The organism is Streptomyces aurantiaciflavus (genome assembly GCF_049808595.1).
In the GTDB taxonomy this organism is placed as follows: Bacteria; Actinomycetota; Actinomycetes; order Streptomycetales; family Streptomycetaceae; genus Streptomyces.
Map to the genome: position 1 here is coordinate 1 of NZ_JBNCAQ010000018.1, position 54404 is coordinate 54404.

A 54404-nucleotide genomic window follows, 5' to 3' on the forward strand; every position below is an offset into this window, starting at 1 on the left:
CGCCCCAGTGGTGGGACTCGACCGCCTGCCAGTCGGCGTGGGACTGCCAGAAGGCCCACTGCGCGTCGCGGTCCTCCTCGGCGACGTCGAGGCAGATCGCGACGAGGCCGGAGTCGGCGAGCACGCCGGGGTGCCCGGGACGCAGCACGCAGAACTCGTTGCCCTCCGGATCGGCCAGCACGTCCCACGGGACGTCCCCCTGGCCGATGTCGACCCGCGTCGCACCGAGTGTGAGCAGGCGCGCCACCTCGGCCTCCCAGCGCGGCCCTCCGGCCAGATCGAGGTGGAGTCGGTTCTTGTGCGCCGCCTTCGGCTTCGCGGCCGGCACGAACCGCAGCCGCAGGCCGCCCGTCCGGCCCCGCGTCGCGTCCAGCCAGAAGCGGTCCATGCGCGCGACGTCCGACGCGTCGATCACGATCCCGGTCAGCATCCGGTTCCCCCAACCCGTCGAATCCGCCGTCTGCTCATTGTCGCCGCCGCTGTCAACGTCAGTCGGACGCGGTGAACTCGCTCCCCCCTGGCTCTCCCCGGCCAAGTCGGCTGCCTTCCCTGTGCGTTCGGCAGACGGACGGACCCCGGCAGCCTCTCCCCTCCCCCACCGCCGCCGGCGGATTGCCGTACGGCGGCGGGGTGGCGGCCGTATCGGCGGGTCAGGTGCGCGGGGTCAGTTCCGCCCTGCCGAACAACAGGGCGTACCCCGGCGGAAGCTGGGTCAGAATGCGGTCGACGAGGTCCTCGCCGGTCAGCTTCGGCAGGACGCTCAGGACCGAGCTGACGTCCCAGCGTGCCGTGGCGGAGGTGGCGCCCTCGATGCGGGCGGCGACCGTGTCGACGAACTCCGGTGCCGACTGGGGGCGGGTCGCCGGGATCTGGGACGCGATCAGTTCGGCCGCCTCCCTCGGGAGCGCGCGGGCCAGGGCCACGCGCTCGTCGCCGGTGACATGGCCACCGAGCGCGGACAGGACGATGCGGGTGACGCGTTCGGCCTCCGCGGTGGTCGGGTACTGGCCCGCCTCCCGCACCGACGTGATCAGTTCGGTCCAGCCGTCGTCATGGGGCGCCCGCCTCCGCCGCGGGCCGGGGATCACGGTCCTGGCCGGGTGGGGGGTGGTCGTCGTCGCGGTCGTCGTCATCCTTCGGGCTCCTCCTCAAGGTGCGGTGGGGTCCGGTCGCGTCCGGTGCGCCTGGGCGGCGGACGGGCGGACAAGGGGGGGCGCGTCCTGCGGCCCCTGGACACGGGTCGCAGGACGCGCGGGGAGGGGTCGGTCGCGCGGCCCGATCAGCCGCTCAGCCGTTGAAACCGCTCAGGCTCAGCCGCTCAGCTGCTTGCGCCCGCTGTCGCCGCCGGAGATCTGGATGCGGCGCGGCTTGGCCTGTTCGGCCACGGGGATGCGCAGGGTCAGGACGCCCGCCTCGTACGAGGCGTCCACGCGGTCCGTGTCGAGGGTGTCGCCGAGGAAGAGCTGGCGGGTGAAGGTACCCGTCGGGCGCTCGGCGACCAGCATTTCCGCGCCCTCGGGGGCGGGGGAACGGCGCTCGGCGCGGACGTTGAGGACGTTACGTTCGACGTCCAGCTCGATCGTCTCGGGGTCGATGCCGGGGAGGTCGAAGTGGACGAGGAACTCGTCCCCGGACCGGTAGGCGTCCATCGCCATCGCCATCGCGGCGGAGCGGTTGGCGGCACCGAGGACCTGCTGCGCGAGTCGGTCGAGTTCGCGGAACGGGTCGGTTCGCATGAGCATCACAGTCCACTCCTCTCTTCTGGCACTGTGTGCGATGCCCTTACGGGTACTTATATAACTCCGAGGAAGAAACTTGACAAGCCCCGACTCAGGTTCGGTAAGAGGCCTGGTCCGGGCGGTAGCCTCCAAGCGACTTCGAGGAGGCAGGGATGGCGAAGGTTCCCAGTGCGGTGATCGCCGCGGGCGGGCTCGTCGGCGGGTACGGCGTGGCGCGGTGGACGAAGAAGCGGCAGCTCGGCGGGGTCGTCCTGGCCGTCGCGGGGGCGGCCGCCGCGCAGCAGTGGCGGCAGGCGGCCGGCGGGAAGGCCGCGGGGGCGCTGTCCGCGGCGTACGTCGCCGCCTTCGCCGGGTCGCACCCGCTCGCCAAGAAGGTGGGCGCCTGGCCGTCGGTGTTCGGGGTCGCGGGTGCGGTCGCGCTGGCCTCGTGGGCGGTGGCGGACCGGCGGGGCTGAGCTCCCGCTGAGCTCCCGCCCCCCGTCGTCGGCGGGGCTGAGCTCCCGCCCGCATCGCCCGGCGCGGCCGAGTGTCCGAGTGTCCGCTCGGCCGACCGGTGGGCCTGGGCCGCGAAGGACTCGGGTCGGTCAGCCCGTCACGAGCCCTGCGCGGCCCGTCGCTTCGAGCCCTGCGCTGCCCCGTGCGCCGAGCTCTGCGCAGCCCCTTGCGCCGAACCCTGCGCTCCCCCCTCCACCTCCCCCGACCGGAACGCCCGCCGGTACCCCTGCGGGCTCGTCCCCACCACCCGGCGGAACCGTTCCCGGAAGGCCGTCGGCGAGCCGAACCCGGCCCGGGCCGCGATCCGTTCCACCGGGTACGCCGTCGTCTCCAGCAGGTACTGCGCCCGCCGCACCCGCGCCCGGTGCAGCCACTGCAACGGTGTCGTCCCGGCCTGTTCGCGGAAGCGGCGGTTGAGAGTGCGGGTGCTCATGCCGGCGTGTGCGGCGATCTCGTCCAGGGTGAGGTCGCGGTCGCAGTGTTCCTCCAGCCAGCGCAGCACCGGTTCGAGGGTGGCCCCGGCGGGCGCGGGCGGCAGGTCGTGGACGATGAACTGGGCCTGGCCGCCCTCCCGTTCGAGCGGCATGACGGACATACGGGCGGCCTGCGCGGCGACGGCCGAGCCGTGGTCCTTGCGGATCATGTGCAGGCACATGTCCAGGGCCGCGGCGGCGCCCGCGGAGGTGAGGAACCGGCCGTTGTCGACGTAGAGGACGTTCGGGTCGACGGTCACCTTCGGGTAGCGCTCGGCCAGGTCGCGCGCCGCGATCCAGTGGGTCGTCGCGCGCAGGCCGTCCAGCAGGCCCGTCGCGGCGAACAGGAACGCGCCGACGCAGATCGAGGCGATGCGCGTACCGTTCGCCGCCGCGTCGCGCAGCGCTTCCGTGACGCCGGCGGGCAGCGGGTCGGGCGGGTTCTCGACGCCGGGCAGGATGATCGTGTCCGCCTCCGCGAGCGCCTCCAGCCCGTACGGCGCCCGCACCGTGAACGCCCCCGCGCTCACCTCGCCCGAGGCGTACGGCGAGCAGACCCGCACCCGGTACGCCTCCCGGCCGTCGGGCAGCCGCGCCCAGCCGAAGGCGTCGATCGGGGCGGACAGATCGAAGGGGATGACCCCGTCGAGGGCCAGGACGGCGACGGTGTGCATGGCGGGATCGTACGTGTACGACGGATTGCGGCCAACCCGGTCCGCATGCATCCACCTGCGTCTACCTGCACTCCCCTGCTCCCACCTGCGTCTACCTGCACTCCCCTGCCCCCTGCCCGCCCTTCGGCCATCGGCCCTTGTCCCTGCCCCTGCCCCTGCCCCTGGCGGGAATCCGTCGCCCTCTGGCATTTCCGCCACTTCTGCAAGATCCACGCCCCGCCTACCGTCGGCCCGTGACCAAGTTCCTCCTCGCCGTCCATGTCATCGCCGCGATCGTCGCGATCGGTCCCGTCACCGTCGCCGCCAGCATGTTCCCGCCCGCCGCCCGCCGGGCCCTGGCCGCACCCGACGACACCCGCGCGACCGAGACCGTACGGCTGCTGCACCGCATCTGCCGGGTGTACGCCGCCGTCGGCATCGCCGTCCCCGTCTTCGGGTTCTTCACGGCGAGCGCGATGGGGGTGATGGGCGACGCCTGGCTGATCGTGTCCACGGTGCTGACCTTCCTGGCGGCGGTCGTCCTCGTCGTCCTGGTCCTGCCCCGGCAGGAAACGCTCGTCGAGGGCAACGGGACGCGCGAGGTGACCGTCCGACTCGCCATGTTCACCGGGGTGTTCAACCTGCTGTGGGCGGTGGTGACGGTGCTGATGATCGTGCGGCCGGGGTCGACGACCGGGGCGTAGGACGAGGGGGGCGGGGCACGGGCGGAGGTGTGGACGGGAGGGTAGGGGTGGACCCGCGCGGCCAGTTTTCGTTATCCGCCCGCGATCCCGTACGTCTCCCCGGGCATGCACGAGACTCGACCTCGACCTCGACAGATCAGCCGCCGGAGCATGCTGAAGGCCGCGGGCGTGACGGCCGGAGCCGCCGCCGTGGGTGTCGGTGCCACCGGGACCGCGTCCGCCGCCGGCACCGCCTACGCACACCCGGGGCTGCTGCACACCCGCGCCGACCTGGACCGGATGGCCGCCAAGGTGAAGGCCGGCGCCGCGCCCTACGTCGCCGGGTACGCCAAACTGACCGCCAACCGGCATGCGCAGAGCGGCTGGACGGCCAACCCGCAGGCGACCGTGTACCGGGGCTCGGGCAGCCCGGAGAACTACCGGACCCTCTACAACGACGTGCACGCCGCCTACCAGAACGCCCTGCGCTACCACGTCGGCGGCGACAGCGCCCACGCCGACACGGCCGTCGCGATCCTCAACGCCTGGTCGGCAAAGCTGACTTCGCTGGAGGGCTCCGCCGACCGGTTCCTCGCGGCCGGGCTGTACGGCTACCAGATCGCGAACGCCGCCGAACTCGTCCGCGACCGCGACGACTTCGAGCTCGAACGCTTCCAGAAGATGCTGACCACCGTCTTCGCCCCGCTCAGCGAGAGCTTCCTGAAGGACCACAACGGCGCGGTCATCACCAACTACTGGCCCAACTGGGACCTCACCGCCCTCGCCTGCGTCCTCGCCACCGGCGTCTTCTGCGACGACAGCGCGCGGGTGGAGCGGGCCGTGGGGTACTTCAAGAACGGCGCCGGCCTCGGCTCCGTCAAGAACGCCATCCCCGTCGTCCACGCCGACGGCCTCGGCGAGTGGCTGGAGGCAGGCCGCGACCAGGGTCACGCCCTGCTCGGCGTCGGCCTCATGGGCACCGTCTGCGAGATGGCCTGGAACCAGGGCATCGACCTCTACGGCTACGACGACAGCCGCTTCCTCAAGGGCGCCCAGTACGTGGCCAAGTGGAGCCTCGGCGGGGACGTCACCTACACCGCCAACACCCGTAGGAAGGGCGCGATCGGCGGCTGGTCGGGATCGGAGACCGCCTCCGACGCGGCCGCCGTCGACCCGACGATGACCCGGCCCATCTGGGCGATGATCGCCAATCACTACACCAAGCGGCGTGGGCTGTCCGCCCCGTACCTCACCCATGCCGCCGCCAAGGCCGCGCCCGAGGGCGGCGGCGGGGACTACGGCCCCAACAGCGGGGGCTACGACCAGCTCGGGTTCGGGACGCTGGCGTTCACGCGGGACAAGTCCGCGGATACCTCCGGTGGCGGGAGTGGGACGGCGTCGTCTTCGGGCTCGGCGGCCGCCGCGACGGGCGGCGGCTCGCCGAGCCCGGGGGGGGGGGGGCCCGGGGGGGCCGGGGGGGGGGGGGCCCCCCGGGGGGGGGGGGGCCCCCCCGCCCCCGTCCGCGTCGGCGCCGGCTTCGGCGTCCGGCTCGGGCGCCGTGGCCGGATCGGCGCCCAGCCCGGCCGGCGGGAGGAGCGGTGACCTCGCCTCCACCGGCTCCACCGAGGTCGTCGCCTGGACCGCCGCCACGGGGATCACCGCCCTCGCGGGCGGGCTGCTGTTGCTGCGGCGGAGGGGGCGGACGGGGGGCGGGGCCCACAGCAAGTAGGCGGAGTGGCGCACCTCTCGGCCGACCGAGTCGGGCGGGGAGTGGACATGGGCCGGGCGTCTGGGGCGGAGTCCCCGGACAGGCCCGCCGGGGTGCTGCTCGGGGCCGTTACGCCGTGGCCGTCTTCGGGCCCTGCGGGCCCGAGGAATCCTGGGAGTCCCGCGATCCGCGTGTCCCGCCGGCGCCCACCTTCGTCCTCGCCTTCGTCGCCGCCGCCGTCAGGGGCTTGGCGATGTCCTCCAGGGAGCGGCGTTCGGCCCGTACGGCGAGGAGGGCGGCGACCAGGCCCGCCGCGCACATCAGGGCGGCGCCGATCTCGAAGGCGAGGACCGTGTCGCCGACCTTGCCCGTGCCGGTGAGGTCGGCGAAGAGCAGGGGGCCGCTGATGCCGCCGGCGGCGGTGCCGAGGGCGTAGAAGAAGGCGATGGACATCGCCCGGGTCTCCATGGGGAAGACCTCGGAGACCGTCAGGTACGCGCTGGAGGCGCCCGCCGACGCGAAGAACAGCACCGCGCACCAGCAGGCCGTCAGGGTGCTCGCGCTCAGCGAACCCCGGTCGAACAGCCAGGCCGTGCCGAAGAGCAGCAGGCCCGAGAGCAGGTACGTCGACGAGATCATCACCCTGCGGCCGACCGTGTCGAACAGCTTGCCCAGCAGCAGCGGGCCGCAGAAGTTGCCGACGGCGATGACGGCGAAGTAGTAGCCGGTGTCGCCGCTCGGCACGTCGAAGAACTTCGTCAGGATCGCGCCGAAGCCGAAGGTGATCGCGTTGTAGAGGAAGGCCTGGCCGATGAAGAGGGAGAAGCCGAGGATCGCGCGCCGGCGGTAGTCGGAGAAGACCGTGCGGCCGATCTCCAGGAAGGACACGCTGCGGCGCTGGTGGATGGTGATCTCGCCCTCGGCCGGCGGCAGCGGCTCGTCCTTCTCGGCCGCGACCTGCCGTTCGATGTCGGAGACGATCCGTTCCGCCTCGCCGTCCCGGCCGTGGATCAGCAGCCAGCGTGGGCTTTCCGGGACGTGTCGCCGTACGAGGAGGATCACCAGGGCGAGGACGGCGCCGAGCGCGAACGTCAGGCGCCAGCCCACGTTCGCCGCGAAGACGTCCGTGTTCAGCGCGACGATCGACAGCAGGGAGCCGGCGACCGCGCCCAGCCAGAAGCTGCCGTTGATGATCAGGTCGACGCGGCCCCGGTACTCCGCCGGGATCAGCTCGTCGATCGCGGAGTTGATCGCCGCGTACTCGCCGCCGATGCCGAAGCCGGTGAGGAAGCGGAAGAGCAGGAACCACCAGGTGTCGAAGGAGACCGCGGTGAGGGCGGTGGCCGCGAGATACACCGCGAGCGTGATCATGAAGAGTTTTTTGCGGCCCCAGCGGTCGGTCAGCCGGCCCCAGAAGAGGGCGCCGACGCAGGCGCCCGCCACGTACAGCGCGGCCGCGATGCCGGTGACCTGCCCGGAGCTGATCGGCAGCCCGCTGCCCGGCTCCGACAGCCGGCTCGCGATGTTGCCGACGACCGTGACCTCGAGGCCGTCGAGGATCCACACGGTGCCGAGACCGATCACGATCGTCCAGTGCCAGCGCGACCATGGCAGACGGTCGAGGCGGGCGGGGATGTCCGTGGTCACGGTTCGGCCGGTCTCCGCTTGTGCGGCGGTACTCATGGGCTCCCTCCTCCTTGAGCGGAACCCCTGGCGGGTGCCCGGCAGTGGCGGGTCTACGCCCTGCGCCGGTGAGGCGACCCTGCGGTGCGGGCCGTGCCGGGGGCTGCCGCCCCCGGACCCCCGCTTCGGCCCTGCACGGGCCTCGTCCTCGATCGCCGGACGGGCTGAGACTCCCGGCCCGGCGCCGAGGGACCGAGGCCTCCTACGCCCCCAGCCCCCGGCTCACCGTGTAGATCAACAGCCCTGCCAACGACCCCACCACCGTGCCGTTGATGCGGATGAACTGCAGGTCACGGCCGATGTGGGCCTCGATCTTGCGGGTCGTGTGCTCGGCGTCCCAGCCGGCCACCGTGTCCGTGATGAGGGAGGTGATCTCCTTGCGGTACGTCGTCACGACGTGGACCGCCGCGCCCTCGACCCAGCTGTCGACCTTGTCCTGGACCTTGGTCTCGGTGGCCATGCGGTTGCCCAGGGAGAGCAGGGCGGCCCGCACCCGCAGCCGCAGCTCGCTGCGCTCGTCCTCCGCCGCCGAGACGATCATGGCCCGTACGGCGGTCCAGGCGGAGGCGATGAGGTCCTGCACCTCGCCGCGGCCCAGGACCTCGCCCTTGAGCCGCTCCACCCGCGCGCGCGTGTCGGTGTCGGACTGCAGGTCGGCGGCGAAGTCGGAGAGGAAGCGGTCGAGGGCGCCGCGGGCCGGGTGGGACGGCATGTCCCGCATCTCCGCGCAGAACCGCAGCAGCTCCTTGTAGACGCGCTCACCGACCTTCCGGTCGACGAACCTGGGGGTCCAGCCGGGCGCGCCGCCCTGCACCGCGTCCATCACGGAGTCGGCGTGCAGCACCAGCCAGTCGTGCGCCCGGGTGACGACGAGGTCCACCGCCCGCCGGTGACCGCCGTCCGCGACGATCCCCTCCAGCATCTTCCCCAGCCCCGGCCCGATCTCCTGCGCGTCCGCCCGCCGGGTGATCGCCTCGCCGACGACCGCCTGCACGTCCGAGTCGCGCAGCACCGTCAGCGCGCCCCGCAGGGCCGTCGCCAGCTCCGCCGTCACCCGGTCCGCGTTCCCCGGCTCCGCCAGCCAGGTGCCCAGCCGGCTGCCGATGCCGACGGCGCGCAGCCGCTGCCGTACGACGTCCTGGGAGAGGAAGTTCTCGCCGACGAAGTCGCCCAGGGTGACGCCCAGCTGATCCTTCTTGTTGGGGATGATCGCCGTGTGCGGGATGGGCAGGCCCAACGGGTGGCGGAAGAGCGCCGTGACCGCGAACCAGTCGGCGAGCGCGCCGACCATGCCGGCCTCGGCGGCCGCCGCCACATACCGCGCCCAGGCGCCGGCGCCCTGGTGGGAGGCCCACTCGGCGACGACGTACACCACGGCCACCAACAGCAGCAGCCCGGTCGCGGTGAGCTTCATCCGCCGCACTCCGCGCTGCCGCTCCTCGTCGGCGGCGCTGAAGACGGTCATGGCGCGGGCCGCACCCACCACCTTTTCTTCCGCTTCTACCGTTTCCGTACGATCCATCCACTCCACCCGTCCCGGATCCCCCGCGTCCCCCGCGCCAACATTGTCCCTACATGACCGACTCCTGGAACAAAACAAGAGTTCCCGGCGTCTATCCGGCGGGGGAGTTCAACGGTGATCTCCTGCATGTTTTTTTCGGAGCCTCGTCGCTCCCTCGCCTAGGAGAATCACACCCGCATGACCAAGCGTTACGGTTATGCCCTCTTGTCCGCGATCGTCGCCCTGGTCGCGGCCCTCTCAGCAGCCATATACGTCGGGGTCGACGCCGGAGACGGCCGCACCGAGGACACCCTCGCCGCACCCCGCTCGGCCCACAACCCCGCCGCCCCCGTCTCGACCGGCGTCTGGGTGGGCACCTGGGCCGCCGCCCCCGTCGGCGGCGAGCCCCACACCGAGACGGACGGCATGGCGGGGCGCACGGTCCGCAACGTCGTCCACACCAGCGTCGGCGGCAGCAGCGCCCGCATCACCCTGTCCAACCTCTACGGCACCCGGCCGCTGACGGTCACCGCCGCCACCCTCGCCGTCGCGGCCGGCGACGACAGCCCCGCCGCGGCCGCCGGCACCCTGCGCCGGCTCACCTTCGGCGGCGCCCTCACGGTCGTCGTCCCCATGGGCGGCCAGGCCGTCAGCGACGCCGTCGCGCTCGCCGTCCCGCCGGACTCCGACATGCTGGTCAGCACCTACACGCCCACGTCCGCCGGCCCCGTCACCTACCATCCGCGCGCCCGGCAGACCAGCTACGTCGCCGACGGCGAGCACACCGAGGACCTGACGGGCGCCGCGTACACCGGGCGGAGCGACTACTGGCGGTACCTGACCGCACTGGACGTCCTCGGCAACGAGGCCGCCGGCACCGTCGTCGCGTTCGGCGACTCCCTCACCGACGGCGTCACCTCCACCGTGAACGCCAACCGCCGCTGGCCCGACGTGCTCTCCGACCGGCTGCGCGCCGCCGTAGCCGCCGGCGGGGACGCGCCCCGCTACGGCGTCGTCAACGAGGGCATCAGCGGCAACCAGCTCCTCGCCGACGGGCGGGGCCGGCCCGCGGCCAACCCCAGCGGGCTGAAGCGCTTCGAGCGGGACGTCCTCGGCCGCCCCAACGTCAGGGTCGTCGTCATCGACCTCGGCATCAACGACATCCTGCGCAACCGCGCCCTCGCCGACCCGGACGCCGTCCTCACCGGCCTGCGCACCCTCGCCGACCGCGCCCACGCCCGCGGCATCAAGGTCGTCGGCACCACCCTCATGCCCTTCTACGGCCACCGCGGCTACACCGACGCCCGCGAGGGCGTCCGCCGGCAGATCAACGAGGCCATCCGCTCGGGCTCGGTCTTCGACGAGGTCGTGGACGTCGACACAGCACTCGCCGACCCCTACGACCCACGGCGACTGCGGTCGGACTACGACTCCGGGGACCACCTCCACCCCAGCGACAAGGGGTACCGGCGGATGGCGCGGGCCATCGAGCCGGGGCAACTGGAGGGGTCGGCGCCGGCGAGCCTGTGACGAGGTCCGGCGTACGGCAGAAGGGCCGCCCGGTCGGGCGGCCCTTCTGCCGTACGTGCGGCCGGTGGGACTCGAACCCACACGGGCGTGAACCCACTGGGACCTAAACCCAGCATGACTGCCAATTCCATCACGGCCGCCCGGAAACGGTCATCACGCTCGACCGGCGGCACTCAGTGTACGCATGCCCACCTGGGGGCGTTGTCAGATCCCCAGATCCTTGATGATCTTGGCCACGTGCCCCGTCGCCCGGACGTTGTACAGCGCTCGTTCGACCTTGCCCTCCTCGTCGACGACGATCGTCGAGCGGATGACGCCCATGTAGGTCTTGCCGTAGTTCTTCTTCTCGCCGAAGGCGCCGTAGGCGTCGAGAACCTTCTTGTCGGGGTCGGCGAGGAGGGTGACCTTCAGGGATTCCTTGTCGCGGAACCTGCCCAGCTTCTCGGGGCTGTCCGGGGAGATGCCGATGACGTCGTAGCCGGCGCCGACCAGGAGGTCGAGGTTGTCGGTGAAGTCGCAGGCCTGCTTCGTGCAGCCGGGGGTCAGGGCGGCCGGGTAGAAGTAGACGATGACCTTGCGGCCCTTGTGGTCCGACAGGGACACCTCGTTGCCGTCGGCGTCGGGGAGGGTGAAGGCGGGGGCCACGTCCCCGGGCTGGAGTCGCTCACTCATCGGACCAGCGTAACCGGGGGTCCTGACGGTGCGGGCCTCCATGGAGCTGACAGACTGTCCAGGGCAAGCGAGAAACGACCAACGACAAGCAACAGGCATCGGCTACTTCGGAGGCCTCACCGTGGCGGACACGTCGGACACCAGAACCCCGGCGCAGATCGAGGCGGACATCAGGCGCCGCCGAGAAGTGCTGGCCGAGACGCTCGACGAGATCGGGGTGCGGGTGCATCCGAAGACCATCGTCGGGGACGCCAAGGCCAAGGTCGTCGCCAACGTCGACCACACCCTGGGGAAGGCCTACGTCCAGGTCAACCGGGTCGTGACCGATGTGAGGGCGCAGTTCGTGGACGAGAAGGGCGCGCCGCGGCTGGAGCGGGTCGTGCCGGTGGCTCTCGTCGTCGTGGGCGTCGTGGGGCTGCTGGCCCTGGGTACCCGGCGTCGTAAGGGCTGACCCGGAGGAGTTCCCGTCCGGCCGAGGCAGGTAGGTTCAAAGGCGTGAGCGGTAACAGAGACGAGCACAGCAGCCAGCACGACAAGCTTCCCATCCGGATGCTGCACGACCGTGTTCTCGTGCGGCAGGACACCAGTGAGGGCGAGCGGCGTTCCGGTGGCGGGATCCTGATTCCGGCGACGGCGGCCGTGGGGCGCCGCCTGGCATGGGCCGAGGTCGTCGCGGTGGGGCAGAACGTACGGACCGTGGAGCCGGGCGACCGGGTCCTGTTCGATCCGGAGGACCGGGCCGAGGTGGAGGTGCGGGGCATCGCGTACGTGCTGATGCGCGAGCGCGATCTGCACGCCGTGGCGGCGGACCGGTTCGAGGGGTCGGAGGACTCGACGGGGCTGTACCTGTAGATCCGCGGTTCTCGGACGCCGAAGGGGCTGGTGACCATGGTCACCAGCCCCTTTCGTCTCTCCGAACGACGGACGACGGCTGACGGCTGACGGCTGACGGCTGACGGCTGCCGCTTGCCGGCTGCTACTGGTCCACTGGCCTGCGCGTCGTGAGCTGGGGGCTTGTGCCGCCGCCCGGCAGGCCCGGGGTGCCGCCGTCGGCCGTCCCGCCGTCGGTGCCGGTGCCGCCGTCGGTGGTCTCGCCCGTGGCGCCGCCGTCCGTGGTGTCTCCCGTGGCGCCGCCGTCGGTCGGGTCCCCCGTCGTGCCGCCGGTCGTCGTGCCACCCGTGGTGGTGCCGCCGCCGGTGGTGCCGCCCGTGGTGCCGCCGGTCGTCGTGCCGCCGTTGGTCTGCCCCTGGGTCCGGCCCTGGTTCCGGCCGGGGGTGGACTTGTCGCCGGCCGAGGGGTCGTCCTCGGGCTCGGTGGGTTCGGTCTTCGGGGTGTCGGCGGACGGGTAGGCGGTTTCCTCGGAGCCCTCCTGGAGCTGGAGGGAGAAGTCGGTGGCCGGGGTCCCCTTCAGGGCCTCCTTGGTGAACTGGGCCCAGATCTTGGTGGGGGCGCCGCCGCCGTTGATGCGGTCCAGACCCATCGCGCCGTACAGCGGCTTGTGGGCGGCGGTGACCGGGTCCTGGCCCATCACGGCGACGACCGTGGCGAGGTCGGGCGTGTAGCCGGCGAACCAGGCGGCGGTGTCCTCCTCGGCGGTGCCGGTCTTGCCGGCGGCGGGGCGGTCGGCGTTCAGGGCTTCGGTCGCGGTGCCGTTCTGGACGACGCTGCGCAGGATCGAGGTGGTGGTGTCGGCGGCCTCGCGGCTGATGACCTGGGAGGACTTCCGCTCGGGCAGCTCGATGACGTCCGAGCCGTCCTTGGTGATCTTCTCGATGAGGGTGTAGGTGCCGTGCTGGCCGTGGTTGGCGAGCGTCGCGTAGGCCTCCGCCATGTCCAGGACGCTCGCGGTGGCCGTGCCCAGCGCGATCGAGGGGTACGGGTTGAGGTCGGGGGTGTTGGTGGGCAGGCCCAGCTCGACCGCGGTCTGCTTGACCTTCGCGGGGCCGACGTCGACGGCCATCTGCGCGTACACGGAGTTCACCGACTTGTCGGTGGCCTCACGCACGGTGATGTCGCCGTAGGAGTAGTCGTCCTCGTTGGCGGGGTCGTAGCCGCCGCCGCTCCAGCCCTGGACGGGACGCTTGTTGGTGCCGTCGTAGATGGTGTTCGGGGTGATGGTGCGGCCGTCCTGGGTCTCGGAGCCGTTCTCGACGGCCGAGGTGAACACGAACGGCTTGAAGGTGGAGCCGACCTGGAAGTCCCGGCGGGTGGCGTTGTTGGTGTACTGCTTGATGTAGTCGATGCCGCCGTACATGGCGAGGACCTTGCCGGTCTTGGGGTCGACGGCGGCGCCGCCCGCGCGGACGTAGGTGTCGACCTTCCGCTTCTTGTCGAGCTTGGACATCAGCTGGTCGTCGACCGCGTCGACGAAGGCGTCCTGCTTCTTCTTCTCCAGGGTGGTGGTGACCCGGTAGCCGCCGGCGTCGAGCTCGTTCTCGTCGACGATCTTGTTCTGGATCAGGTAGTCCTTGATGGCGCGGACGATGTAGCCGCGCTGCCCGGACATGCCGATGTCGGTGCCGGTGGTCTCCCTCGGAGTGGGGAACTTCATGCCGGCCCGCTCGGACTTGCTCAGCCAGTTCTTGGTGACCATGCCGTCGAGGACGTAGTTCCAGCGGGCCTCGGCGGCCTTCCGGTTCTCGGGGTGGGCGGTCACGTCGTACTCGCTCGGGGCGTTGACCAGCGCGGCGAGGTAGGCGCCCTGGGCGGCGGTGAGTTCGGCGGCGTCGATGCCGAAGTAGGCCTGGGCGGCGGCCTGCATGCCGTAGGCGTTGCGGCCGAAGTAGCTGGTGTTGAGGTAGCCCTCGAGGATCTCCTCCTTGGACTTCTCGCGGTCCAGCTTGATCGCGATGAAGAACTCCTTCACCTTGCGGCTGACGGTCTGTTCCTGCGCGAGGTAGTAGTTCTTGACGTACTGCTGGGTGATCGTCGAGCCGGACTGCTTGCCCTTGCCGAGGGCGGTGTTCCAGCCGGCGCGGAGCATCGCCTTGGGGTCGACGGCGGACTCGGTGTAGAAGTCGCGGTCCTCGGCGGCCAGCACGGCGTGCTGGGCGGGCTTGGAGATCTGCGCGAGGCTGACGTTCTCCCGGTTGACCGCGCCGTCGCGGGCGATCTCGGTGCCGTCCGCGTACAGGTAGACGTTGCTCTGCTTGGTGGCGAGGGCGTTGGCCGACGGGATCTTGACCATGGAGTAGCCGAGGAAGAACAGGCCGAAGAGCAGCAGGGCGCCGAGGACGAACGCGCCGAGCACCATCCGCCAGGTCGGCAGGAGGCGGCGCCAGCCCGTGCGTTTGGGCCGCTTGGGCTTCTTGCCGTCCGCCGGCTCGGCCGCGTCGGGCTCTGTGGATGCCGCCCAGCCCTCGGTCGGCTGCTTCGGCTGCGGCTCGTCGCTCATGTGCTGCTCGGACTCCTGTGTCGCGTCGTACGTTCCCGTACGCCTCGTACGCCTTCTGCGCCCCCTGTTGAAGACTCTCGCACCAAGCGTTCCGTTCCCGACAATCGGCGCGTGTTGCGTCACCCGTCGGCCCGGGAAATCGCGTGGCACGCGACCTCGGCGGCGTACTAGGCTCCTGCGCTTCGGCGTCGGGAGGTCGGGAGGCGGTTGCCGTGGGTTCGGCGCGGTTGTACGCGGCCGTCGCAGCAGGGGGTTTCCGAAGGTACGCGACCTATCGGGCGGCCACGGCCGCGGGGGTGTTCACCAATACCGTTTTCGGCCTGATCCTCGTCTACACATACCTGGCGTTGTGGGACCAGCGGCCGCACCTCGGGGGCTACGACCAGGCGCAGGCGGTCACGTTCGTGTGGCTGGGGCAGGCGTTGTACGCGACGCTGGCGATCCAGGGCGGCGGCTTCGAGACGGAGCTCATGGAGCGTATCCGTACGGGTGACGTCGCGATCGATCTGTACCGGCCGGCCGATCTCCAAGTGTGGTGGCTGGCGAACGACTTGGGGCGGGCGCTGTTCCAGCTGCTGGGACGCGGGGTGATCCCGTTCGCGTTCGGGGTGCTCGTCTTTCCCACGGCGCTCCCGGACGATCCGGGGACGTGGCTGGCGTTCCTGGTGGCCGTCCTGCTCGCGATGGTCGTCAGCTTCGCGATCCGTTTCCTGGTGGCGCTGAGCGGGTTCTGGCTGCTGGACGGCACGGGCGCGCTGCAGGTGCTGATGGTCACCGGCATCTTCTGCTCGGGGATGACGCTGCCGTTGAACGCCTTCCCGGGGCCGCTCGGCGACATCGTCCGGGTGCTGCCGTGGGCGGCTCAGCTGCAGATGCCGGCCGATGTGCTGATGGGGAAGGCGGATCCGCTGCCCGCGTTCGCCTTCCAGGCGGCGTGGGCGGTGGTGCTGCTGGCGGCCGGGCGGCTGGTGCAGTCGGCGGCGACCCGGCGGGTGGTGGTCCAGGGTGGCTGAGCGCAACAGGGTGCTGGAGGGGCTGAGGGCCTACCGGCTGATCGCCGGGATGTGGATCCGTTCGACGATGGCCTACCGGCTGTCGTTCGCGATGACCGCGTTCGGCGGTCTGGTGGTGACCGGGCTGGACTTTGTCGCGATCTTGCTGATGTTCTCGCAGGTCGATGTGCTCGGCGGCTACACGCTGCCCGAGATCGCCTTCCTCTACGGGCTGTCCGCGACGTCCTTCGGGATCGCGGACCTGGCGATCGGCTCGGCGGGCCGGCTGGGCACGCGGGTGCGGGACGGCACGCTGGACACGCTGCTGGTGCGGCCCGCGCCGGTGCTGGCCCAGGTCGCGGCGGACCGTTTCGCGCTGCGCCGGATCGGCCGGATCAGCCAGGGGGCGCTGGTGCTGGGTTACGCGCTGGTCGCGCTGGACGTGAGCTGGACGCCGGCCAAGGTGCTGCTGCTGCCGGTGATGCTGGTGTCCGGTGGGGTGATCTTCTGCGCGGTGTTCGTCGCGGGCGCGTCCTTCCAGTTCGTGGCGCAGGACGCGTCGGAGGTGCAGGCCGCGTTCACGTACGGCGGCCAGACGCTGCTCCAGTATCCGCCGACCGTGTTCGGCAAGGAGCTGGTGCGCGGGGTGACGTTCATTTTCCCGCTGGCTTTCGTCAACTGGGTGCCGGCGGCCTACGTCCTGGGACGGCCGTATCCGCTGGGCGTTCCGCGGTGGGCGGCGTTCGCGCCGCCGCTGGTGGCGGTGGCGTGCTGCGCGCTGGCGGGGCTGGCGTGGCGGGCGGGGCTGCGGTCGTATCGGAGCACGGGGAGTTAGGGGTCTGTCATGGAGGCGGCGTTCATCGAACTGGACCGCGTGGAGAAGGTCTTCGACGTGCGGAAGAAGGCCGGCTTCCTCAAGCGGGAGCGGCGGCGGGTGCGGGCGGTCGACTCGATCTCCTTCACCGTGGCGCGCGGCGAGATGGTCGGCTACATCGGGCCGAACGGCGCCGGGAAGTCGACGACGATCAAGATGCTGACGGGGATCCTGACCCCGAGCGGCGGCCGGCTGCGGGTGGCGGGCATCGACCCGTCCCGGGAGCGGACACGCCTGGCGCACCGCATCGGTGTGGTGTTCGGGCAGCGTACGACCCTGTGGTGGGACCTCCCGCTGATCGACTCCTACCGGCTGATGCACCGCATGTACCGCATCCCGGACGACCGTTACCGCGAGAACCTCGACCGGCTCGTCGAACTCCTCGAACTGTCCGCCCTGTTGGACGTGCCCGTACGGCAGCTGTCGCTGGGCCAGCGGATGCGCGGCGACATCGCGGCGGCCCTGCTGCACGACCCCGACGTCCTCTACCTCGACGAGCCGACGATCGGCCTGGACGTCGTCTCCAAGGGGCGGGTGCGGGAGTTCCTGCGCGAGCTGAACGCCGAACGCGGCACCACGGTCCTGCTCACCACCCACGACCTCCAGGACATCGAGCAGCTCTGCTCCCGGGTGATGGTCATCGACCACGGGCGCCTGGTCTACGACGGCGCTCTCGCCGGGCTGCACGAGGCGGGTGATAGCGAGCGGACCCTGGTGGTGGACCTGGAGCGGGAGCTCCCGCCGATCGAGGCGGGCCCGGCCGCCCGGGTGGTCCGGGTGGAGGGGCCCCGGCAGTGGCTGGCGTTCCCGGCGTCGGAGTCGGCGGCGCCGCTGGTGGCGCGGATCGCGGCGGACTATCCGCTGGTGGACCTGTCGGTGCGGGAACCGGACATCGAGGCGGTGATCGCGAAGATGCTGCACGCCTCGGGGGACTCCCCCGAGCCCCCGACGCAACGGACCGAGCAGGCCGGAACGACGGCTTCCTGAACGGCCGGGCTCGCCCCCGGCCCGCGTTTCTCCCGCGGCCCGTGCTCATCCGTGGCCCTCGCACAGGGTCAACTCGTAGGCTGCTGTGCATGACCGACGACGCACTCCCGGACCTGCGCGCCTCCGACGCCGACCGTGAACGGGTCGCCGAAGTCCTGCGGGACGCCGTGGCCGAGGGCCGGCTCGACATGGCGGAGTTCGAGGAGCGGCTCGACGCCACGTACCGGGCGCGGACGTACGGCGAGCTGGCGCCGCTCACCCGGGACCTGCCGGTCGCGCAGGTGGCCGTGCCGCCCGCGGTGTCGCTGCGCAAGCAGCCGCAGGCGGACGGGGGTTGGGCCGGGCGGATCGTGGGCGGCGAGGGGTCGTCCACGTGGGCCGTGGCCGTGATGTCCGGCTTCCAGCGCAAGGGGCGCTGGACGGCTCCCCGGCGTTTCAACTGCTTCGCCTTCTGGGGCGGCGGGGAACTGGATCTGCGTGAGGCGAACTTCGCCGCCGGCGAGGTGGTGATCAACTGCGTGGCGATCATGGGCGGGATGAGCATCATCGTGCCCCCGGGCGTCGAGGTCGACGTACGCGGCATCGGCGTCATGGGCGGCTTCGACGACGGGGAGACGGGCATCCCCGGCGACCCCGGCGCACCGCGGGTGGTGGTGACCGGGTTCGCCTTCTGGGGCGGGGTCGGCGTCGAGCGCAAGCTGACGCGTGAGGAGCGCCGGCAGGCCAAGCTGGAGCGGAGGCGCGCGCGGGAGCAGGAGCGGCAGGCGCGGCTGGAGCGGCGGCAGGCCCGTGACGAGGAGCGGCGGGCGCGGCGGGAGCTGCACGGCGGCGACTTCCACAAGGAGCGCCGGGAGGACCGGCGGGGGCACCTCGAGCACTGAAACCGGCGTCGATGCCGGGGGTGGGCCGCGCAGCCCGCGCCGTCGGGGTGCCCGCTGGCCGCTGTCAGCCCAGCAACTCCCGCACGACCGGCACCAGTGCACGGAACGCCTTCCCCCGGTGGCTGATCGCGTTCTTCTCCTCGGGGGTCAGCTCGGCGCACGTACGCGTCTCGCCCTCCGGCTGGAGGATCGGGTCGTAGCCGAAGCCGTTCGTGCCGGCGGGGGTGTGGCGCAGGACGCCCCGCAGTTGGCCCTCGACCACCCGCTCCGTGCCGTCCGGCAGGGCGAGGGCGGCGGCGCAGGCGAAGTGGGCGCCCCGGTGTTCGTCGGCGATGTCGGAGAGCTGGGCCAGGAGCAGCTCCAGGTTGGCGCGGTCGTCGCCGTGCCTGCCGGACCAGCGGGCCGAGAAGATGCCCGGGGCGCCGTTGAGAACGTCCACGCACAGTCCCGAGTCGTCGGCGACGGCCGGGAGGCCGGTGGCCCGGGCGAGGGCGTGGGCCTTGAGGAGGGCGTTCTCGGCGAAGGTCACGCCGGTTTCCTTGACGTCGGGGACGTCGGGGTAGGCGTCCGCGCCGACGAGGTCGTGGGGCAGGCCTGCGTCGGTGAGGATCGCCCTTAGTTCGGTGATCTTTCCGGCGTTGCGGGTGGCGAGGATCAGGCGGGTCATGGCCCCCAGTATCGCGGGGGCCGGTGCCCGGGGTGCGTCACGGGGTGCAGACCTTCGTCAGTTCGCCCGCCGCGTCCGTGACCGGGGACAGGTCCGGGGTCTCGTCGCCGTTCTTCACCGCCGTGCGGACGTTGCCGACGGCCTTGTTCAGGTCGTCGACCGCCTTGTTGACGTCGGCGTTGTCGGTCGTGTCGCCGATCTTGTCGAGGTTCTTGTCGATGGAGTCGAGGGACTCCTCGAGCTGGGTGGGGTCGTTCGACGCGTTCTCCACGGCCTGCTGGAGTTCGGTGACGCTGTCGGCTATGGCGTCGGCGGTCTGGACGCAGTCGAGTGCCTTGTTGACGGCGTCGCAGCCGGTGGTCGTCAGTCCCACGGTGAGGGCGACGGCCGCCGTGGCGGCGGCGATGGCGGTACGGCGGCCTCGGTGGCGTCGGCTCGCGGCCATGGACATGGCGGTGTTCCTCCCCTTGTGCAGGCCTTCCGAGGCCCCCGTCGTGTACTGCCCAAGACGCCGGGGCGGGCGGCGCGGTTGCCCGCGCGCCCGGCCCTTCTTGGCGTGCTCTTTACTTTTCCAGGACCGTATCAAGGGCGGTGCGCTGCAGGACAGCGAGTTCCGTGCAGCCGGAAACCGCCAGGTCGAGCAGGGCGTCGAGCTCCTCGCGGGCGAAGGGCGTGGCCTCGGCGGTGCCCTGGACCTCGACGAAGCGGCCGTCGCCGGTGCAGACGACGTTCATGTCGGTCTCGGCGCGGACGTCCTCCTCGTAGCAGAGGTCCAGCAGCGGGACGCCGCCGACGATGCCCACCGACACCGCCGAGACCGTGCCGGTGAGCGGCTGGCGGCCGGCCTTGATCAGCTTCTTGCGCTGGGCCCAGGCGACCGCGTCGGCGAGGGCGACGTAGGCGCCGGTGATGGCCGCGGTGCGGGTGCCGCCGTCGGCCTGGAGCACGTCGCAGTCGAGGACGATGGTGTTCTCGCCGAGCGCCTTGTAGTCGATGACGGCGCGCAGGGAGCGGCCGATGAGGCGGGAGATCTCGTGGGTACGGCCGCCGATCTTGCCCTTGACGGACTCACGGTCGCCGCGGGTGTTGGTGGCGCGGGGCAGCATGGAGTACTCCGCGGTGACCCAGCCCTCGCCGCTGCCCTTGCGCCAGCGGGGGACGCCTTCGGTGACGGAGGCCGTGCAGAAGACCTTCGTGTCGCCGAAGGAGACGAGGACGGAGCCCTCGGCGTGCTTGCTCCAGCCGCGTTCGAGGGTGACCGGGCGGAGCTGTTCGGGGGTGCGGCCGTCGATTCGAGACATGCCGCTGAGCCTAGCCGTAGCCGTGGAAGGGGCCCCTCCCACGGTGGGAAAGGGCCCCTGCCGAGTGAGACGAGCGAGAGGGCTCGCCGCCGCACGTGCCCGGCGAACGGGGCTCAACTCACGTCATCGCTCATGTCACCGCTCGTGTCATCCGGTGAGCGGAGCTCGGTCATTCAGTGAGCGGGGCTCACATCATGTCCTCGATCTCCGCGGCGATCGGGTCGGCGTCCGTGCCGATGACGACCTGGATCGCGGTGCCCATCTTCACGACGCCGTGGGCGCCGGCGGCCTTCAGGGCGGCCTCGTCGACCAGCGCGGGGTCGGAGACCTCGGTACGGAGCCGGGTGATGCAGCCCTCGATCTCCTCGATGTTGTCGATGCCACCGAGCCCGGCGACGATCTTCTCAGCCTTGCTGGAAAGTTTGCTGGCCATGTTCCGTCTCCCTGAATTGCCTGATGCGAACCGCTTTGCCGCAGTAACCCACAGTTGGCCCAACTTCGCGAGCGATCGTGCTGGACGTACCGAAAGATGACGTCACACCAACGAAATCGTCCGTAGCTGGTCTACACCACCTGACAGGCGGTCGCCAAACCATGAGTGCCGAGAGCGCCGACTCCAGGGTCGGTCCCGCGCGGGCCCGTTGGAACCGACTGTTCCAGGGACTGCAGAAGATGGGACGCAGTCTCCAGCTGCCGATCGCGGTGCTGCCGGCCGCCGGCATCCTCAACCGGCTCGGCCAGCCGGACGTGTTCGGGGACGACGGTCTGGGCTGGACGGACGTCTCCAAGGTGATGACGGGCGCCGGCGGCGCGCTGCTCGACGGCCAGTTGGGGCTGCCGCTGCTGTTCTGCGTGGGCGTCGCCATCGGCATGGCGAAGAAGGCCGACGGCTCGACGGCGCTGGCGGCGGTGACGGGGTTCCTCGTCTACTACAACGTGCTGCGGCAGTTCCCGGAGGACTGTCCCGAGGGGGCGAAGGCCATCCCCGGCATCGGCTGTCTGGACACGGTCGAGGGGACGGTGACGGCGTTCACCTTCCAGAACCCGGGCGTCTTCGGCGGCATCGTCATGGGTCTGCTGGCGGCCTACTTCTGGGCGCGGTTCCATCGCACGCGGCTGGTCGACTGGCTGGGATTCTTCAACGGGCGGCGGCTGGTGCCGATCATCATGGCGTTCGTGGCCATCGTCTTCGCGGCCCTGTGCCTGTGGATCTGGCCGCCGATCGGTGACGCGCTGGAGAGCTTCAGCGACTGGCTCGACGGGCTGGACGCCTGGGGCGCGGGCATCTTCGGCGTCGCGAACCGGGCGTTGCTGGTGGTCGGCCTGCACCAGTTCCTGAACGTGCCCATCTGGTTCCAGTTCGGCAGTTACACCAAGCCGGACGGGACGGTGGTGCACGGCGACATCAACATGTTCCTGGCGGGCGACCCGGACGCCGGCCAGTTCACCTCGGGCTTCTTCCCGATCATGATGTTCGCGCTCCCCGCCGCCGCCCTCGCCATCACCCACTGCGCCCGGCCGGACCGCCGCAAGGAGATCGGCGGCCTGATGCTGTCGGTGGCGCTGACGTCGTTCGTCACGGGCATCACGGAACCGATCGAGTACTCGTTCCTGTTCGTGGCGCCCCTGCTGTACGTGGTGCACGCGCTGCTGACGGGTGTGTCGATGGCGGTGACGTGGGGGCTGGGGGTGCACGACGGGTTCAGCTTCTCGGCCGGCCTCATCGACTACGTCATCAACTGGAACCTGGCGACGAAGCCGTGGGCGATCATCCCGATCGGGCTGTGCTTCGCCGTCGTCTACTACGTGGTCTTCCGTTTCGCGATCACGAAGTTCGATCTGAAGACGCCGGGGCGGGAAAGGGAGGAGGAGCGGGAGGACATCACCAAGGCCTGAAAAACGGGTGCTGAGCGTAGCGCTCCGAATGCGGTTCTGACGGGTTCCTTATATCGCCCTCATCGTGCTAGAACATGGTCTACACCACTGAGTGGTGTAGACCACCACGATGGAGGAAGTCTATGAGCACCGCCACCGCGCCTACGGCGGCCCCCACGAAGAAGTGGGGATCCGGCCTGTTCCAGGGCCTGCAGAAGGTCGGCCGCAGCCTGCAGCTGCCCATCGCCGTGCTGCCGGCGGCGGGTCTGCTGCTGCGGCTCGGGCAGGCCGACGTGTTCGGCAAGGACGGCCTCGGCTGGGACAAGGTCGCAGCCGTGTTCGCCACTGCCGGTGGAGCCCTCTTCGACAATCTGCCGATGCTGTTCTGCATCGGTGTGGCGATCGGCTTCGCCAAGAAGGCGGACGGCTCGACCGCGCTGGCAGCCCTGGTCGGCTTCCTGGTCTACAGCAACGTCCTGAAGGCCTTCCCGGTCACCGAGGCCAAGGTGCAGGCCGGGGCGGACATAGCCGCGACCTACAACAACCCCGGTGTCCTCGGCGGCATCCTCATGGGCCTGCTGTCCGCCGTGCTCTGGCAGCGCTTCCACCGGACCAAGCTGGTGGACTGGCTCGGCTTCTTCAACGGCCGCCGTCTGGTGCCGATCATCATGGCCTTCGTCGGCACGCTCATGGGCGTCTTCTTCGGCCTGGTCTGGGAGCCGATCGGTGAGGTCATCTCCGACTTCGGCGAGTGGATGACCGGCCTCGGCGCCTTCGGCGCGGCGCTGTTCGGTCTCATCAACCGCGCGCTGATCCCGATCGGCATGCACCAGTTCGTCAACACCGTCACCTGGTTCCAGCTCGGCGACTTCAAGGACGCCGCGGGCGAGCTCGTCCACGGTGACCTGAACCGCTTCTTCGCCGGCGACCCGACCGCCGGTCAGTTCATGTCGGGCTTCTTCCCGATCATGATGTTCGGACTGCCGGCCGCCGCGATCGCGATCGCCCACGCCGCCCGTCCCGAGCGCCGCAAGGCCGTGATGGGCATGATGGTCTCGCTCGCGCTGACCTCGTTCGTGACCGGTGTGACCGAACCGATCGAGTTCTCGTTCCTGTTCATCGCGCCGGTGCTGTACGCGATCCACGCGGTGCTCACCGCCCTGTCCATGGCGGTCACCTGGGCGCTCGGCGTCCACGCGGGCTTCACCTTCTCCGCGGGCGCCATCGACTACGGCCTGAACTGGAACCTCGCCACCAAGCCCTGGCTGATCATCCCCATCGGCCTGGTCTTCGCCGCGATCTACTACTTCGTCTTCCGCTTCGCCATCACGAAGTTCAACCTCCCCACCCCGGGCCGCGAGCCCGAGGAGGAGGTCGAGGACCTCACCAAGGCGTAGGCCGCCCGCGCGGCACGCACGAGGCCCCCGGAGCCCTGAACTGCTCCGGGGGCCTTCGTCGTGCTCGAAGTCTGTGCAAGTCCGTGAAGGTCAGATCTCGTACGTGACCCTCGGCGCCGCCAGCTCGACCGGACCGTCGTAGACCTCCCGCGCGTCCGCGAGGTTGACCTGCGGGTCGGTCCACGGGGGGATGTGGGTGAGGACCAGGCGGCGGGCGCCCGCGCGGGCCGCCGTCTCACCTGCCTCACGGCCGTTGAGGTGGAGGTCGGGGATGTTCTCCTTGCCGTGCGTGAAGGCGGCCTCGCACAGGAACAGGTCGGCGTCGCGGGCGAGTTCGTCGAGGGCCGCGCTGACACCCGTGTCGCCGGAGTAGGTCAGCGTCCTCCCGCCGTGTTCGACGCGGATGCCGTAGGCCTCCACCGGGTGGGCCACCCGCTCGGTGTGGACCGTGAAGGGGCCGATGTCGAAGGTGGAGGGCTTGACCGTGTGGAAGTCGAAGACCTCGCTCATGGAGGAGGCCGAGGGGGTGTCGGCGTAGGCCGTGGTGAGGCGGTGCTCCGTGCCCTCCGGTCCGTAGACCGGGATGGGGTCGCAGCGTCCGCCGTCGTGCCGGTAGTAGCGCGCCACGAAGTACGCGCACATGTCGATGCAGTGGTCGGCGTGCAGATGACTCAGGAAGATCGCGTCGAGGTCGTAGAGACCGCAGTGGCGCTGCAGCTCGCCCAGGGCGCCGTTGCCCATGTCGAGAAGCAGCCGGTAGCCGTCGGCCTCGACGAGGTAGCTCGAGCAGGCCGATTCCGCGGACGGGAACGACCCCGAGCAGCCGACGACGGTGAGCTTCATAAAGCAGAAACCTCCGTTGGCGGGAACCGAAGAGATATGCCGGGAAAGATCGTGAAACGAACGGTCGTGAAAGGGGCGACGGGGGTCGTGCGGTTCGTCGAGCGTAAGGCGCAAAACGTCTGGTCGCTCCTCCGCCAGGGGCCGTTGTGGGCGAACTCACCTGTGCTGTCACCGGATCGGCTGGTCTCGGTGGGGGTACCCGCACGTCTTTCGGGCTGTGGGGGAGCGTGGAGGGCGTGAGAGGGCGCGCGCTGTCGGATGCGCGCCGGTAACGTCTTCCTCATGGACACGTCCTGGTGGCTGGCGCTCGCGGCGGTGGTGCTGCTCGCGCTCGTCGCCACGCTCGTCGACGGCTGGGGACGCGGTCGTCGCCCCGCGGGGCGCAGGTCGCGGCCGCCGGGCCGGCCGGCCCGAGGGCACGGGGTGGCGGGGCGGCCGCAGCCGGCGGAGATCTGGTGGGCGAACGTGCCGTTCGAGGACGGACCAGAATCAAAAGGGGCCGCGCGCAGCGCGTCGGGTAGGGCGGCGGTGGGAGACGGGCGGGCGAAGGACCGGCCCTGTCTGGTGCTGGTGGTGCGCGGGGACCGGGTGACGGTCGCGAAGATCACCAGCAGGTACCGCGACGAGCGGTCCGGGGTGATCCCGCTGCCGCCGGGCGCCGTCGGCGACGCGCAGGGACGGCCGAGCTTCCTGGAGACGGACGAACTGCGCCAGGTGCCGGTGGCGCACTTCCGGCGCCGGGTGGGTGTGGTGGACCCGGTCCTGTGGGACCAGGTCCGTCACCTGACGAGGTAGGGCCTGCCGCGGCTCACGCCCAGAGCTGGCCCTGGAGGGTCTCGATCGCTTCCTCGGTCGTCGCGGCGGTGTAGACGCCGGTGGAGAGGTACTTCCAGCCGCCGTCGGCCACGACGAACACGATGTCGGCGCTCTCCCCCGCCTTGAGCGCCTTCCTGCCCACGCCGATCGCGGCGTGCAGCGCGGCGCCCGTGGAGACGCCCGCGAAGATGCCCTCCTGCTGGAGCAGCTCACGGGTGCGGGTGACCGCGTCCGCGGAGCCGACGGAGAAACGGGTGGTCAGGACGGAGGCGTCGTACAGCTCGGGTACGAAGCCCTCGTCGAGGTTGCGCAGGCCGTAGACGAGGTCGTCGTAGCGCGGCTCCGCGGCGACGATCCTGACGTCGGGTTTGTGCTCGCGGAGGTAGCGGCCGACGCCCATCAGGGTGCCGGTGGTGCCGAGGCCCGCGACGAAGTGGGTGACGGACGGGAGGTCGGCGAGGATCTCCGGCCCGGTCGTGGCGTAGTGGGCGCCCGCGTTGTCGGGGTTGCCGTACTGGTAGAGCATCACCCAGTCGGGGTGCTCGGCGGCCAGCTCCTTCGCGACGCGTACGGCGGTGTTGGAGCCGCCCGCGGCCGGGGAGGAGATGATCTCGGCGCCCCACATGCCGAGCAGGTCCCGGCGTTCCTGGGAGGTGTTCTCGGGCATCACGCAGACCATGCGGTAGCCCTTGAGCTTGGCCGCCATGGCGAGGGAGATGCCGGTGTTGCCGCTGGTCGGCTCCAGGATGGTGCAGCCGGGCGTCAGACGGCCGTCCTTCTCCGCCTGCTCGATCATGTGCAGGGCGGGGCGGTCCTTGACCGAGCCGGTGGGGTTGCGGTCCTCCAGCTTGGCCCAGATGCGGACCTCGGGGGACGGCGACAGCCGCGGCAGGCGCACCAGAGGGGTGTTGCCCACCGCGGCCAGCGGGGAGTCGTAACGCATGAGCGGTCAGCGACCTGTCAGGCCATGCCGCCGGCCACGGCCGGCAGGATCGTCACGGTGTCGCCGTCGGTCAGCTTGGTGTTGATGCCGTCGACGAAGCGGACGTCCTCGTCGTTCAGGTAGACGTTGACGAAGCGGCGCAGCTGGCCGTCGTCCACGATGCGGGCCTGGATGCCCGCATGCCGGGTCTCGAGGTCGGCGAACAGGTCGGCGAGGGTGTCACCGCTGCCCTCCACCGCCTTCTGACCGTCGGTGTACTGGCGGAGGATGGTGGGGATGCGGACCTCGATGGCCATGGCTCAGGGCTCCTGTCGGGAGTGGTCAGGTCGGTAAGCGCGCGGCAGCGCAGGTACAGCGGGGTCGAGCGTCGCGCCGCGGCTCACGGGCCGTACGGCGGCAGGGGCAGCGTCAACAGATGGCGCTGGCGAGCCTGCACAGGTCGACGTGCAGCCGCGCCACGAGCAGTACGCCCGGCGTCTTCTCGCTCACGTCGTTCACAACCATGGGCTCATCGTATCGATTCCCGCCCCGGGCCCTTGAGTGTGATCCCACATCGTGGACGGAATACGGCCGAGCAGTGAGACACACCAGTTCTGCGCCCTGCTGGCGTCCTGCTGGACGGCCGCTCAGTACGCCTCGACGATCCTGACCTCCTCCTCGGTGACCTCGCCCTCGACGATCCGGAAGGAGCGGAACTGGAACTCGCCGAGTCCGTCGGTGTCGGCGGTGGAGACGAGGACGTAGTGGGCGCCGGGCTCGTTGGCGTAGGAGATGTCGGTGCGGGAGGGGTGGGCCTCGGTCGCGGTGTGGGAGTGGTAGATGACCACCGGCTCCTCGTCGCGGTCGTCCATCTCGCGGTACAGCTTGAGCAGGTCGCCGGAGTCGAACTCGTAGAACGTGGGCGACATGGCCGCGTTCAGCATGGGGATGAAGCGCTCGGGGCGGTCCGAGCCCGCCGGGCCCGCGACGACGCCGCATGCCTCGTCGGGGTGGTCCTTGCGCGCGTGCGCGACGATCTCGTCGACGAGGGCCTGGGTGATGGTCAGCATGCTCGTCAGCATAAGCAGAGGGGCCCTTCCGTACCGAAGAGCGGTACGGAAGGGCCCACATCGCGGACGTCCTGAGCGGCAGCCGGAGGGGGCGCCACGAGTGCTCCCTGCGGCCGGACGTCCTCGGTGGTGGTCAGCCCACCTTCTCCAGGTGCGTCTCGCGGCGCCGGGTGACCTCGGGGTTGCGGGACTTCAGCACGGCCCAGCCGATGGCGAGGGCGGCGGCCCAGCCGGCCATCACGTACAGGCAGACGCGGGAGTCGGCGTCGTAGGCGATGAGGCCCGTGACGAAGAGCAGGAACACGATGGCGATGTAGGAGCACACCGCGCCGCCCGGCGCCGGGAAGGACGAGGCGGGCAGTCGGCCCGCGTCGACCGCGCGGCGGTAGAGGACGTGGCTGACCAGGATCATCAGCCAGGTCCAGATGCCGGCCGCGGTGGCGACGGAGGTGACGTAGCCGAAGGCCTTCTCCGGGACGACGTAGTTCAGGACCACGCCGATGCCCATGAAGAGGACCGAGACGGTGATGCCGAAGGCCGGCGTCTTGGTCGAGGACAGCTTCTTGAAGGCCGCGGGGGCCTCGCCGCTCTCGGCCAGGTTCCGCAGCATGCGGCCCGTGGAGTACATGCCGGAGTTGCAGGAGGACAGCGCGGCGGTCAGCACGACGAAGTTGACGATGCCCGCGCCGGCCGGGATGCCGATCTTCGCGAAGGCGGCGACGAAGGGCGAGACGCCCGGGGCGAACTCGGTCCACTTCACGACGCAGAGGATGACGGTGAGAGCGCCGACGTAGAACAGCGCGATGCGCCAGGGCAGGGAGTTGATCGCCTTGGGGAGGGTCTTCTCCGGGTTCTCGGACTCGCCGGCCGTGACACCGACCAGCTCGACGGCGAGGTAGGCGAACATGACGCCCTGCAGGGTCATCAGGGAGGAGCCGATGCCCTTGGGGAAGAAGCCGTCGAAGGCCCACAGGTTGGAGACGGCGGCGGTGTCGCCGGCGGAGCTGAAGCCGAAGGTGAGCACGCCCAGGCCGATGACGATCATGCCGATGAGCGCGGTGACCTTGACCATCGAGAACCAGAACTCCAGCTCACCGAAGAGCTTCACGGAGATCAGGTTGACCCCGAAGAGGATCACCAGGAAGACCAGGGCCGTCACCCACTGAGGGATGGACGGGAACCAGTAGTTGACGTAGATCGCGGCGGCCGTCAGCTCGGCCATGCCGGTGACGACCCACATCAGCCAGTACGTCCAGCCGGTGAAGTAGCCGAAGAACGGGCCGAGGAACTCACGGGAGTACTCGGCGAAGGAGCCCGAGACCGGGCGGTAGAGCAGGAGCTCACCGAGCGCCCGCATGATGAAGAAGATGATCACGCCCGCGAGGGCGTACATGAAGATGAGGCTGGGGCCGGCCTTGGCGATGTTCGCCCCGGCTCCCAGGAACAGGCCGACGCCGATGGCGCCGCCGATCGCGATCATCTGGACCTGGCGACTGCCGAGTCCGCGCTCGTACCCCTCTTCAGAATCTTTCGGGGCCTTGTCCGTGTCGACCTGAGCGGAGGTCATGTCGTGGTGCGCCTTTCTCCATGCCGACCCGGGCCTTCGTCGGCCTCGGATCGGGTCTCGATCCCCCCGGATTGATGGAGCTGAGCGGGTTTCGCGGGCCCGCCCGTGCCTGGCCGACGATCCGTCGGCCACGTGGCGCACCCGGCGGACATTCGGGTGGTGTTCGCCGGGCGGTCGTGAAGATTTATCACGCCCGCAATATTGATCACCGAGGGTGGATGTGGCGCATCACACAAGAAGAAGCGGTCAAACAGGGCACAAAAGGGACACAGTCGGCCGCACCGGTAACGCGATCGTTATCCGGATTTGAGCGTCCGCTGAGCGAACACAAAACCCTCACATGTCACGTCATAAGGGTGGAGACGAGGGTCTCCTGAAGCCCGCCCAGCCACAGGTACGCCATCACCATCGGCTTGCGCGGGTCCTCGTCCGGAAGCCGGTAGAGGAGATCGGTGTCCTCCTCGTCGGTGATCTCCAGCCGGGAGCCGATCGCCAGGCGCAGGTCGTTGAGCGCGCCGAGCCACTGCCGGGACTGCTCGGGCGACAGCGACAGCACCGCCACCTCCCGGTCGTCGACGGTCAGCGCGTCCAGGGAGCGCACCATCGCGAGGGCGTTCTCGCGCTTGCCGGCCCGCAGGTCGTTCTCGGTGTAGCGGCGGAACTCGGCGGAGTACGTCCGCTGCTCCTGCGCCTGAGCGGGCCCCGGGGACGCCTCGGGGTCGGTGTAGGCGTCGGGGAACAGGCGCCTGAGGACCGGGTCGGCGGGGGGTTCGCTCGGGCCCTCGGCGAAGAGCTCGGCGAGCGGGTCGTCGGGGGCGTCCTCGGCGGGGCCGGGGCCGATGAGCTCCAGGAGCTGCACGGCCAGCGACCGGATGATGGAGATCTCGACGTCGTCGAGGGCGACGGCCGCGCCGCCGCCGGGGAGCGGTTCGAAGTGTCCTGGCATGGGTGAGGTGACTACTTCCGGTCCTGCTGGAGGGTGGCCCACAGACCGTAGCCGTGCATCGCCTGCACGTCGCGTTCCATCTCCTCGCGGGTACCGCTGGAGACGACCGCCCGGCCCTTGTGGTGGACATCGAGCATGAGCTTGGTGGCCTTGTCCTTGGAGTAGCCGAAGTACGTCTGGAAGACGTACGTCACATAGCTCATGAGGTTCACCGGGTCGTTGTGGACGATGGTGATCCAGGGGACGTCCGGCTCAGGTACGGCGAAGACCTCCTCCGCCGACTCGGTGCGTTCGATCTCTACGGGAGCGGGTGACGTCACAGGGCCCATGCTGCCACGCATCACTGAAATCGTCACACCGACGAAAAGGGAGTACGATCTCGCCATGCCGCATACCCCGGGGGACGCCCCCCGGACCCCCGGCCGCCCCGGGGGTACCCGAGAATTCGTGACTAGGAGAGCTACCGTGGATGTAGCGGACCTTGGGTTGCCCGTGGACGTCCCCTCGACGGCACTGTTCACGGACCAGTACGAGTTGACGATGCTGCAGGCCGCGATGAAGGCCGGTACCGCCGGGCGGCGCAGCGTGTTCGAGGTCTTCACCCGGCGGCTGCCGGAGGGGCGGCGCTACGGCGTGGTCGCGGGCACCGGCCGGGTCCTGGACGCCGTGGAGAACTTCCGTTTCGACGCGGGCGTGCTGGGCTTCCTGCGGGAACGGAAGATCGTCGACGAGGAGACGCTGGACTGGCTCGGCGCGTACCGCTTCTCGGGTGACATCTGGGGCTATCCGGAGGGCGAGGTGTACTTCCCGGGCTCGCCGATCATGCGGGTCGAGGGCTCCTTCGCCGAGTGCGTGCTCCTGGAGACCGTGATCCTTTCGATCCTCAACCACGACTCGGCGATCGCCGCGGCCGCCTCCCGGATGGCCTCCGCGGCCGGGGAGCGCCCGCTGATCGAGATGGGTGCCCGCCGCACCCACGAGCTGTCCGCGGTGGCCGCCTCCCGCGCCGCGTACGTCGGCGGTTTCACCACCACCTCCGACCTGGCGGCCGGCTTCCGCTACGGCATCCCCACGGTGGGGACGAGCGCCCACGCCTTCACCCTGCTGCACGACAGCGAGCGCGACGCCTTCCGCGCCCAGGTCGACTCCCTGGGCCGTGGCACCACCCTCCTCGTGGACACGTACGACGTCGCCGAGGCGGTCCGTACGGCGGTGGAGATCGCCGGGCCCGAACTGGGCGCGGTCCGCATCGACTCCGGCGACCTGCTGCTCGTCGCCCACCGGGTGCGCGCCCAGCTCGACGAGCTGGGGGCCGCCGACACGCGGATCATCGTCACCTCGGACCTCGACGAGTACGCGATCGCCTCACTGGCCGCGGCCCCCGTGGACGCGTACGGCGTCGGCACCCAGCTGGTGACCGGCTCCGGGCACCCGACGTGCTCGATGGTCTACAAGCTGGTCGCCCGCGCCGAGTCCGCCGCTCCCAAGGCGCCGCTGGTACCGGTGGCGAAGAGGTCGACCGGCGGCAAGACCTCCGTCGGCGGCCGCAAGTGGGCCGCGCGGCGCCTGGACGAGGACGGCGTGGCGGAGGCCGAGGTCGTCGGCACCGGGCCGGTCCCCGAGTCGCTGGCCGACCGGCAGCTGCTGGTGGAGCTGGTCAAGGGCGGCGAGATAGTGGCCCGCGAGCCGCTGGACGTCGTCCGCGACCGGCACATCGCGGCCCGGGCCGGTCTGCCGCTGTCCGCGACACAGCTCTCGCGCGGGGAACCCGTCATTCCGACGGAGTATGTACAGGGGCGCTCGGGTAGCTAGGACCCGTGCCGACCCGCACGCCCAGCACGCCCCGCCATGCCCCCTCCCGCACCGCCGCCGAAGTCTCTAGGCTCGTAGTTTCACCCATAGTCGAAGGACACCCACCATGCGCCGCGCCTTGATCGTCGTTGACGTGCAGAACGACTTCTGCGAGGGGGGCAGCCTCGCGGTGGCCGGGGGTGCCGACGTGGCCGCCGCGATCACCGAGCTGATCGGGCAGGCTCCCGCCGGATACCGGCATGTCGTGGCCACCCGCGACCACCACATCGCCCCCGGCGGCCACTTCGCCGACAATCCCGACTACGTCCACTCCTGGCCCGCGCACTGCGTCGCCGGCACCGAGGGCGTGGGCTTCCATCCGAACTTCGCCCCGGCGGTCGCCTCCGGCGCCATCGACGCCGTCTTCGACAAGGGCGCCTACGCGGCCGCCTACAGCGGCTTCGAGGGCGCCGACGAGAACGGCGTGCACCTGGGCGACTGGCTGCGCGCCCGGGAGATCGACGAGGTCGACGTCGTCGGCATCGCCACCGACCACTGCGTCCGGGCCACCGCCCTGGACGCGGCCCGGGAGGGGTTCCGCACCCAGGTCCTCCTCGACCTGACCGCCGGCGTGGCCCAGGAGACCACCGAGCGGGCGATCGAGGAGATGAGAGAGGCGGGCGTGGAGCTGTCCGGCAAGCCGGTCGTGCAGTAGGCGCCCGGAACCGTCCGCGCGGGCATCTCATGAGCACCTTCGCCGGCCGGCTCGACGGCGCCTGGGAGTGGTGGTCCGCCGCCGTCGAGGACGCCCAGGAAGGGCGCTGGGTGCGGGACGCCCTGGAGCGGCAGGTGATGGCGGACATCAGGGCCGCCACCCACGCCCTGCACGACGGCCGGCTCCCCCCGTTCACCGCGGACTCGTGGCATGTACGCATCGGCCGGATCGCCAACTGGGCCGGTGTGCTCCGGCTGGCCGCCCGGGCGGGCGGCTGGCGGCTGCACCCCGTGGCCGGGCACGGCCCGCCGCGGCCCGCGGGCATGGCCGAGCTGCTGTCGGGCATCTACGCGGTCGGCGAGCAGGGCGAGCTGTGGATGCGGCGGCTCCTGGCGGGCGAGGCGCCGCCGGAGGACGAGATCGCCCGGGCCGAGGCCTTCCTCACCGGACCCGGGTCCGTCGAGGATCTCGAACTGTTCTTCTACGACTGACCGCGACCAGGACCGACCACGACCGACCGGTGCGCGTGTCCGGTCAGGGCCGCCCCCTACGTCTGCGCCGCCGGTCTGCGCAGCAGCGACCTGATCGGTCGCCACAGCTCCGGGACCGTCGTGACGACGCCGTTGTCCGGGTCCGTACGCCATATCAGGCCGTCGGGGTGGTGCAGGACCGCCGTGATCTCGTCCGGGGTGGGCGGGGCCGCGTTGCCGCGGAGGTAGACGGCGCGAAGACCCAGGTTGCGGAGCCTGGTCAGGGCTCGGGCGCGGTTCTGGGCGAGGACGAGGACGCGCACGCCGGTGACGGCGTCGGCCATGGGGCTGGGCAGGTTCAGTGCCACCACCACCATGCCGTCCGGCAGCTTGCAGAAGCCTCCTGCGGCCATGCGGTCACACCCCCGTGTGTCTCGGAGTCGATGCAGGTGTCAATAAGAAAAGCACAGGAGGCACCTAAACACGATCGGCGGCAACCCGCCAGGGGGTCGCCGCCGAAGCATGTCTGACCTGCGGAAACGTCGGCTACTTCGCCGACGGGCCCACCTTCACGGTGATCGTCGAGCCGTTCAGCGCCTCGTTGACGATCTTGATGGAGGTGTTGGTGTCAGTGACCTTGACGCCCGCGAGCGGGGTCGACGCGTCGTAGTACGTGGACTTGCCGTCATCGAAGACCGGGACGCCCGGACGGGACTTGATCTTCACCGCGACGTCCGCCTTGTGCAGGGTGATCGCGTCCGTGCGGTAGCGGCTGAACGGCGAGTCGAAGCTCTGCAGACGGGAGTTCATCACGGTGCCGTCCGCCCACTTCAGCGGGGTGGGGTGGGCGTCGATCGGCAGGATCAGGCCCTCACCGTGGTGCTGGCTGGTGTTGTCGTCCGCCTGCGAGGTGTCCCACTTCCAGATCAGCAGGCCGTTCTGGTACGGGTAGTGCTCCACCCAGTCGGGACGGGTCGTCGAGAAGCCGAAGTTGTACGGACCGACCTTGAGGGTCCTGTCGTACGACACGTACTGGCGGTTCTCGGCGATGTAGTACTGCGCGTAGTCGTCCGTGATGGCCGCGCCGATACGGCTGAAGCCCTTCGCCGTCCAGGCGGCGTCGGCGGTCTCCGCGTTGTCGGAGAACAGGGTCGCGCCGTCCGCCGTCACGGTGATCTCGTCGGCCGTGAAGCCCTTCTGGGCCACGCCGCCGTCGGTGGCGTAGCGGAAGCGCAGGCTGACCTGCTTGCCCGCGTAGGCGTCCAGCGGGAACGTCAGCTTCTGGTAGGCGGCGGCGGTGCCGGTGAGGGCGGGCTTGCCGCTGCCGTCACGCGGGATGGCGCTGCCGTCGGCCAGGGTGCCGTCGATCGGTGTGTAGCTGGCGCCGCCGTCGGTGGAGACCTCGGTGTACAGGTAGTCGTAGCCCTGCTCGATGTCCCACCAGCCGTCGAGCGTCAGGGACGCGGACGTCTTGCCGGTCAGGTCGACCGTGCGGGTGAGCGTGTTGCGCAGGTCGTCGCCGCTGCCGCTCCACCACTGGGTCGAGCCCTGCGCCGGGGCGACCACCTCGGTGGTGACCGTCTTGTCCGGCAGCTGGACCACGAGGGCCTGCGCGTCCTTGGTGTTGTACTCCGCGACGCCCAGCTTGTGGGTGGACTTCACGCCCGCCTTGGCGACGTCGTAGTCGAGCCAGCCGAGCTGCAGCTTGTCCCAGGCGTTCATGTCGCCGGGCAGGTCGCCGATGGACTCCTTGCCGGTGCCGAGCCAGGAACCGGAGGACATCAGCGTCCAGAAGCCGGTGGAGTTCTCGCCGCCGCCGGAGGTGTCGTACTCGTCGGGCAGACCGAGGTCGTGGCCGTACTCGTGGGCGAAGACGCCGAGGCCGCCGTTCTCCGGCTGGATGGTGTAGTCGCCGACCCAGATGCCGGTGTCGCCGATCTGCGTGCCGCCGAGCTTGTTGCTGTCGGGGCCGGTGGAGCCGGCGTCGGTGCCGAAGGCGTACCAGCGGTGGGCCCAGATCGCGTCCTCGCCCTGGGCGCCGCCGCCGGCGGACTCGTCCTCACCGGCGTGCACGATCTGGAAGTGGTCGATGTAGCCGTCGGACTCGTTGAAGTCGCCGTCGCCGTCGAAGTCGTAGCGGTCCCACTGGTCGAACTCGGCGAGCTCCGCCCTGATTTCGGCGGCGGTGTCACCGGCGGCCTCGCGCTCGGCGACCCAGGCGTTGACGCCGTCCTGGACTGCGTACCAGGCGCCGGTCGTGGCGTCGTTGGAGCCGTAACGGGCCTCGTTGTAGGGGACCTTGACCCAGTCGGTCACTTCGCCCTCGACCGAGTAGCGGCCCGACGACTGCTTCTCGTAGTACTTCTTCAGCGACTCGGTGTTCTTGCCGGTGCCGAAGTACAGGTCCTGGAAGTGCTTCTGGTCGTAGTCCGCCTGCCAGGCCGTGGAGTTGTCCTTGGTGCGGTCCGGCTTGGCGATCTGGTTGTGCAGCGGGCCGACGGTGCCGCCGTAGCGGGGGTCGATCTGGTCGCCGAACTCGACGAGGATCGTGAAGATCTTGTCGGTCTTCTCGCGGCCGAGTTCGACATACTTGCTGTCGCCCTTGCGGCTGTGGAGCTGGACGACCTTGGAGCCGTCCTTCTCCTTGACCGTGGCCTCGCCGGATATGACCTGCTTGAGTGCCTCCTCGCGCTGGGCGTCCTGCGTCTTGCTGAGCGGCCCGTCGAAGTCGTGCTCATGCGCCTCGGCCGGCTGCGGGTCGTGGCGGTCCGCCGCCGGTGCCTTCACCGGCGCGGTGTCGGCGGCCTCGGCCACGGCGAACGTCGAGAACGTCGCCGACGCCGCCGCGAGGGCGACGACCGTGGCGGCCGTCCTGAACGTCCAGGATCTACTGGTCACTTGATGCCTCCCCTAACGCGCCCCTGGCCGCGCGGAAGGGGGATCCATGTCAAGGGATGTCCGCGCGCGGTTATACGCGTGTAGTCAAGTGCCGTCATTTGACTACTGGTTCAGCAGAAAAGACAGATCTTGACTTGCACAGATCAACGCATTATTGGGACCTTGCGTTCGCATTGCGGACGCGTGACCGTAACGTGGCGGGCGCGCGGGCCTGTCCACGGAGTGGACGTCATGACTCCGTGCGCCCCCTGTGCACCGGCACCGTGTGTCAGCTCACGCTTACCGCTCGTTCCACTCGGGCATGCAGGCGAATAGAGTCGAGACCGCCCCCGCTTCCGAGGACACGATTGCCATGCCTCGTCCGACTGTCGCACAGCTCACGTACGGTTCCTGCACCGTCATCTTCTCGACGCTCGCCATGCTGCTGCTGTCACAGACGAGTTCGGGCTCCCTCATCGCGGTCATCACCATCACCGCGGTCGCCCTCGGCGTACTCGTCGCCATGACGCTCCCGGCGCCCAGGCGCGCCCCCGTCGTCGTGGCCCGCTCCGCCGCGGGCGAGCAGCCCGTCCCCGCCGCGGTCGCCGCGGCGCCCGAGCCGGTCCGGGAACCGTCGGCACCCTGAACGACATGACGGAGGGCCCCGCCTGAAACGGCGTGGGCCCTCGGTCGTGCTGTCGGTGTGTCAGACGGCTCTGACCACTCGGTGCGTCAGATCGCGCTGACCACCACCGTCTTGGCGGCCTTGTCGTGCAGGCCCTGCTTGTACGGCTTGTCGAAGAAGCTCCAGCCGCCGCAGATCGCCGTCCACAGACAGGCGCAGCAGAACGCGAACGGCAGCCACAGCACCAGCGCCCGGACCAGCGAGGCCTGCCACGAGGGCGTGGAGCCGTTGTCGAGGTTGGCCACCCGCATGCCCAGCCACTTCTTGCCCAGCGTCTGCCCGGTCCGGGCGATCATCACGGTGTCGTAGGCGACGTAGAGCACGGCGGCCACCACGGACTGCGCGAGCGACTTGCCGACCTCGACCCGTTCGCCGCCCATCCCGTACTCGTTCACCCGGAAGGCCCACGTCAGCAGCCAGACGACGACGCCCACCATGACCAGGTCGATGATCCTCGCGAGCGTCCGCTTGCCGCTGTCGGCCAGCGGGGGCATCCCCGCGAGCGGATCGACCGGATAGCCGCCGAACGGCTCACCGCCGTAGGGGCCGCCTCCGTACGGCGGCGGCTGCCCGCCGGAGGGCGGCGGCTCCCAGCCCTGACCGCCCTGACCGCCGTACGGAGGCGGCTGGCCACCCTGGCCTCCCTCACCGCCCTGGCCGCCGTAGGGAGGCGGCTGGTCGCCCTGACCGCCCTGACCGCCGTACGGAGGGGGCTGGCCACCCTGGCCGCCCTGACCGCCGTACGGGCTGTCGTACGGCGAACCCTGCGGGCCCTGCCCCTGACCGGACGGGGGCTGCTGCGGGGGCTGCTTCCTGAACGGATCGTCCTCCGGCGGCTCGCCGCCGGAACCGGGGGGCGGTTCGGTCGTCATGGCCCGAGTGGACCGCGAACCGCGCGGCTCCGCATCCGGCGAGCGGCCGTCCGGGGTACGGAGCCCCGTCGGCCGCTCGCGATACGGGCCGGCGGCCGGTCAGCCCGCCACGAACGTGTGCGCCGCCTTGTCGTGCCAGCACTGGCGCCACGGCCGGTCGAACAGCCCCCACAGGACGCCCACGACACCTACGGCGAGCAGCCCGGGGACGCTGTAGACGAGCCAGCGGCGCAGGGCCGCGCCGAAGGACGGCGGCTCGTGGCCCTCGATGTCCCGCACCTCGAGCCCGAACAGCTTCTTGCCCAGCGTGCGCCCCCACTTGGCGGTCGGCAGCGCCTCGTACACGATCCCGAAGACCAGCATGACGGCGAGGACGATGCCGAGGTACGCCGACGTGGTGCCGTCCAGCAGCCAGACGGTGACGGTCTCTCCGGTGAGCTTGGCCGCGTCGATCTTGTCGTTGACGTGCTCGACGGCCTTCGTGCCCAGCGGGAAGGCGGCGGCGGCGGTGACGGCGCCGAGGACGAGGGTGTCCACGAGGCGGGCGGCCAGCCGCTTGCCGATCCCGGCGGGGCGGGCCGCCGCCTGGCGCCGGGCTGCCGCCTGGAACAGGTCCTCCACCGGCGGCTTCCAGGGCGCGACGGGCTGGTCGTCACCGTTCGCCGCCAGCTGGTGCACCTGCTGCGCCCAGGAGTGCTGGCCGCCGCCGGGACCGGTGCTCATGGGAGCGGCGGAGGCGGCCGGGGCCGCCGCGGGCTGCGCGGCGCCGGACTGCTGGGGGACGCCCTGTGCGGCCTGTTGAGGGCTGGAGAGGGCGGGTGCGGACGCCTGGGCGGCGGGCTGGGCGGCCTGGGCGGACTGCGCCGCCGCGCGCTCGGCGGCGGCCTTGCCGGCGGCGAAACCGGGCTTGGCCGCGGGCGCGGTGGCGGCGGCCGGGGCGCCGAAACCGGCCGCGGGAGCGGCGCCACCGGAGGCGGGCGCGCCGACGGGACCCTGGGCGGGGAGACCCTGCTGCCCGGAACCAGCGGCGGCACCGAAGCCGGGCTCCGCGGTCCCGGCGCCCCCACCCGGGCCGGCCGAACCGGCCGGACCCCGCGCGGGGAAACCGGGCTGCCCACCGGCTGCGGCGGCACCCGCCGGACCGGCCGACCCCTCGGCACCGAAACCGCCGCCGGCACCCTCCGAGACGAACGGCCCCTGGGCGGCGAAGCCTGCCCCGCCCGGCCCGCCGAACGCTGCCGCACCGGAGCCTGCGGCGGCCCCGGCCGGGCCCTGCGCCCCGCCGAACGCTGCCGCACCGGCGGCACCCTGTGCACCGGACCCGGGCGTCCCGGCGGTCCCGGCGGTCGCCGGGGTCCCCGGCGTTCCCTGGCCGGACGCCGAGGATGCGCCCGTGCTTCCGGGCTGCGCCCCCGGTGCCCCGCCCTGGTGGGGCGTGCGCGGGACCGGCGCACGGAAGGTCACGGTGCCGGGGTCGGGGTTGGGGCCACCGGGGCCGGAAGCGGCGGACGGGGCGGTTCCGGAGGCGGATCCGGCCGTCGGGCGGCGGAAGACGAACGTGCCCCCGGCCTCGACGTCACCGGCGCCGAAGTCCGGCTCCTGCTCCCGCTCCCGCTCCTGCTCCGCCGGAGGGGCCGTCGCCGTGCCGTCGGCCGACGGGGACTGCCCGTCGGGCGAGGCCTGCACCCGCGGGTCCTGGCCCTGCGGGTTCGGGTTTCCCCAGGACACCCTGCGGTCCTGGTCGCCGCCGAAGCCGGACTGCTGGGAGCGGTCGGCGCCCCACGCGGACGCCGGCTCGGGGCGGCTGCCGTACTGCTGCGCCGGGGCCGGGTCCTCGTCGAAGAAGTGCGGGCCGGTCTCCTCGACGGACGCCGAGCCGCCCGCCGGCCCCGCGCCGGGCGGGGGCGCGAGCGGTTCGCCGCCGGACGGCGCCGGGCGGCTGGTGCCGGGCACCCAGGCGGCACCGTTCCAGTACCGGACGTATCCAGGGATGGACGGGTCCGGGTAATACCCTTCGCGGGGCCTGTCGTCACCGGGGGCCGGGGTTGGGGCGCTCATGTCCGTCGTCCCGTATCTGCTCGGGGGTGGGATGGGGGTCTCCACATCTATCAGACGGGCGCAACCCCCACCGCCCGTCCCGCCGTACCCACCCCTTTCCGGGCAATCGCGTGCACCCCCTTCACACGTTCGGACCGCCCGGCGAAAAAAGTTCTCGGAATCGCGTAATGCTCCCGGTCGCACCCTGCTCTCCCCTCCGTACGGATCAGTCCCGAGAGGAGAACGGACATGCACCCCACCGTGGTGGAACGCGAGCTGGAACTCCGGCTCGTCCTGTCGCCGGAACGCAGCATCCCGGTCCCGGCGCGGCTCGCCTACCGCAGCGACGACCCCTTCGCCGTGCACGTCACCTTCCACATCAACTCCGAGCAGCCCGTCGAGTGGACGTTCGCCCGCGAGCTGCTGGTGGAGGGGGTGTTCCGGCCGTGCGGGCACGGGGACGTACGGGTGTGGCCGACGAAGGCGGAGGGGCGCAGCGTGGTGCTGATGGCGCTGAGTTCACCCATGGGTGACGCGCTGCTGGAGGCGCCCGCGGCCCAGGTGTCGGCCTGGCTGGAGCGGACGCTGCGGGCGGTGCCCCCGGGAACCGAGGCCGAGCGGCTCGGTCTCGACGACGCCCTGGCCGACCTGCTCGCCCCGACCCCGGCGGACGATCTGTGGCTGCGCGACCCGTGGCTGTCGGACGAGTCGACGGACGGGGAGTGAGCCACCGGAAGGGATCGGACCGTCGCGACAGGGCGGGCCGTCACGACGGGTCAGGCCACGGCGACCCGTCGGCCATGGCGAAGGATCAGAAGAGCTTGCCGGGGTTGAGGATGCCCAGCGGGTCGAAGACCTGCTTCACGGCCCGCTGCATCTCCACGCCCACCGGGCCGATCTCGCGCGCCAGCCACTCCTTCTTCAGAACGCCCACGCCGTGCTCGCCGGTGATGGTGCCGCCGAGTTCCAGGCCGAGAGCCATGATCTCGTCGAAGGACTCGCGGGCGCGGCGGCACTCGTCGGGGTCCTGGGCGTCGAAGCAGACGGTCGGATGGGTGTTGCCGTCGCCCGCGTGGGCGACGACACCGATGGTCAGCCGTTGCTTCTCGGCGATGCGCTCGACCCCTTCGAGCAGCTCGCCGAGCCGCGAGCGGGGCACGCACACGTCGTCGATCATCGTGGTGCCCCTGACGGCCTCCAGGGCGACGAGCGAGGACCGCCGCGCCTGGAGGAGCAGTTCGGACTCGGCCGCGTCCTCGGCCGGGACGACCTGGGTGGCGCCGGCCGCCTCGCACAGCGCGCCGACGGCGGCGAGGTCGGCGGCCGGGTCGGTGGTGTCGAACGCGGCGAGCAGGAGGGCCTCGGTGGTCTCGGGGAGGCCCATGTGGGTGAGGGCGTTGACGGCCTTCACCGTCGTACGGTCCATGAGTTCGAGGAGGGACGGGACGTGCCCGCCCGCCATGATCCGGCAGACGGCGTCGCAGGCGGCGGCGCCCGAGGCGAACTCGGCGGCCAGGACCAGCTGCGCGGGCGGCTGGGGCTTCAGCGCCAGGACGGCCCGGACGATGATGCCGAGCGAGCCCTCGGAGCCGACGAACAGACGGGTCAGGTCGTACCCGGCGACGCCCTTGGCGGTGCGGCGGCCGGTGGTCATCAGACGGCCGTCGGCGAGGACGACGTCGAGGCCGAGGACGTACTCGGCCGTCACCCCGTACTTCACGCAGCACAGGCCGCCCGAGGCGGTGCCGATGTTGCCGCCGATCGTGCACATCTCCCAGCTGGAGGGGTCGGGCGGGTAGTACAGGCCGTGTTCGCCGACCGCGCGGGAGAGCACCGCGTTGACGACCCCGGGCTCGACGACGGCGATGCGGTCGACCGGGTTGATCTCGAGGATCCGGTCCATCTTCGTCAGGGAGAGCACGACGCAGCCGTCGGAGGCGTTGGCGGCGCCCGAGAGGCCGGTGCGGGCGCCCTGGGGGACGACCGGGACGCGCAGCTCGGTGGCGGTGCGCATGACGTGCTGGACCTGTTCGACCGTGCGCGGCAGCACGACCACGGCCGGGGTGCCGGCCGGGCAGAAGCTCGCCATGTCGTTGGCGTACGACGCCGTGACGTCGGGGTCGGTGAGGACCGCCTCGGCGGGCAGGCCGTCGAGCAGGCGGTCCAGGAGGTTGCCGGTCTCCTCGTCGCGGGGCGCTTCGATACGGCTCATGATCACAGCGTCGCACCCGGGGGCCATCGGTGTGAACCCCGTCTGCGGCACCCGGCCGATACCGGGGTGAGGTCGTCGTACTGTCGCACAGTGAGCGCCATGGAGAGCGCTACGGAGACCACGGAGACCACGGCCGCGGACGACCGGTCGCAGACGCCCGCCCCGCGCGAGGGGGCCCGATCCCGGCTGATCCGCCGGGTGCTCGTCGGTGTGCTGGCCGGATGCCTGCTGCTGGGCGGGGTCCTGCTGCTCCTGCCCGAGGAGCGGCCGGCGAGGAAGCCGGCGCCCGGACCGGCCCCGGGGGCCCAGGCGCACGCCGCGGTCAGGACCGGGGTGGCGGCCGCGCTGCCCGACCTGGCGGCGCTGATCGACGACCGCGAGACCCATCTGCGCAAGCACCCCCGCGACGCCCAGTCCTGGGCCGTCCTCGGTGCGGCCTACGTCGAGCAGGGCCGGCGCACCTCCGACGCCGTCCTCTACCCCAGGGCCGAGCGGGCCCTGCGCACCTCGCTGAACGTGCGCCCCCGGGGCAACGCCGAGGCCCTCGACGGCCTCGCCGCCCTCGCCGCCGCGCGCCGCGACTTCCCGGCGGCCCTGGACTGGGCCGAGGCCGCGCGCAGGCTGGCGCCGAAGCGGTGGACGACGTATCCGCTGCTCATCGACGCCTACACCGGGCTCGGCGACTACAAGAAGGCCCGGGCCACGCTGGACACGCTGATGAAGCTGCACTCGGGACCGGCGGTGCTGGCGCGGGCGGCGGCCGTCTACTGGGAGCAGGGCTGGCGCGAGGACGCGGCGGCGGCGCTGTCGGACGCGGCGGCCGGGGCGTCCTCGCCCGCCGAGGAGGCGGCCTGGCGGGAGCGGGCCGGGCAGCTCGCCTGGGAACGCGGCGACCTGCAGACGGCCCTGCGCCACTTCCAGCAGGCGGTGCGCCTCGACCGCGACCAGCGGGCCGCGCAGGCCGGGCGGGGGCGGGTGCTGGCGGCCCTCGGGCGCACCTCGGAGGCGGTGAGCGCGTACCAGATCGCGCTCTCCGGCCAGCCCCTGCCGCGGTACGCGCTGGAGCTGGGCGAGCTGTACGAGTCGCTGGGCAGGACCCACGAGGCCCGCGTGCAGTACGACCTGCTGCGCCAGCGAGTGCGGCTCGACACGGCCGGCGGGGTCGACCAGGAGCTGCTCCTCGGCCAGTTCGAGGCCGACCACGGCGATCCGCAGACCGCGGTCCGGCGGCTGCGCGCCGAGTGGCGGCGGCAGCCGGGGATCGCGGTCGCGGACGCGCTGGGATGGGCGCTGCACCGGGCCGGCCAGGACAAGGAGGCGCTGAAGTTCGCCGGCATCGCCACCGACCGGGCGAACGGCGGCGCGGTGCGCAGCGCGCCGTACTCCTACCACCTGGGCATGATCGAGGTCGGGCTGAAGCGGTACGGGCCGGCCCGGCGGCACCTCCAGGAGGCGCTGCGGATCAACCCGCACTTCTCCCCGCTGCACCTGCCCCGGGCGCGGGCCGCGCTGACCCAGCTGGGCGAGCCGGCGGTCACGGACCCGCCGAACCTGCCCTAGCCGTCCGGGCCTGCCCCGACCGTCCAGTCCTGCCCTGGCCGTCCGGGCCTGCCCTGCCGGCCTAGAGGTTGCCGCGCTTGGCCTGTTCCCGCTCGATCGCCTCGAACAGGGCCTTGAAGTTGCCCTTGCCGAAGCCCATCGAGCCGTGGCGCTCGATGATCTCGAAGAAGACGGTCGGGCGGTCCTGGACCGGCTTGGTGAAGATCTGCAGCAGATAGCCGTCCTCGTCGCGGTCGGCGAGGATCTTCAGTTCCCTGAGCGTCTCCACGGGCACGCGGGTGTCGCCGACCCATTCGCCGAGGGTGTCGTAGTAGGAGTCGGGCGTGTCGAGGAACTCGACGCCCGCCGCGCGCATCGTCCGTACCGTCTGCACGATGTCGTTCGTGTTCAGCGCGATGTGCTGCACGCCCGCGCCGCCGTAGAACTCCAGGTACTCGTCGATCTGGGACTTCTTCTTGGCGATGGCGGGCTCGTTGATCGGGAACTTGACCTTGAGCGTGCCGTCCGCGACGACCTTCGACATCAGGGCGCTGTACTCGGTGGCGATGTCGTCGCCCACGAACTCCTTCATGTTCGTGAAGCCCATGACCTTGTTGTAGAAGCCGACCCACTCGTTCATCCGGCCGAGCTCGACGTTGCCGACGCAGTGGTCGATGGCCTGGAAGGTGCGCTGGGCGGGCGGCTCGACGAGGGGGCTCGCGGGCGCGAAGCCGGGCAGGTACGGGCCGTCGTAGCCGGAGCGGTCGACCAGCGTGTGACGGGTCTCGCCGTAGGTGGCGATCGCGGCCAGCACCACCGTGCCGTACTCGTCCTTCAGCTCGTACGGCTCGGCGACCGAGCGGGCGCCGTGCTCGACGGCGTAGGCGTACGCGGCGCGCGCGTCCGGGACCTCGATGGCGAGGTCGATCACGCCGTCGCCGTGCTCGGCCACATGCTCGGCGAGGAAGTGGCCCCAGGTGGTGGCGGGCTTGATGACGGAGGTGAGGACGAAGCGGGCGGAGCCGTTCTCGAGGACGTAGGCGGCGGTCTCGCGGCTGCCGGTCTCCGGTCCGGAGTAGGCGACCAGCTTCATGCCGAAGGCGGTGGAGTAGTAGTGCGCCGCCTGCTTGGCGTTGCCCACGGCGAAGACGACCGCGTCCATTCCCTTGACCGGGAAGGGGTCGGCCTGCCGGGCGGTGTCGGGAGTGTGGTGTGTGGTCTGCGTCATAGCGGAAGCCTCGCTCCGCCCGGCAAGGTGCGCAACACTTCCCCTGACCACCGGGCAATCTGTGCAGCGATACGGTGGCTTCGGCGGCCTTTCTGTACAGGGTGACCATCCGGGAGGCGGGCGTGGCGATCGATCATCTGGACGGGCGGATCATCGTGCTGCTGGCGAGGGAGCCGCGCATCGGCGTCCTGGAGATGTCCCGGCGGCTGGGGGTCGCGCGGGGGACCGTGCAGGCCCGTCTCGACCGGCTTCAGTCGAACGGGGTCATCCGCGGATTCGGGCCGGAAGTGGACCCTGCGGCCCTCGGCTACCCGGTCACCGCGTTCGCCACGCTCCAGATCCGGCAGGGGCAGGGCGCCGACGTACGCGCGCACCTGGCGACCGTGCCGGAGGTGCTGGAGCTGCACACCACCACTGGCAGCGGCGACATGCTGTGCCGGCTGGTGGCCCGCTCCAACGCCGACCTCCAGCGGGTCATCGACCGGGTCGTCGGTTTCGACGGGATCGTCCGGGCCTCGACCGCGATCGTGATGGAGAACGCCGTTCCACTGCGGATCATCCCGCTGGTGGAGCAGGCGTCGGGGGCGGCACGGGAAGGGGCGTAGCGGCGAGGTGGGTGGAGGCTCGTGCAGGGGGAGGCTCGTGCAGGGGGCTTCAGCAGGCCGGCACGGACCCCTTGCCCGTCTCCAGGGCGACCAGGGAGTCCACGGCGCCCTTGAGGGTGGTCACCGGGATCAGGCGCAGGCCCTTGGGCAGCTCGGCCTTGGCCTCGGAGCACTCGTCCTTCGGTACGAGGAAGACGGTGGCGCCGTCCCGGCGGGCGGCCTGCGTCTTCAGGGCGACACCGCCGACGGCGCCGACCGTGCCCTCAGCATCGATGGTCCCCGTCCCGGCGATGGTACGACCGCCCGTGAGGTCACCGCCGCTGCCGTCGCCGTCGAGCTTGTCGATGATCCCCAGCGAGAACAGCAGCCCGGCGCTGGGGCCGCCGACGTCGGCCAGCTTCAGCGTGACCTTGATGTTCTCGTCGCTCCGGTCGAGGTACGCCAGCGCGGCCTCGGTCGCGGCGTCCTGGGACTTCTTCATCTCTGCGGTGTTGTGCTGCTCGATCTGCCGGGTGCTCTGCCCGCTGGGGTACACCGCGTCCCGCGGCATGACCGCCTGGCCCGTGTTGAACCATCCGTCGATCACGTCCCCCAGCGAGACATGCGCGTCCGGGCCGGTCGCCACGATGGTCGTCATCCGCAGCTGCCCGGTGGTGTCCCGGCTGGGCGCGCCGGAGATCGTGATGACGGGCGTCCCCTTGTTCGCGCCCAGCACGTCCGCCGTCATCCCCGGCTGCGCCACCGAGAACGGCAACGGCGCGAACAACGCGGCCGCGACCAGCCCGACGAAGGGCGCAGCACAGACGGCGAGGGCTTGGGGACGCGTGAGACGAGAGAGCACGGGGCCAATCTAACGCGAGCACCTGCCCGGACCGACGGTGACCATCTGGCCGGCTCGACGGTGACCATCCGCCCGTGCCCGAAGGCGACCGTCCGCCCGGCGCGACCAGGAACAGGAACGGCGCCTCCGGCCACCCGTCGACCGCGCACGCGCCCCGCCCGCAGCGCCGCAGACGCAGACGCAGACGGCGTCCGGCCACCCCGTCGATCCACGCGCGCGCCCCGCCCCCAGCGCCGCAGACGCAGACGGCGATCGGCCACCCCGTCGAACCACGCGCGCGCCCCGCCCCCAGCGCCGCAGACGCAGACGGCGATCGGCCACCCCGTCGAACCACGCGCGCGCCCCGCCCCAGCGCCGCAGACGCAGACGCAGACGGCGATCGGCCACCCCGTCGAACCGCGGGCACGTGCAAGCGAAGGCACGGACGGCACCCCGCCATCCCGTCGAACCGCAGGCAGCCGTGCCGCCCGGGGCGGCGCGGGTGGGCGCGGCGGTGCCCCGTGACGCCGGGCTGCGCGGCCCACCCGCCCGCACCGACGCCGGGCGGCACCTCACGCAAGGCCCAGCTGACCCACCGCCACCGCTCACCTCACCGCAGTGCCTCCGCGACCTCCCGCGCCGCGTCCATCACCCGCTGCCCCACCCTCTCCGGGACGGCATCCGCCAGCATCACGACACCCACGCTGCCCTCGACCCCCGTCACCCCCAGCAACGGAGCCGCGGCCCCGCTCGCCCCTGCCTCCAACTCCCCGTGCGTCAGCGTGTAGCCGGGGTCGTCCAACGACCGCTGCCGCGCGGCGAGAATCGCCTTGCCCGCGGCCCCCCGGTCCAGCGGATGCCGGAACCCGGCCCGGTACGCCACGTGGTAGTCCGTCCACGTCGGCTCGACCACGGCGACGGCCAACGCCTCCGACCCGTCGACGAGCGTCAGATGCGCGGTCGCCCCTATGTCCTCCGCCAGCGACCGCAGCGCTGGCAACGCCGCCTCCCGCACCAGCGGGTGCACTTGGCGGCCCAGCCTCAGCACCCCCAGCCCGACCCGGGCTCGCCCACCCAGATCACGCCGTACCAGTGCGTGCTGCTCCAGCGTGGCGAGCAACCGGTACACGACGGTCCGGTTCACGCCCAGTTTGTTGGAAAGCTCGGTGACGGTCAGCCCGTGGTCCGTATCGGCCAGCAGCTTGAGGACTCTCAGTCCCCGATCGAGCGTCTGGGAGGTCTCCGCGGTCACGACGCCCACTCCTTAAGTGGTGAGGTCGGCGGCCCCCTCGCGGCGGGTGCGTCACCGAGTCCCGTCAGTGACGCGCTTCAGAGGCCGCCGATCGGCAGATGGGCCTGGCGTGTCCGGACCCAGTCGCTTCACGGCTGCGCTCCGCGGCGGCGCTGCCACGGGGCGTGTGCGTAGCGGGACAGTAGCGAAGCAGGTTCGCTGAGCGGAAGGCTCCGTCCAGAATCCGGTCACTGGCCGGCATGGACTACCTGTGCTTTGTCCCGATACGTACGGCGCGAACAAGCCGGACCGCAAAGAGACGCGCCCCCGCGGAGAAGACGCGCCCCGGAAGGGGAGACCGGAGCCGACGAACGCCCGGCGCGGACCCCGTTCACTTCATCCGGGTCGCCCACTCCTGCACCTTGGCGATCCGCTGCCGCAGCTGCCCCGCCGTCGCCTCCGCGCTGGGCGGCCCGCCGCACACCCGCCGCAGCTCGGTGTGGATGACCCCGTGCGGCTTGCCGCTCTGATGGACGTACGCGCCGACCATCGTGTTGAGCTGCCGGCGCAGCTCCATCAGCTCCTTGTGCGAGACCACCGGCCGCCGTTCGGCGGGCAGTTCCAGCAGGTCGGCCTCGGTGTCCGGCTTCTTCTTGCTGTGCGCGATCTGCTTGGCCTGCCGCTTCTGCAGCAGCAGCTGGACCTGCTCGGGCTCCAGCAGACCGGGGATGCCGAGGTAGTCCTGCTCTTCCTCGCTCCCGGGGTGGGCCTGCATGCCGAACTCGGCCCCGTTGTACATGACCCGGTCGAAGACGGCGTCGGACTCCAGCGCCTCGAAGGGCAGCATGTCCTGCTCGCCGGTGTCCTCGTCCTGCTCCCGGTTCGCCTCCTCCATCTCCTTCTCGGACTCGGCGTACGGGTCCTCCTCGTCCCCGCCCTTCTTCGGCTTGTCAAGGACGTGGTCCCGCTCGCGCTCCATCTCGTTGGCGAAGCCGAGCAGGTCGGGCACGGTGGGGAGGAACACGGACGCGGTCTCGCCGCGCCGCCGGGACCGTACGAAACGCCCGACGGCCTGCGCGAAGAACAACGGCGTCGAGATCGTCGTCGCGTACACCCCCACCGCGAGCCGCGGCACGTCGACGCCCTCCGACACCATCCGCACCGCGACCATCCACCGATCGGTGTTGCCGCTGAACTCGTCGATCCGGCTGGACGCGCCCGCGTCGTCGGAGAGGACGAGGGTCGCCTTGGTGCCGGTGATCTCACGGATCAGCTTGGCGTACGCGCGCGCCGAGTCCTGGTCGGAGGCGATGACCAGCGCCCCCGCGTCCGGGATCGACTTCCTGACCTCCGTCAGCCGCTGATCGGCGGCGCGCAGCACGCTCGGCATCCATTCGCCGCGCGGATCCAGGGCCGTACGCCACGCCTGGCTGATCGCGTCCTTCGTCATCGGCTCGCCGAGCCGCGCGGCGATCTCGTCGCCGGCCTTGGTGCGCCAGCGCATGTTGCCGCTGTAGGAGAGGAAGATGACGGGCCGGACGACGTGGTCGGCCAGCGCGTTGCCGTACCCGTACGTGTAGTCGGCGGCGGACCGCCGGATCCCGTCGTTCCCCTCCTCGTACGTCACGAAGGGGATGGGATTGGTGTCGGACCGGAAGGGCGTACCGGTGAGCGCCAGCCGCCGCGTGGCCGGCTCGAACGCCTCCAGGCAGGCCTCACCCCACGACTTGGAGTCACCGGCGTGGTGGATCTCGTCGAGGATGACGAGGGTCTTGCGCTGCTCGCTGCGGTTCCGGTGCAGCATCGGCCGCACGCCGACACCCGCGTACGTCACCGCGACACCGTGGTAGTCCCGGCTGAGCGGGCCCGCGCTGTACTCGGGGTCCAGCCGGATCCCTATGCGCGCGGCCGCCTCCGCCCACTGCTTCTTCAGGTGCTCGGTGGGCGCGACCACGGTCACCTGCTGCACGACGTGGTGGTGCAGCAGCCAGGAGGCGAGGGTCAGCGCGAAGGTCGTCTTGCCGGCACCGGGGGTGGCGACGGCGAGGAAGTCGCGCGGCTGCTCCTGGATGTACTTCTCCATCGCCCCCTGCTGCCAGGCACGCAGCTTGCTGGCGGTGCCCCAGGGCGCGCGGCCGGGGAAGGCGGGAGAGAGGTGGTGTGAGGACGAGGCGGCGGTGGTAGTCACGGTCTCCGTACGGGGGTCGAATCAGAGGTGCCGCGCCTGGCGCGTCGGACGGGGTGGTGGGTGACGGGTGGGCGGCTCGGCTACGTAGGACAACCGGGCCACCCTACCGGCGGCCCGGACCCGTCAACGCGCGAACGGGGCCGGGTCACGACCGGGTGGGATCCACGTCACAGAGGAGACGCGGACACCGGCTCAGCGTGCGAAGCGCGGCAGTTGCGACGCGATCTTGGGGACGTCCAAGGCACCCTGGCAGACGTCCAGCACGAACCTCTCGGCCTCGTCCACATCGAACTCGGGATCCAGCGGGTGCCCGCTCAGGTGCAGGAAGACCCAGGTCGCATACCAGGCGATGCGCTTGTTGCCGTCGACGAGCGCGTGATTGCGCGCCAGCGACTCCATCAGCGCCGCGGCCTTCTGCCATACGTCCGGATAGGCGTCCTGGCCGAACACGCTCGACCGGGGGCGCGCGAGCGCCGAGTCCAGCAGCCCGTAGTCACGCACCTCGTCCACCCCGAGTCGCTGCGCGAGGTTCAGCAGCTCGGGGAGCGTGAGGTAGTGCATCAGGCGAGTCTCCGGTTCAGCTCGGCGCTGGCCTTCAGTACGTGTTCTGCGGCCTCGTTGAACAACCGCGAGTGCTCGTTTATGGCCCCCATCACGGCATCGTGCGCGAATGCCTGCATGCTGCGCCCCTCAGCCGCCGCACGCTCACGCAGGGCGTCGAGTTCCTCGTCCGTGAAACGCAGGTTCAGTCCGGCCATACTTCGACGGTACTACGTGGTACCACTTGGTGTCACCCGGAGGTGGATCGCAGCCGAGTCGTCACCCACGCCCCCACCAGCGCCACCCCGGCCATCGGCAGGAAGACGGCGGCGAAGGCGGCCGGGTGCGAGCCGGAGGCCTCCGTGGCCGCGTGGGTCACGTTGCCTCCGCCCAGAGCGGCGAAGGCTGCGCCGCCCGCGGACAGCAGCAGGACGTTGGACAGCGCGTCCGAGATCTGCAGGGCCGCGGAGTTGGTACCGGCCTCCTCCGGGGCGGACAACTGCAGCAGGAGCACGCTGCTGGAGGAGATCACCAGGCCCATCCCGAAGCAGCCGAAGCCCCAGGCGACGGCCACCGTCCAGGCCGGCACGGAGTCGATCAGCACGCTCGGCGCGGCGGCGACGGCGGCCGCCACGAGCACCATCCCGACGGTCATCAGCCGCTCCCGGTACGGCTCCACCCGTGGCCGGGACTGCACCCACGAACCCACCGCCCAGGTCACCCCGCCGGCCGCGAGCGAGAACCCTGCGAGGGTCGGGCTGAGCCCGCGCTGGGTGACCAGCATCAGCGGCACGAAGGACTCGGCGGCGATGAAGGAACCGGCGGCGACACCGCGCAACAGCACCACCGACGGCAGCCCGCGGGCCGCCCGGTAGGTGCCGCGGGGCAGGAGCCCGAGGACGGCCGGCACGAGCAGCGCGACGCCCGCGGCGGCGGGCAGGAGGGAGAGCGGCCGCAGATCCTGGGCGGCGTACTGAAGGAGCCCCGCGCCCAGGGAGATCCCGAGGGCGAGGCGGATGCGGCGCCGGTCGAAGGAGGCGCCCGCGGCACCTTCGTCGACCGGTCCCCCGGCCCGCCGCCGTATCTGCGGCAGCGCGAGCGCCAGCGGGAACACGACGAGGGCGGGGATCCCGACGAACACCCACCGCCACCCCAGATGCTCGGTCACCGCCCCGGAGGCCAGCGGCCCCACGATGGACGGCACGACCCAGCTCGCCGCGAAGGCCGCCATGATCGCCGGCCGCAACCGCTCCGGATACGCCCGACCGACCACGACATACAGCGCGACGATCACCAGCCCGCCCCCGAGCCCCTGCACGGCCCGTCCGAGGATGAACAGCCACATGTCCCCGGCGGTCCCGGAGAGCAGCAACCCTGCGACGAAGGCGGCGATGCCGCTGGTCAACGCCCCGAGCGGCCCCCGCCGATCCGACCACTGCCCCGCCAGCACCATCCCGAACAGACTGGTCGTGAAGTACCCCGAGAACGCGAAGGCGTACAACGACACCCCGTCCAGCTCCCGCGCCGCCACCGGCATCGCCGTCCCCACCGCGGTCGCCTCGAAGGCGATCAGCAACACGACGGAGACGATCCCGACGCTCAGAGCCCGGTACGACCGCCCGAGCACGCTCTCGTCGGGGGACGGCGGACGGGTTTTCCCGGTTGCGTCGGCGACACCGGTGTCGCGAGGTTCGAGGACGGTCATGCCCGCCAGGGTAAGGCGCACAACTGACATTGACCCCTGTCCGGAGACGGGCCCACCCCTGGTCCGTTGGTCGTAGGCCCACCGCCCGCCTCACCGCTGTCCACCGCTGTTCACCGCTTTCATGAACGGCGTATGGCAGTCCCATTGCAGGCCCCCGGCTTCCCTTGAGCGCTCGTCCCCCGCCGCCATACGGTCGTTCCACGCAGTCCGGAGGGCCGGATCCCGACGGGACTGATGAACGGCCGTGTGCCCGAGTGGTTCAGGGGCTCGCCTGCGCTGCATCCATCAGCGAGCTCCGCTCGCGGGGAGTCACGTGGGTCCGATTCCCGCCACGGCCTGGTGAACGAAGTACCGAATGGCCGTGTGCCCGAGTGGTTGAGGGGCTCGCCTGCGCTGCATCCATCAGCGAGCTCCGCTCGCGGGGAGTCACGTGGGTCCGATTCCCGCCACGGCCTGGTGAACGAAGTACCGAATGGCCGTGTGCCCGAGTGGTTGAGGGGCTCGCCTGCGCTGCATCCATCAGCGAGCTCCGCTCGCGGGGAGTCACGTGGGTCCGATTCCCGCCACGGCCTGGTGAACGAAGTACCGAATGGCCGTGTGCCCGAGTGGTTGAGGGGCTCGCCTGCAAAGCGAGTTACGCGGGTTCGATTCCCGCCACGGCCTCTAGTGCCTGGACCAGGCAAAACAGGAGGGCGGCACCCCTGCCGGGGTGCCGCCCTTTGACCGTCCGTCTCAGTTTCCGTCTCAGTTGGTACGTGAGCACATCTACCAGAGGCCGTCGCTTCCCTGGGCGCCAACGACTCGACCAACCTGGCCGCAAGGTCATCCGCGCAGTGAGGTGCCCCCTCGACGGCCTTCGGTGCAGTCTCTCGGCCGTGGGGGCTAGCCCGGTTGCACAGGGTGGGCGTGGTTTCTAGCCTGGAACTAGTGGCTTATCCCAGCCGAGCGCTCCGTGCGGAGCGTGACGAGCTGAAGAAGCGAACGCTGCCGTTCCACGGCGGTTTGTAGGTCCTTTCCGAGATCGGAGAGGATTCGCTCCCGCTTTACTAATGGAGGTGAGCGGGTTGCCTTCCACGCCACTAACACTTAATGTCCTCATCGCATCACCGAGTGACACAATAAGTGAGCGACGCGACATAAAGAAGATCATAAAAGAGTGGAACGACCTTCACTCAAGTTTCAGAAACGTCAACCTACGGCCGCTGACGTGGGAGTCTGACTCTGTCCCGTTGCTCACCAACGAAGAGGGGCAGAAAATTCTGAATGGCCAAATAGTTGAGCCCGCCGACATTTTGATCGCGGTCTTCGCTAGTCGACTTGGCCAGCCGACTTCGACCCATGTATCTGGGTCTGCAGAAGAGATTGACCTATGTGTTCAACGCGGGATCCCAGTCCATGTGTATACCTCGCGCATGCCCCATGCCAACGACGTGGACACTAGGCAACTCGACGCGCTTCGAGGTTACGTCGATACATTGCACCCTAATGGTCTTCTAGGCAGCTACAGATCATTCAGGGATCTCCGAAAGAAGGTACAGCGGGCCCTGGAGAGAGACATCTACGAAGCCCTCAGGACCCACGGGCGCTGACAGTCATCGGGGATCGAGTGGAAAGGCGATCCTCGGGCAGCCGGATCCTTTTCGTGCTCACACCAGGGCGGCACACCAGAACGTGTGCCGCCCTGCTGCTCGTCTTTGTCAGTTGATTGGTACAAGCGCGCCAGCCGAACCGTCGTCATTATCCGGCCGGTCCGTCTCGGTCTTCCAGATCAGACCGTCCACCTGCTTCGCGATGTCGGAGCGCACTGCGTCCACCATGTGCTGATAGCGAGCGGCCATGGCTGTGGTCGACCACCCCATGAGGCCCATGACGGCGCGCTCGGGGACACCGAGGATGAGCAGAACCGTCGCTGCGGTGTGGCGTGCGTCGTGCAGGCGCCCGTCCCGTACCTTCGCCTCTGCCAAAAGAGCCTTCCACTCAGACCAGTCGCGCCGGTGGGACGGGCTGCAACCGTGCTCGTCCGGAAACACCATCCCGTTCTCAACCCACCGCTTCCCTGCCAACTGCCGCTCCGCGTCCTGCGCCTTGAGGTGGGCACGGAGTAGGTCGACGAGCTGTTCGGGGAGGCCGACCGCGCGGCGGCCGGCGCGCGACTTGGTGGTGGACAGCTCCGGGTTGGTGCGCCGCTTCTGCGGGCAGTACCCGGCGGCCTTGCGTCCGCAAGGTTCCACGCACCCGTGGGCGTACTGCGGCCGGTGGCGGCTACGCCGGACCACAAGGAATCCCCTGTCAAGGTCCACGTCCTCCCACACCAGGCCGAGCACTTCCCCTTGGCGGAGTCCGAGGGCGAGGGCGACGGCCCAGCGTGCGGAGTTCCGGTGCCGGTCAGCGGCCTTGAGCAACCGCTGTACCTCTTGGACGCTGTAGGGCTCCACCTCGTACTCCCCCGTCTTTGGCGCCTTGGCCAACTGAACGGGGTTCTTGCCGAGATGACCGCGCCGTACCGCCTCATTGAGTGCGGTGCGCAGGGTGCGGTGCGCCTGGTGCGCGGTTGCGGGCTTGCTGCCGTTGGCCTGCATCTTCGCGTAGAACGCCTCGATGTGTTCGGGCTTCAGCCTGTCGAGACGGTGAGCCCCCAAGCCGGGGATGAGGTGCTTCCTGACGGCCACGCCGTACCCGACCATCGTGTTGTCGTTCACCGCGAGGGGCGCGACGTTCTCAATCCAGTGAGTAAGCCACGCCTTGACCGTCCACGCCTTGCCGGGCTTCCGCACGGTCTTGGCGTCACGCTCCTTTTCCAACTCGCGTACGGCGAGCGTTACTTCGGCGCGGGTCTTCCGCTCGACGTGGCGGCGGTCCGGGGTGCCGTCGTCGCGGATGCCGACGGTGACGCGGCCATGCCACTTGCCGTCTTTGCCGAAGTAGATCGAGCTTCGGCCGTTCGGCTGTCGGGTTCGCTTCTTCTTGTCCTCTGCCACAGGCAGGCTCCTGTTTCATGCGTGTCGGGATGGAATTGGGGCGGCGGGCTGTCCTGTCCGGGAATGCCGCCGCCCCGGGCGTCATCAAGCGGCGCGTTGGGCGGTGCGAAGACGGGTCGCGTACGCAGCCGGCGCGTCGACCGGGACCCGGCGAAGTCCGCCGACCATGACCGACTCCAGTTCGCCGGTGCGGATGAGCGCGAAGCAGGTGGTTCGGCCGATGCGGAGTCGGCGGGCGGCCT

Annotated in this window: 55 protein-coding genes, 5 tRNA genes and 1 pseudogene (1 of these 61 running past the window's edge); 25 read left to right on the forward strand and 36 right to left on the reverse strand. The window is 70.9% G+C overall.

The features are described from left to right. From ACPT94_RS22005 to ACPT94_RS22015, 3 genes are all read right to left on the reverse strand, one after another. The coding region (locus ACPT94_RS22005; protein ID WP_425246610.1) for a VOC family protein at nt 1–430 on the reverse strand (430 nt) is incomplete at its 3' end. 220 nt (nt 431–650) lie between these two features. Beyond that, on the reverse strand, nt 651–1133 hold the full coding sequence (locus ACPT94_RS22010; protein ID WP_360351655.1) for a DUF2267 domain-containing protein: 483 nt from the start codon (nt 1131–1133) through the stop codon (nt 651–653). 177 nt (nt 1134–1310) lie between these two features. Continuing rightward, nucleotides 1311–1742 carry an Hsp20/alpha crystallin family protein gene (locus ACPT94_RS22015; protein WP_425246611.1) on the reverse strand — a complete coding sequence of 144 codons (432 nt, stop codon included), beginning with the start codon at nt 1740–1742 and terminating at the stop codon, nt 1311–1313. Between the two features lie 149 nt (nt 1743–1891). On the opposite strand from ACPT94_RS22015, the gene ACPT94_RS22020 reads away from it, so the two are divergent. Beyond that, complete coding sequence (locus tag ACPT94_RS22020; RefSeq protein ID WP_360351660.1) at nt 1892–2194, forward strand: hypothetical protein; 303 nt, start codon at nt 1892–1894, stop codon at nt 2192–2194. Between the two features lie 137 nt (nt 2195–2331). Here ACPT94_RS22020 and ACPT94_RS22025 read toward each other — a convergent pair whose 3' ends face one another. Further along, complete coding sequence (locus tag ACPT94_RS22025; protein ID WP_360351663.1) at nt 2332–3381, reverse strand: GlxA family transcriptional regulator; 1050 nt, start codon at nt 3379–3381, stop codon at nt 2332–2334. A gap of 233 nt (nt 3382–3614) precedes the next feature. On the opposite strand from ACPT94_RS22025, the gene ACPT94_RS22030 reads away from it, so the two are divergent. Both ACPT94_RS22030 and ACPT94_RS22035 read left to right on the forward strand, forming a co-directional pair. After that, entirely contained in the window at nt 3615–4064 is a 450-nt protein-coding gene (locus ACPT94_RS22030; RefSeq protein ID WP_360351666.1) for a hypothetical protein, read from the forward strand. A gap of 150 nt (nt 4065–4214) precedes the next feature. Continuing rightward, a complete protein-coding gene (locus ACPT94_RS22035; RefSeq protein ID WP_425246612.1) occupies nt 4215–5645 on the forward strand; it encodes an alginate lyase family protein in 1431 nt (476 codons plus the stop codon). A 235-nt stretch (nt 5646–5880) separates the two neighbouring features. On the opposite strand, the gene ACPT94_RS22040 is transcribed toward ACPT94_RS22035, so the two are convergent. Beyond that, a complete protein-coding gene (locus tag ACPT94_RS22040; RefSeq protein WP_425246613.1) occupies nt 5881–7434 on the reverse strand; it encodes an MFS transporter in 1554 nt (517 codons plus the stop codon). Nucleotides 7435–7636: 202 nt separating this feature from the next. Beyond that, nucleotides 7637–8956 (reverse strand): DUF445 domain-containing protein, encoded by a 1320-nt coding sequence (locus ACPT94_RS22045; protein ID WP_425246614.1) that lies wholly within the window; start codon nt 8954–8956, stop codon nt 7637–7639. 177 nt (nt 8957–9133) lie between these two features. Here ACPT94_RS22045 and ACPT94_RS22050 point away from each other — a divergent pair, with 177 nt between their 5' ends. Continuing rightward, entirely contained in the window at nt 9134–10465 is a 1332-nt protein-coding gene (locus ACPT94_RS22050; protein WP_425246615.1) for an SGNH/GDSL hydrolase family protein, read from the forward strand. Nucleotides 10466–10521: 56 nt separating this feature from the next. Here the strand turns inward: ACPT94_RS22050 and ACPT94_RS22055 are convergent. Both ACPT94_RS22055 and bcp read right to left on the reverse strand, forming a co-directional pair. Beyond that, a tRNA-Leu gene (locus ACPT94_RS22055) sits at nt 10522–10605 on the reverse strand. 64 nt (nt 10606–10669) lie between these two features. Continuing rightward, a complete protein-coding gene (gene bcp / locus ACPT94_RS22060) occupies nt 10670–11137 on the reverse strand; it encodes a thioredoxin-dependent thiol peroxidase (RefSeq protein ID WP_425246616.1) in 468 nt (155 codons plus the stop codon). Between the two features lie 121 nt (nt 11138–11258). Here bcp and ACPT94_RS22065 point away from each other — a divergent pair, with 121 nt between their 5' ends. Together ACPT94_RS22065 and ACPT94_RS22070 are read left to right on the forward strand one after the other, a co-directional pair. Then, nucleotides 11259–11588: a DUF3618 domain-containing protein gene (locus tag ACPT94_RS22065; RefSeq protein WP_425246617.1), complete on the forward strand. Its 330-nt coding sequence runs from the start codon at nt 11259–11261 to the stop codon at nt 11586–11588. Nucleotides 11589–11686: 98 nt separating this feature from the next. Continuing rightward, nucleotides 11687–11989, forward strand: a complete 303-nt coding sequence (locus ACPT94_RS22070) for a GroES family chaperonin (RefSeq protein WP_189941586.1) — start codon at nt 11687–11689, stop codon at nt 11987–11989. A 124-nt stretch (nt 11990–12113) separates the two neighbouring features. Here the strand turns inward: ACPT94_RS22070 and ACPT94_RS22075 are convergent, their stop codons facing one another. Continuing rightward, complete coding sequence (locus tag ACPT94_RS22075; RefSeq protein ID WP_425246618.1) at nt 12114–14531, reverse strand: transglycosylase domain-containing protein; 2418 nt, start codon at nt 14529–14531, stop codon at nt 12114–12116. 212 nt (nt 14532–14743) lie between these two features. Between ACPT94_RS22075 and ACPT94_RS22080 the strand changes: the two genes are divergently transcribed. The 4 genes from ACPT94_RS22080 (at nt 14744) to ACPT94_RS22095 (ending at nt 18265) form a co-directional block, all read left to right on the forward strand. Then, entirely contained in the window at nt 14744–15544 is an 801-nt protein-coding gene (locus ACPT94_RS22080) for an ABC transporter permease (RefSeq protein WP_425246705.1), read from the forward strand. Between the two features lie 49 nt (nt 15545–15593). Continuing rightward, entirely contained in the window at nt 15594–16358 is a 765-nt protein-coding gene (locus ACPT94_RS22085; RefSeq protein ID WP_425246706.1) for an ABC transporter permease, read from the forward strand. A 9-nt stretch (nt 16359–16367) separates the two neighbouring features. Further along, nucleotides 16368–17384, forward strand: a complete 1017-nt coding sequence (locus ACPT94_RS22090) for an ABC transporter ATP-binding protein (protein ID WP_425246619.1) — start codon at nt 16368–16370, stop codon at nt 17382–17384. An 89-nt stretch (nt 17385–17473) separates the two neighbouring features. Continuing rightward, nucleotides 17474–18265: a DUF1707 SHOCT-like domain-containing protein gene (locus ACPT94_RS22095; protein ID WP_425246620.1), complete on the forward strand. Its 792-nt coding sequence runs from the start codon at nt 17474–17476 to the stop codon at nt 18263–18265. Nucleotides 18266–18329: 64 nt separating this feature from the next. Here the strand turns inward: ACPT94_RS22095 and rdgB are convergent, their stop codons facing one another. The 4 genes from rdgB to ACPT94_RS22115 form a co-directional block, all read right to left on the reverse strand. Continuing rightward, nucleotides 18330–18932, reverse strand: a complete 603-nt coding sequence (gene rdgB, locus ACPT94_RS22100) for an RdgB/HAM1 family non-canonical purine NTP pyrophosphatase (RefSeq protein ID WP_425246621.1) — start codon at nt 18930–18932, stop codon at nt 18330–18332. Between the two features lie 37 nt (nt 18933–18969). Further along, entirely contained in the window at nt 18970–19377 is a 408-nt protein-coding gene (locus ACPT94_RS22105; protein ID WP_425246707.1) for a hypothetical protein, read from the reverse strand. Nucleotides 19378–19495: 118 nt separating this feature from the next. Then, nucleotides 19496–20233 carry a ribonuclease PH gene (gene rph / locus ACPT94_RS22110; protein WP_425246622.1) on the reverse strand — a complete coding sequence of 246 codons (738 nt, stop codon included), beginning with the start codon at nt 20231–20233 and terminating at the stop codon, nt 19496–19498. A gap of 187 nt (nt 20234–20420) precedes the next feature. Continuing rightward, entirely contained in the window at nt 20421–20666 is a 246-nt protein-coding gene (locus ACPT94_RS22115; RefSeq protein WP_189941525.1) for a PTS sugar transporter subunit IIB, read from the reverse strand. Between the two features lie 161 nt (nt 20667–20827). Here ACPT94_RS22115 and ACPT94_RS22120 point away from each other — a divergent pair, with 161 nt between their 5' ends. Continuing rightward, nucleotides 20828–22129: a PTS transporter subunit EIIC gene (locus tag ACPT94_RS22120; RefSeq protein ID WP_425246623.1), complete on the forward strand. Its 1302-nt coding sequence runs from the start codon at nt 20828–20830 to the stop codon at nt 22127–22129. Between the two features lie 122 nt (nt 22130–22251). Then, nucleotides 22252–23505, forward strand: coding sequence for a PTS transporter subunit EIIC (locus tag ACPT94_RS22125; protein ID WP_425246624.1), 1254 nt, complete (start codon nt 22252–22254; stop codon nt 23503–23505). Nucleotides 23506–23595: 90 nt separating this feature from the next. On the opposite strand, the gene ACPT94_RS22130 is transcribed toward ACPT94_RS22125, so the two are convergent. After that, a complete protein-coding gene (locus tag ACPT94_RS22130) occupies nt 23596–24348 on the reverse strand; it encodes an MBL fold metallo-hydrolase (protein ID WP_425246625.1) in 753 nt (250 codons plus the stop codon). A gap of 282 nt (nt 24349–24630) precedes the next feature. Here ACPT94_RS22130 and ACPT94_RS22135 point away from each other — a divergent pair, with 282 nt between their 5' ends. Then, complete coding sequence (locus tag ACPT94_RS22135; protein WP_425246626.1) at nt 24631–25143, forward strand: type II toxin-antitoxin system PemK/MazF family toxin; 513 nt, start codon at nt 24631–24633, stop codon at nt 25141–25143. A 13-nt stretch (nt 25144–25156) separates the two neighbouring features. On the opposite strand, the gene ACPT94_RS22140 is transcribed toward ACPT94_RS22135, so the two are convergent. The 7 genes from ACPT94_RS22140 to clpS form a co-directional block, all read right to left on the reverse strand. Further along, nucleotides 25157–26107, reverse strand: coding sequence for a PLP-dependent cysteine synthase family protein (locus tag ACPT94_RS22140; RefSeq protein ID WP_425246627.1), 951 nt, complete (start codon nt 26105–26107; stop codon nt 25157–25159). Nucleotides 26108–26124: 17 nt separating this feature from the next. Beyond that, on the reverse strand, nt 26125–26403 hold the full coding sequence (locus ACPT94_RS22145) for a MoaD/ThiS family protein (protein WP_397958832.1): 279 nt from the start codon (nt 26401–26403) through the stop codon (nt 26125–26127). Nucleotides 26404–26515: 112 nt separating this feature from the next. After that, the gene (locus ACPT94_RS22150) at nt 26516–26611 is read right to left on the reverse strand and encodes a putative leader peptide (RefSeq protein WP_425246628.1); all 96 of its coding nucleotides are present in this window, start codon (nt 26609–26611) and stop codon (nt 26516–26518) included. A 122-nt stretch (nt 26612–26733) separates the two neighbouring features. Beyond that, nucleotides 26734–27156 (reverse strand): M67 family metallopeptidase, encoded by a 423-nt coding sequence (locus tag ACPT94_RS22155; RefSeq protein WP_425246629.1) that lies wholly within the window; start codon nt 27154–27156, stop codon nt 26734–26736. 133 nt (nt 27157–27289) lie between these two features. Beyond that, a complete protein-coding gene (locus tag ACPT94_RS22160; RefSeq protein ID WP_425246630.1) occupies nt 27290–28723 on the reverse strand; it encodes an amino acid permease in 1434 nt (477 codons plus the stop codon). Nucleotides 28724–29066: 343 nt separating this feature from the next. Further along, nucleotides 29067–29669 (reverse strand): DUF2017 domain-containing protein, encoded by a 603-nt coding sequence (locus ACPT94_RS22165; RefSeq protein WP_425246631.1) that lies wholly within the window; start codon nt 29667–29669, stop codon nt 29067–29069. Nucleotides 29670–29680: 11 nt separating this feature from the next. Further along, nucleotides 29681–29998, reverse strand: a complete 318-nt coding sequence (clpS, locus tag ACPT94_RS22170) for an ATP-dependent Clp protease adapter ClpS (RefSeq protein WP_425246708.1) — start codon at nt 29996–29998, stop codon at nt 29681–29683. Between the two features lie 136 nt (nt 29999–30134). On the opposite strand from clpS, the gene ACPT94_RS22175 reads away from it, so the two are divergent. The 3 genes from ACPT94_RS22175 to ACPT94_RS22185 all read left to right on the forward strand — a co-directional run bounded on the left by ACPT94_RS22175 (nt 30135) and on the right by ACPT94_RS22185 (nt 32666). Then, the gene (locus ACPT94_RS22175) at nt 30135–31481 is read left to right on the forward strand and encodes a nicotinate phosphoribosyltransferase (protein WP_425246632.1); all 1347 of its coding nucleotides are present in this window, start codon (nt 30135–30137) and stop codon (nt 31479–31481) included. Nucleotides 31482–31587: 106 nt separating this feature from the next. Continuing rightward, nucleotides 31588–32175: an isochorismatase family protein gene (locus tag ACPT94_RS22180; RefSeq protein WP_425246633.1), complete on the forward strand. Its 588-nt coding sequence runs from the start codon at nt 31588–31590 to the stop codon at nt 32173–32175. Between the two features lie 29 nt (nt 32176–32204). Continuing rightward, on the forward strand, nt 32205–32666 hold the full coding sequence (locus ACPT94_RS22185; protein WP_425246634.1) for a hypothetical protein: 462 nt from the start codon (nt 32205–32207) through the stop codon (nt 32664–32666). Between the two features lie 56 nt (nt 32667–32722). Here ACPT94_RS22185 and ACPT94_RS22190 read toward each other — a convergent pair whose 3' ends face one another. Next, a complete protein-coding gene (locus ACPT94_RS22190) occupies nt 32723–33058 on the reverse strand; it encodes a hypothetical protein (protein WP_425246635.1) in 336 nt (111 codons plus the stop codon). A 133-nt stretch (nt 33059–33191) separates the two neighbouring features. Further along, entirely contained in the window at nt 33192–35543 is a 2352-nt protein-coding gene (locus ACPT94_RS22195) for an immune inhibitor A domain-containing protein (protein WP_425246636.1), read from the reverse strand. Between the two features lie 352 nt (nt 35544–35895). Here ACPT94_RS22195 and ACPT94_RS22200 point away from each other — a divergent pair, with 352 nt between their 5' ends. Then, a complete protein-coding gene (locus ACPT94_RS22200; RefSeq protein WP_425246637.1) occupies nt 35896–36168 on the forward strand; it encodes a hypothetical protein in 273 nt (90 codons plus the stop codon). 86 nt (nt 36169–36254) lie between these two features. On the opposite strand, the gene ACPT94_RS22205 is transcribed toward ACPT94_RS22200, so the two are convergent. The 3 genes and pseudogenes from ACPT94_RS22205 to ACPT94_RS22215 all read right to left on the reverse strand — a co-directional run. Further along, nucleotides 36255–37079 carry an RDD family protein gene (locus ACPT94_RS22205; protein ID WP_425246638.1) on the reverse strand — a complete coding sequence of 275 codons (825 nt, stop codon included), beginning with the start codon at nt 37077–37079 and terminating at the stop codon, nt 36255–36257. A 99-nt stretch (nt 37080–37178) separates the two neighbouring features. After that, entirely contained in the window at nt 37179–39032 is a 1854-nt protein-coding gene (locus ACPT94_RS22210) for an RDD family protein (protein ID WP_425246709.1), read from the reverse strand. 12 nt (nt 39033–39044) lie between these two features. Next, nucleotides 39045–39137, reverse strand: a pseudogene (locus tag ACPT94_RS22215) (DUF2510 domain-containing protein); the annotation flags it as partial. A gap of 228 nt (nt 39138–39365) precedes the next feature. Between ACPT94_RS22215 and ACPT94_RS22220 the strand changes: the two are divergent. Next, complete coding sequence (locus ACPT94_RS22220; RefSeq protein WP_425246639.1) at nt 39366–39842, forward strand: SsgA family sporulation/cell division regulator; 477 nt, start codon at nt 39366–39368, stop codon at nt 39840–39842. Between the two features lie 85 nt (nt 39843–39927). Here ACPT94_RS22220 and ACPT94_RS22225 read toward each other — a convergent pair whose 3' ends face one another. Further along, the gene (locus ACPT94_RS22225; RefSeq protein ID WP_425246640.1) at nt 39928–41334 is read right to left on the reverse strand and encodes an FAD-binding oxidoreductase; all 1407 of its coding nucleotides are present in this window, start codon (nt 41332–41334) and stop codon (nt 39928–39930) included. Between the two features lie 93 nt (nt 41335–41427). Here ACPT94_RS22225 and ACPT94_RS22230 point away from each other — a divergent pair, with 93 nt between their 5' ends. Further along, nucleotides 41428–42888: a tetratricopeptide repeat protein gene (locus ACPT94_RS22230; RefSeq protein ID WP_425246641.1), complete on the forward strand. Its 1461-nt coding sequence runs from the start codon at nt 41428–41430 to the stop codon at nt 42886–42888. A gap of 61 nt (nt 42889–42949) precedes the next feature. On the opposite strand, the gene hppD is transcribed toward ACPT94_RS22230, so the two are convergent. Then, complete coding sequence (hppD, locus tag ACPT94_RS22235; RefSeq protein WP_425246642.1) at nt 42950–44095, reverse strand: 4-hydroxyphenylpyruvate dioxygenase; 1146 nt, start codon at nt 44093–44095, stop codon at nt 42950–42952. A 122-nt stretch (nt 44096–44217) separates the two neighbouring features. Between hppD and ACPT94_RS22240 the strand changes: the two genes are divergently transcribed. Then, nucleotides 44218–44700 carry an Lrp/AsnC family transcriptional regulator gene (locus tag ACPT94_RS22240; RefSeq protein WP_425246643.1) on the forward strand — a complete coding sequence of 161 codons (483 nt, stop codon included), beginning with the start codon at nt 44218–44220 and terminating at the stop codon, nt 44698–44700. A gap of 49 nt (nt 44701–44749) precedes the next feature. Here the strand turns inward: ACPT94_RS22240 and ACPT94_RS22245 are convergent, their stop codons facing one another. The 6 genes from ACPT94_RS22245 to ACPT94_RS22270 all read right to left on the reverse strand — a co-directional run bounded on the left by ACPT94_RS22245 (nt 44750) and on the right by ACPT94_RS22270 (nt 51184). Continuing rightward, the gene (locus ACPT94_RS22245) at nt 44750–45541 is read right to left on the reverse strand and encodes a S16 family serine protease (RefSeq protein WP_425246644.1); all 792 of its coding nucleotides are present in this window, start codon (nt 45539–45541) and stop codon (nt 44750–44752) included. Nucleotides 45542–46130: 589 nt separating this feature from the next. Then, on the reverse strand, nt 46131–46772 hold the full coding sequence (locus tag ACPT94_RS22250) for an IclR family transcriptional regulator (RefSeq protein WP_425246645.1): 642 nt from the start codon (nt 46770–46772) through the stop codon (nt 46131–46133). A 370-nt stretch (nt 46773–47142) separates the two neighbouring features. Further along, entirely contained in the window at nt 47143–48939 is a 1797-nt protein-coding gene (locus ACPT94_RS22255) for a DEAD/DEAH box helicase (protein WP_425246646.1), read from the reverse strand. A 192-nt stretch (nt 48940–49131) separates the two neighbouring features. Then, nucleotides 49132–49500 carry a type II toxin-antitoxin system death-on-curing family toxin gene (locus ACPT94_RS22260; protein ID WP_425246647.1) on the reverse strand — a complete coding sequence of 123 codons (369 nt, stop codon included), beginning with the start codon at nt 49498–49500 and terminating at the stop codon, nt 49132–49134. Then, complete coding sequence (locus tag ACPT94_RS22265) at nt 49500–49697, reverse strand: hypothetical protein (protein WP_189941552.1); 198 nt, start codon at nt 49695–49697, stop codon at nt 49500–49502. Before ACPT94_RS22265 ends, ACPT94_RS22260 begins: the two co-directional genes overlap by 1 nt. A gap of 32 nt (nt 49698–49729) precedes the next feature. After that, a complete protein-coding gene (locus ACPT94_RS22270; protein WP_425246648.1) occupies nt 49730–51184 on the reverse strand; it encodes an MFS transporter in 1455 nt (484 codons plus the stop codon). Between the two features lie 240 nt (nt 51185–51424). Here ACPT94_RS22270 and ACPT94_RS22275 point away from each other — a divergent pair. The 5 genes from ACPT94_RS22275 (at nt 51425) to ACPT94_RS42120 (ending at nt 52773) form a co-directional block, all read left to right on the forward strand. Further along, nucleotides 51425–51522, forward strand: a tRNA-OTHER gene (locus tag ACPT94_RS22275). A gap of 19 nt (nt 51523–51541) precedes the next feature. After that, nucleotides 51542–51639 (forward strand) — tRNA-OTHER (locus ACPT94_RS22280). Between the two features lie 19 nt (nt 51640–51658). After that, nucleotides 51659–51756, forward strand: a tRNA-OTHER gene (locus ACPT94_RS22285). A 19-nt stretch (nt 51757–51775) separates the two neighbouring features. Then, nucleotides 51776–51847, forward strand: a tRNA-Cys gene (locus tag ACPT94_RS22290). A gap of 386 nt (nt 51848–52233) precedes the next feature. After that, entirely contained in the window at nt 52234–52773 is a 540-nt protein-coding gene (locus tag ACPT94_RS42120) for a DUF4062 domain-containing protein (RefSeq protein ID WP_489686588.1), read from the forward strand. A gap of 108 nt (nt 52774–52881) precedes the next feature. Here the strand turns inward: ACPT94_RS42120 and ACPT94_RS22295 are convergent, their stop codons facing one another. Next, nucleotides 52882–54162 carry a tyrosine-type recombinase/integrase gene (locus tag ACPT94_RS22295; RefSeq protein ID WP_425246649.1) on the reverse strand — a complete coding sequence of 427 codons (1281 nt, stop codon included), beginning with the start codon at nt 54160–54162 and terminating at the stop codon, nt 52882–52884. An 84-nt stretch (nt 54163–54246) separates the two neighbouring features. Beyond that, nucleotides 54247–54404, reverse strand: the 3' portion of a protein-coding gene (locus ACPT94_RS22300; RefSeq protein ID WP_425246650.1) for an excisionase family DNA-binding protein. 70 nt of this gene lie beyond the right edge of the window; only the last 158 of its 228 coding nucleotides appear in the window; the start codon falls outside the window, past its right edge; it ends in the stop codon at nt 54247–54249.

What these genes read in the sequence shown, in the direction of transcription:
- ACPT94_RS22220 (WP_425246639.1), top strand. Translation starts at nt 39,366, where the DNA reads ATGCACCCCACCGTGGTGGAACGCGAGCTGGAACTCCGGCTCGTCCTG.
- ACPT94_RS22130 (WP_425246625.1), bottom strand. Translation starts at nt 24,348, where the DNA reads ATGAAGCTCACCGTCGTCGGCTGCTCGGGGTCGTTCCCGTCCGCGGAA.
- bcp (WP_425246616.1), bottom strand. Translation starts at nt 11,137, where the DNA reads ATGAGTGAGCGACTCCAGCCCGGGGACGTGGCCCCCGCCTTCACCCTC.
- ACPT94_RS22260 (WP_425246647.1), bottom strand. Translation starts at nt 49,500, where the DNA reads ATGCACTACCTCACGCTCCCCGAGCTGCTGAACCTCGCGCAGCGACTC.
- ACPT94_RS22135 (WP_425246626.1), top strand. Translation starts at nt 24,631, where the DNA reads ATGGACACGTCCTGGTGGCTGGCGCTCGCGGCGGTGGTGCTGCTCGCG.
- ACPT94_RS22180 (WP_425246633.1), top strand. Translation starts at nt 31,588, where the DNA reads ATGCGCCGCGCCTTGATCGTCGTTGACGTGCAGAACGACTTCTGCGAG.
- ACPT94_RS22070 (WP_189941586.1), top strand. Translation starts at nt 11,687, where the DNA reads ATGCTGCACGACCGTGTTCTCGTGCGGCAGGACACCAGTGAGGGCGAG.
- clpS (WP_425246708.1), bottom strand. Translation starts at nt 29,998, where the DNA reads ATGGGCCCTGTGACGTCACCCGCTCCCGTAGAGATCGAACGCACCGAG.
- ACPT94_RS22025 (WP_360351663.1), bottom strand. Translation starts at nt 3,381, where the DNA reads ATGCACACCGTCGCCGTCCTGGCCCTCGACGGGGTCATCCCCTTCGAT.
- ACPT94_RS22270 (WP_425246648.1), bottom strand. Translation starts at nt 51,184, where the DNA reads ATGACCGTCCTCGAACCTCGCGACACCGGTGTCGCCGACGCAACCGGG.
- ACPT94_RS22045 (WP_425246614.1), bottom strand. Translation starts at nt 8,956, where the DNA reads ATGGATCGTACGGAAACGGTAGAAGCGGAAGAAAAGGTGGTGGGTGCG.
- ACPT94_RS22190 (WP_425246635.1), bottom strand. Translation starts at nt 33,058, where the DNA reads ATGGCCGCAGGAGGCTTCTGCAAGCTGCCGGACGGCATGGTGGTGGTG.
- ACPT94_RS22090 (WP_425246619.1), top strand. Translation starts at nt 16,368, where the DNA reads ATGGAGGCGGCGTTCATCGAACTGGACCGCGTGGAGAAGGTCTTCGAC.
- ACPT94_RS22155 (WP_425246629.1), bottom strand. Translation starts at nt 27,156, where the DNA reads ATGCTGACCATCACCCAGGCCCTCGTCGACGAGATCGTCGCGCACGCG.
- ACPT94_RS22020 (WP_360351660.1), top strand. Translation starts at nt 1,892, where the DNA reads ATGGCGAAGGTTCCCAGTGCGGTGATCGCCGCGGGCGGGCTCGTCGGC.
- ACPT94_RS22050 (WP_425246615.1), top strand. Translation starts at nt 9,134, where the DNA reads ATGACCAAGCGTTACGGTTATGCCCTCTTGTCCGCGATCGTCGCCCTG.
- ACPT94_RS22105 (WP_425246707.1), bottom strand. Translation starts at nt 19,377, where the DNA reads ATGGCCGCGAGCCGACGCCACCGAGGCCGCCGTACCGCCATCGCCGCC.
- ACPT94_RS22010 (WP_360351655.1), bottom strand. Translation starts at nt 1,133, where the DNA reads ATGACGACGACCGCGACGACGACCACCCCCCACCCGGCCAGGACCGTG.
- ACPT94_RS22115 (WP_189941525.1), bottom strand. Translation starts at nt 20,666, where the DNA reads ATGGCCAGCAAACTTTCCAGCAAGGCTGAGAAGATCGTCGCCGGGCTC.
- ACPT94_RS22185 (WP_425246634.1), top strand. Translation starts at nt 32,205, where the DNA reads ATGAGCACCTTCGCCGGCCGGCTCGACGGCGCCTGGGAGTGGTGGTCC.
- ACPT94_RS22015 (WP_425246611.1), bottom strand. Translation starts at nt 1,742, where the DNA reads ATGCTCATGCGAACCGACCCGTTCCGCGAACTCGACCGACTCGCGCAG.
- ACPT94_RS22150 (WP_425246628.1), bottom strand. Translation starts at nt 26,611, where the DNA reads ATGGTTGTGAACGACGTGAGCGAGAAGACGCCGGGCGTACTGCTCGTG.
- ACPT94_RS22085 (WP_425246706.1), top strand. Translation starts at nt 15,594, where the DNA reads ATGTGGATCCGTTCGACGATGGCCTACCGGCTGTCGTTCGCGATGACC.
- ACPT94_RS22095 (WP_425246620.1), top strand. Translation starts at nt 17,474, where the DNA reads ATGACCGACGACGCACTCCCGGACCTGCGCGCCTCCGACGCCGACCGT.
- rdgB (WP_425246621.1), bottom strand. Translation starts at nt 18,932, where the DNA reads ATGACCCGCCTGATCCTCGCCACCCGCAACGCCGGAAAGATCACCGAA.
- ACPT94_RS22160 (WP_425246630.1), bottom strand. Translation starts at nt 28,723, where the DNA reads ATGACCTCCGCTCAGGTCGACACGGACAAGGCCCCGAAAGATTCTGAA.
- ACPT94_RS22075 (WP_425246618.1), bottom strand. Translation starts at nt 14,531, where the DNA reads ATGAGCGACGAGCCGCAGCCGAAGCAGCCGACCGAGGGCTGGGCGGCA.
- ACPT94_RS22230 (WP_425246641.1), top strand. Translation starts at nt 41,428, where the DNA reads ATGGAGAGCGCTACGGAGACCACGGAGACCACGGCCGCGGACGACCGG.
- ACPT94_RS22205 (WP_425246638.1), bottom strand. Translation starts at nt 37,079, where the DNA reads ATGACGACCGAACCGCCCCCCGGTTCCGGCGGCGAGCCGCCGGAGGAC.
- ACPT94_RS42120 (WP_489686588.1), top strand. Translation starts at nt 52,234, where the DNA reads ATGGAGGTGAGCGGGTTGCCTTCCACGCCACTAACACTTAATGTCCTC.
- ACPT94_RS22165 (WP_425246631.1), bottom strand. Translation starts at nt 29,669, where the DNA reads ATGCCAGGACACTTCGAACCGCTCCCCGGCGGCGGCGCGGCCGTCGCC.
- ACPT94_RS22265 (WP_189941552.1), bottom strand. Translation starts at nt 49,697, where the DNA reads ATGGCCGGACTGAACCTGCGTTTCACGGACGAGGAACTCGACGCCCTG.
- ACPT94_RS22145 (WP_397958832.1), bottom strand. Translation starts at nt 26,403, where the DNA reads ATGGCCATCGAGGTCCGCATCCCCACCATCCTCCGCCAGTACACCGAC.
- hppD (WP_425246642.1), bottom strand. Translation starts at nt 44,095, where the DNA reads ATGACGCAGACCACACACCACACTCCCGACACCGCCCGGCAGGCCGAC.
- ACPT94_RS22125 (WP_425246624.1), top strand. Translation starts at nt 22,252, where the DNA reads ATGAGCACCGCCACCGCGCCTACGGCGGCCCCCACGAAGAAGTGGGGA.
- ACPT94_RS22040 (WP_425246613.1), bottom strand. Translation starts at nt 7,434, where the DNA reads ATGAGTACCGCCGCACAAGCGGAGACCGGCCGAACCGTGACCACGGAC.
- ACPT94_RS22120 (WP_425246623.1), top strand. Translation starts at nt 20,828, where the DNA reads ATGAGTGCCGAGAGCGCCGACTCCAGGGTCGGTCCCGCGCGGGCCCGT.
- rph (WP_425246622.1), bottom strand. Translation starts at nt 20,233, where the DNA reads ATGTCTCGAATCGACGGCCGCACCCCCGAACAGCTCCGCCCGGTCACC.
- ACPT94_RS22035 (WP_425246612.1), top strand. Translation starts at nt 4,215, where the DNA reads ATGCTGAAGGCCGCGGGCGTGACGGCCGGAGCCGCCGCCGTGGGTGTC.
- ACPT94_RS22140 (WP_425246627.1), bottom strand. Translation starts at nt 26,107, where the DNA reads ATGCGTTACGACTCCCCGCTGGCCGCGGTGGGCAACACCCCTCTGGTG.
- ACPT94_RS22200 (WP_425246637.1), top strand. Translation starts at nt 35,896, where the DNA reads ATGCCTCGTCCGACTGTCGCACAGCTCACGTACGGTTCCTGCACCGTC.